Origin of the sequence: Lacihabitans soyangensis (assembly GCF_024343775.1) — a bacterium.
GTDB classification, from domain to species: Bacteria; Bacteroidota; Bacteroidia; order Cytophagales; family Spirosomataceae; genus Leadbetterella; species Leadbetterella soyangensis.
Map to the genome: position 1 here is coordinate 1 of NZ_RJUF01000183.1, position 57,671 is coordinate 57,671.

General features: G+C 37.8%; 56 protein-coding genes (1 of these 56 running past the window's edge). 30 read left to right on the forward strand and 26 right to left on the reverse strand.

Annotation, left to right across the window (positions count from 1 at the left end; genetic code table 11):
- Positions 1-221, forward strand: a 221-nt coding sequence (locus EGI31_RS20725) for a hypothetical protein (protein WP_255039076.1), incomplete at its 5' end; no start/stop codon positions are given.
- 151 nt (positions 222-372) lie between these two features.
- Here EGI31_RS20725 and EGI31_RS20730 read toward each other — a convergent pair.
- From EGI31_RS20730 to EGI31_RS20750, 5 genes are all read right to left on the reverse strand, one after another.
- Positions 373-1,206, reverse strand: a complete 834-nt coding sequence (locus EGI31_RS20730; protein WP_255039077.1) for a mechanosensitive ion channel family protein — start codon at positions 1,204-1,206, stop codon at positions 373-375.
- Positions 1,207-1,452: 246 nt separating this feature from the next.
- Positions 1,453-3,930, reverse strand: coding sequence for a ribonucleoside-diphosphate reductase subunit alpha (locus EGI31_RS20735; protein WP_255039078.1), 2,478 nt, complete (start codon positions 3,928-3,930; stop codon positions 1,453-1,455).
- Positions 3,931-4,284: 354 nt separating this feature from the next.
- Positions 4,285-4,959 carry a thiamine diphosphokinase gene (locus EGI31_RS20740; RefSeq protein WP_255039079.1) on the reverse strand — a complete coding sequence of 225 codons (675 nt, stop codon included), beginning with the start codon at positions 4,957-4,959 and terminating at the stop codon, positions 4,285-4,287.
- Positions 4,960-4,999: 40 nt separating this feature from the next.
- Positions 5,000-5,470 carry a DUF5606 family protein gene (locus EGI31_RS20745; RefSeq protein WP_255039080.1) on the reverse strand — a complete coding sequence of 157 codons (471 nt, stop codon included), beginning with the start codon at positions 5,468-5,470 and terminating at the stop codon, positions 5,000-5,002.
- Between the two features lie 82 nt (positions 5,471-5,552).
- The gene (locus EGI31_RS20750) at positions 5,553-6,257 is read right to left on the reverse strand and encodes an SDR family oxidoreductase (RefSeq protein ID WP_255039081.1); all 705 of its coding nucleotides are present in this window, start codon (positions 6,255-6,257) and stop codon (positions 5,553-5,555) included.
- 118 nt (positions 6,258-6,375) lie between these two features.
- On the opposite strand from EGI31_RS20750, the gene EGI31_RS20755 reads away from it, so the two are divergent.
- From EGI31_RS20755 to EGI31_RS20765, 3 genes are read left to right on the forward strand one after another with little or no spacing between them, the layout of a single operon-like run.
- Positions 6,376-7,107: an MlaE family ABC transporter permease gene (locus EGI31_RS20755; RefSeq protein ID WP_255039082.1), complete on the forward strand. Its 732-nt coding sequence runs from the start codon at positions 6,376-6,378 to the stop codon at positions 7,105-7,107.
- On the forward strand, positions 7,104-7,862 hold the full coding sequence (locus EGI31_RS20760; RefSeq protein ID WP_255039083.1) for an ABC transporter ATP-binding protein: 759 nt from the start codon (positions 7,104-7,106) through the stop codon (positions 7,860-7,862). The genes EGI31_RS20755 and EGI31_RS20760 overlap by 4 nt, the downstream gene beginning before the upstream one ends.
- A 17-nt stretch (positions 7,863-7,879) precedes the next feature.
- Positions 7,880-9,292 carry a hypothetical protein gene (locus EGI31_RS20765; protein WP_255039084.1) on the forward strand — a complete coding sequence of 471 codons (1,413 nt, stop codon included), beginning with the start codon at positions 7,880-7,882 and terminating at the stop codon, positions 9,290-9,292.
- A gap of 3 nt (positions 9,293-9,295) precedes the next feature.
- Here the strand turns inward: EGI31_RS20765 and EGI31_RS20770 are convergent, their stop codons facing one another.
- The 3 genes from EGI31_RS20770 to EGI31_RS20780 are packed head-to-tail and all read right to left on the reverse strand — an operon-like array spanning position 9,296 to position 13,705.
- Positions 9,296-10,681: a TolC family protein gene (locus EGI31_RS20770; RefSeq protein WP_255039085.1), complete on the reverse strand. Its 1,386-nt coding sequence runs from the start codon at positions 10,679-10,681 to the stop codon at positions 9,296-9,298.
- A gap of 7 nt (positions 10,682-10,688) precedes the next feature.
- Positions 10,689-12,038: an HlyD family secretion protein gene (locus EGI31_RS20775; protein ID WP_255039086.1), complete on the reverse strand. Its 1,350-nt coding sequence runs from the start codon at positions 12,036-12,038 to the stop codon at positions 10,689-10,691.
- On the reverse strand, positions 12,035-13,705 hold the full coding sequence (locus EGI31_RS20780; protein WP_255039087.1) for a peptidase domain-containing ABC transporter: 1,671 nt from the start codon (positions 13,703-13,705) through the stop codon (positions 12,035-12,037). The genes EGI31_RS20775 and EGI31_RS20780 overlap by 4 nt, the downstream gene beginning before the upstream one ends.
- Before the next feature lie 124 nt (positions 13,706-13,829).
- Here EGI31_RS20780 and EGI31_RS20785 point away from each other — a divergent pair, with 124 nt between their 5' ends.
- The 3 genes from EGI31_RS20785 (at position 13,830) to EGI31_RS20795 (ending at position 16,034) form a co-directional block, all read left to right on the forward strand.
- Complete coding sequence (locus EGI31_RS20785; protein WP_255039088.1) at positions 13,830-14,507, forward strand: TetR/AcrR family transcriptional regulator; 678 nt, start codon at positions 13,830-13,832, stop codon at positions 14,505-14,507.
- 117 nt (positions 14,508-14,624) lie between these two features.
- Entirely contained in the window at positions 14,625-15,266 is a 642-nt protein-coding gene (locus EGI31_RS20790) for a DUF4395 domain-containing protein (protein WP_255039089.1), read from the forward strand.
- Between the two features lie 297 nt (positions 15,267-15,563).
- A complete protein-coding gene (locus tag EGI31_RS20795) occupies positions 15,564-16,034 on the forward strand; it encodes a hypothetical protein (protein WP_255039090.1) in 471 nt (156 codons plus the stop codon).
- Between the two features lie 5 nt (positions 16,035-16,039).
- Here EGI31_RS20795 and EGI31_RS20800 read toward each other — a convergent pair whose 3' ends face one another.
- Positions 16,040-16,486, reverse strand: a complete 447-nt coding sequence (locus EGI31_RS20800; RefSeq protein WP_255039091.1) for a thermonuclease family protein — start codon at positions 16,484-16,486, stop codon at positions 16,040-16,042.
- Positions 16,487-16,638: 152 nt separating this feature from the next.
- Here EGI31_RS20800 and EGI31_RS20805 point away from each other — a divergent pair, with 152 nt between their 5' ends.
- The 8 genes from EGI31_RS20805 (at position 16,639) to EGI31_RS20840 (ending at position 24,600) form a co-directional block, all read left to right on the forward strand.
- A complete protein-coding gene (locus EGI31_RS20805; protein ID WP_255039092.1) occupies positions 16,639-17,253 on the forward strand; it encodes a TetR/AcrR family transcriptional regulator in 615 nt (204 codons plus the stop codon).
- Between the two features lie 4 nt (positions 17,254-17,257).
- The gene (locus EGI31_RS20810; RefSeq protein WP_255039093.1) at positions 17,258-17,686 is read left to right on the forward strand and encodes a DUF3995 domain-containing protein; all 429 of its coding nucleotides are present in this window, start codon (positions 17,258-17,260) and stop codon (positions 17,684-17,686) included.
- On the forward strand, positions 17,686-18,264 hold the full coding sequence (locus tag EGI31_RS20815) for an NAD(P)H-dependent oxidoreductase (protein ID WP_255039094.1): 579 nt from the start codon (positions 17,686-17,688) through the stop codon (positions 18,262-18,264). Before EGI31_RS20810 ends, EGI31_RS20815 begins: the two co-directional genes overlap by 1 nt.
- Positions 18,265-18,268: 4 nt before the next feature.
- Entirely contained in the window at positions 18,269-18,622 is a 354-nt protein-coding gene (locus EGI31_RS20820) for a DUF4260 domain-containing protein (RefSeq protein ID WP_255039095.1), read from the forward strand.
- Between the two features lie 12 nt (positions 18,623-18,634).
- Positions 18,635-19,045: a PaaI family thioesterase gene (locus EGI31_RS20825; protein WP_255039096.1), complete on the forward strand. Its 411-nt coding sequence runs from the start codon at positions 18,635-18,637 to the stop codon at positions 19,043-19,045.
- A gap of 5 nt (positions 19,046-19,050) precedes the next feature.
- Positions 19,051-20,397, forward strand: coding sequence for a TolC family protein (locus EGI31_RS20830; protein ID WP_255039097.1), 1,347 nt, complete (start codon positions 19,051-19,053; stop codon positions 20,395-20,397).
- Between the two features lie 96 nt (positions 20,398-20,493).
- Positions 20,494-21,540 carry an efflux RND transporter periplasmic adaptor subunit gene (locus EGI31_RS20835; RefSeq protein WP_255039098.1) on the forward strand — a complete coding sequence of 349 codons (1,047 nt, stop codon included), beginning with the start codon at positions 20,494-20,496 and terminating at the stop codon, positions 21,538-21,540.
- 15 nt (positions 21,541-21,555) lie between these two features.
- Positions 21,556-24,600 (forward strand): efflux RND transporter permease subunit, encoded by a 3,045-nt coding sequence (locus EGI31_RS20840; RefSeq protein WP_255039099.1) that lies wholly within the window; start codon positions 21,556-21,558, stop codon positions 24,598-24,600.
- Position 24,601: 1 nt separating this feature from the next.
- On the opposite strand, the gene EGI31_RS20845 is transcribed toward EGI31_RS20840, so the two are convergent.
- The 13 genes from EGI31_RS20845 to EGI31_RS20905 form a co-directional block, all read right to left on the reverse strand.
- Positions 24,602-25,183: a Crp/Fnr family transcriptional regulator gene (locus EGI31_RS20845; RefSeq protein ID WP_255039100.1), complete on the reverse strand. Its 582-nt coding sequence runs from the start codon at positions 25,181-25,183 to the stop codon at positions 24,602-24,604.
- Positions 25,180-26,091 (reverse strand): aspartyl protease family protein, encoded by a 912-nt coding sequence (locus EGI31_RS20850; protein WP_310586237.1) that lies wholly within the window; start codon positions 26,089-26,091, stop codon positions 25,180-25,182. Before EGI31_RS20850 ends, EGI31_RS20845 begins: the two co-directional genes overlap by 4 nt.
- A 125-nt stretch (positions 26,092-26,216) precedes the next feature.
- Positions 26,217-27,404 carry a serine hydrolase domain-containing protein gene (locus EGI31_RS20855; protein ID WP_255039102.1) on the reverse strand — a complete coding sequence of 396 codons (1,188 nt, stop codon included), beginning with the start codon at positions 27,402-27,404 and terminating at the stop codon, positions 26,217-26,219.
- A complete protein-coding gene (locus tag EGI31_RS20860; protein ID WP_255039103.1) occupies positions 27,404-28,237 on the reverse strand; it encodes a DUF5694 domain-containing protein in 834 nt (277 codons plus the stop codon). The genes EGI31_RS20855 and EGI31_RS20860 overlap by 1 nt, the downstream gene beginning before the upstream one ends.
- A gap of 264 nt (positions 28,238-28,501) precedes the next feature.
- Positions 28,502-29,053, reverse strand: coding sequence for a DUF5655 domain-containing protein (locus tag EGI31_RS20865; RefSeq protein WP_255039104.1), 552 nt, complete (start codon positions 29,051-29,053; stop codon positions 28,502-28,504).
- Between the two features lie 12 nt (positions 29,054-29,065).
- A complete protein-coding gene (locus EGI31_RS20870) occupies positions 29,066-29,602 on the reverse strand; it encodes an SRPBCC family protein (RefSeq protein WP_255039105.1) in 537 nt (178 codons plus the stop codon).
- A 26-nt stretch (positions 29,603-29,628) separates the two neighbouring features.
- On the reverse strand, positions 29,629-30,087 hold the full coding sequence (locus EGI31_RS20875; protein WP_255039106.1) for a DUF1569 domain-containing protein: 459 nt from the start codon (positions 30,085-30,087) through the stop codon (positions 29,629-29,631).
- A 35-nt stretch (positions 30,088-30,122) separates the two neighbouring features.
- Positions 30,123-30,470, reverse strand: a complete 348-nt coding sequence (locus tag EGI31_RS20880) for a YciI family protein (RefSeq protein ID WP_255039107.1) — start codon at positions 30,468-30,470, stop codon at positions 30,123-30,125.
- Positions 30,471-30,561: 91 nt separating this feature from the next.
- A complete protein-coding gene (locus EGI31_RS20885; protein ID WP_255039108.1) occupies positions 30,562-31,269 on the reverse strand; it encodes a DUF8737 domain-containing protein in 708 nt (235 codons plus the stop codon).
- Between the two features lie 8 nt (positions 31,270-31,277).
- Positions 31,278-31,862, reverse strand: a complete 585-nt coding sequence (locus EGI31_RS20890; protein ID WP_255039109.1) for a Crp/Fnr family transcriptional regulator — start codon at positions 31,860-31,862, stop codon at positions 31,278-31,280.
- Positions 31,852-32,547, reverse strand: a complete 696-nt coding sequence (locus tag EGI31_RS20895; protein ID WP_255039110.1) for a hypothetical protein — start codon at positions 32,545-32,547, stop codon at positions 31,852-31,854. Before EGI31_RS20895 ends, EGI31_RS20890 begins: the two co-directional genes overlap by 11 nt.
- Before the next feature lie 16 nt (positions 32,548-32,563).
- The gene (locus tag EGI31_RS20900) at positions 32,564-33,433 is read right to left on the reverse strand and encodes a DUF5694 domain-containing protein (protein WP_255039111.1); all 870 of its coding nucleotides are present in this window, start codon (positions 33,431-33,433) and stop codon (positions 32,564-32,566) included.
- Positions 33,434-33,528: 95 nt separating this feature from the next.
- Positions 33,529-34,428 carry an alpha/beta hydrolase gene (locus EGI31_RS20905; protein WP_255039112.1) on the reverse strand — a complete coding sequence of 300 codons (900 nt, stop codon included), beginning with the start codon at positions 34,426-34,428 and terminating at the stop codon, positions 33,529-33,531.
- 208 nt (positions 34,429-34,636) lie between these two features.
- On the opposite strand from EGI31_RS20905, the gene EGI31_RS20910 reads away from it, so the two are divergent.
- The 4 genes from EGI31_RS20910 (at position 34,637) to EGI31_RS20925 (ending at position 40,306) form a co-directional block, all read left to right on the forward strand.
- Positions 34,637-35,677, forward strand: a complete 1,041-nt coding sequence (locus tag EGI31_RS20910) for a sensor histidine kinase (protein WP_255039113.1) — start codon at positions 34,637-34,639, stop codon at positions 35,675-35,677.
- Positions 35,667-36,386 carry a LytR/AlgR family response regulator transcription factor gene (locus EGI31_RS20915; RefSeq protein ID WP_255039114.1) on the forward strand — a complete coding sequence of 240 codons (720 nt, stop codon included), beginning with the start codon at positions 35,667-35,669 and terminating at the stop codon, positions 36,384-36,386. Before EGI31_RS20910 ends, EGI31_RS20915 begins: the two co-directional genes overlap by 11 nt.
- Positions 36,387-36,729: 343 nt before the next feature.
- Positions 36,730-38,187: an APC family permease gene (locus EGI31_RS20920; protein WP_255039115.1), complete on the forward strand. Its 1,458-nt coding sequence runs from the start codon at positions 36,730-36,732 to the stop codon at positions 38,185-38,187.
- A 178-nt stretch (positions 38,188-38,365) separates the two neighbouring features.
- The gene (locus EGI31_RS20925) at positions 38,366-40,306 is read left to right on the forward strand and encodes a KUP/HAK/KT family potassium transporter (protein WP_255039116.1); all 1,941 of its coding nucleotides are present in this window, start codon (positions 38,366-38,368) and stop codon (positions 40,304-40,306) included.
- A 53-nt stretch (positions 40,307-40,359) separates the two neighbouring features.
- Here the strand turns inward: EGI31_RS20925 and EGI31_RS20930 are convergent, their stop codons facing one another.
- Complete coding sequence (locus EGI31_RS20930; protein ID WP_255039117.1) at positions 40,360-41,799, reverse strand: alpha-L-fucosidase; 1,440 nt, start codon at positions 41,797-41,799, stop codon at positions 40,360-40,362.
- Positions 41,800-41,896: 97 nt separating this feature from the next.
- Here EGI31_RS20930 and EGI31_RS20935 point away from each other — a divergent pair, with 97 nt between their 5' ends.
- Together EGI31_RS20935 and EGI31_RS20940 are read left to right on the forward strand one after the other, a co-directional pair.
- Positions 41,897-43,651, forward strand: coding sequence for a DUF4153 domain-containing protein (locus tag EGI31_RS20935; protein WP_255039118.1), 1,755 nt, complete (start codon positions 41,897-41,899; stop codon positions 43,649-43,651).
- A gap of 55 nt (positions 43,652-43,706) precedes the next feature.
- The gene (locus tag EGI31_RS20940; RefSeq protein ID WP_255039119.1) at positions 43,707-44,096 is read left to right on the forward strand and encodes a DUF3052 domain-containing protein; all 390 of its coding nucleotides are present in this window, start codon (positions 43,707-43,709) and stop codon (positions 44,094-44,096) included.
- On the opposite strand, the gene EGI31_RS20945 is transcribed toward EGI31_RS20940, so the two are convergent.
- Positions 44,097-44,849 carry a glycoside hydrolase family 25 protein gene (locus EGI31_RS20945; RefSeq protein WP_255039120.1) on the reverse strand — a complete coding sequence of 251 codons (753 nt, stop codon included), beginning with the start codon at positions 44,847-44,849 and terminating at the stop codon, positions 44,097-44,099.
- Between the two features lie 204 nt (positions 44,850-45,053).
- On the reverse strand, positions 45,054-46,949 hold the full coding sequence (locus EGI31_RS20950) for a beta-N-acetylhexosaminidase (RefSeq protein WP_255039121.1): 1,896 nt from the start codon (positions 46,947-46,949) through the stop codon (positions 45,054-45,056).
- A gap of 325 nt (positions 46,950-47,274) precedes the next feature.
- Between EGI31_RS20950 and EGI31_RS20955 the strand changes: the two genes are divergently transcribed.
- Positions 47,275-47,754 carry a hypothetical protein gene (locus tag EGI31_RS20955; RefSeq protein ID WP_255039122.1) on the forward strand — a complete coding sequence of 160 codons (480 nt, stop codon included), beginning with the start codon at positions 47,275-47,277 and terminating at the stop codon, positions 47,752-47,754.
- Positions 47,755-47,822: 68 nt separating this feature from the next.
- On the opposite strand, the gene EGI31_RS20960 is transcribed toward EGI31_RS20955, so the two are convergent.
- Positions 47,823-48,653, reverse strand: a complete 831-nt coding sequence (locus EGI31_RS20960) for an endonuclease/exonuclease/phosphatase family protein (protein WP_255039123.1) — start codon at positions 48,651-48,653, stop codon at positions 47,823-47,825.
- Between the two features lie 377 nt (positions 48,654-49,030).
- Between EGI31_RS20960 and EGI31_RS20965 the strand changes: the two genes are divergently transcribed.
- From EGI31_RS20965 to EGI31_RS21000, 8 genes are all read left to right on the forward strand, one after another.
- Complete coding sequence (locus EGI31_RS20965; RefSeq protein ID WP_255039124.1) at positions 49,031-51,601, forward strand: TonB-dependent receptor; 2,571 nt, start codon at positions 49,031-49,033, stop codon at positions 51,599-51,601.
- Between the two features lie 129 nt (positions 51,602-51,730).
- On the forward strand, positions 51,731-52,120 hold the full coding sequence (locus EGI31_RS20970) for an Rrf2 family transcriptional regulator (protein ID WP_255039125.1): 390 nt from the start codon (positions 51,731-51,733) through the stop codon (positions 52,118-52,120).
- Between the two features lie 201 nt (positions 52,121-52,321).
- Positions 52,322-53,065 carry a DUF2490 domain-containing protein gene (locus EGI31_RS20975; RefSeq protein WP_255039126.1) on the forward strand — a complete coding sequence of 248 codons (744 nt, stop codon included), beginning with the start codon at positions 52,322-52,324 and terminating at the stop codon, positions 53,063-53,065.
- A 160-nt stretch (positions 53,066-53,225) separates the two neighbouring features.
- The gene (locus EGI31_RS20980) at positions 53,226-53,813 is read left to right on the forward strand and encodes a DUF2490 domain-containing protein (RefSeq protein ID WP_255039127.1); all 588 of its coding nucleotides are present in this window, start codon (positions 53,226-53,228) and stop codon (positions 53,811-53,813) included.
- A 4-nt stretch (positions 53,814-53,817) separates the two neighbouring features.
- Positions 53,818-54,537 (forward strand): bacillithiol biosynthesis deacetylase BshB1, encoded by a 720-nt coding sequence (gene bshB1, locus EGI31_RS20985; protein WP_255039128.1) that lies wholly within the window; start codon positions 53,818-53,820, stop codon positions 54,535-54,537.
- Positions 54,538-54,962: 425 nt separating this feature from the next.
- Positions 54,963-55,790 (forward strand): SUMF1/EgtB/PvdO family nonheme iron enzyme, encoded by an 828-nt coding sequence (locus tag EGI31_RS20990; RefSeq protein WP_255039129.1) that lies wholly within the window; start codon positions 54,963-54,965, stop codon positions 55,788-55,790.
- Between the two features lie 6 nt (positions 55,791-55,796).
- Positions 55,797-56,234, forward strand: coding sequence for a DUF4395 domain-containing protein (locus EGI31_RS20995; RefSeq protein WP_255039130.1), 438 nt, complete (start codon positions 55,797-55,799; stop codon positions 56,232-56,234).
- 140 nt (positions 56,235-56,374) lie between these two features.
- Positions 56,375-57,671, forward strand: the start of a protein-coding gene (locus tag EGI31_RS21000; protein WP_255039131.1) for a SusC/RagA family TonB-linked outer membrane protein. 1,748 nt of this gene lie beyond the right edge of the window; the window shows 1,297 of its 3,045 coding nt (coding positions 1-1,297); its start codon is at positions 56,375-56,377; the stop codon falls past the right edge of the window.

The following is a 57,671-nucleotide window of genomic DNA, read 5'->3' on the forward strand; positions in this document are numbered from 1 at the left end:
AGCTGTGCTTAGTCTTCAGACTAAGCACGAGTGAAAAGCGGTCTTCAGACCGAAAACTTGAAACAATACACCACAATTCAATATTAATGCCATATCCAAATTTCTTTACTGCATTAACAAATGGTTTTGATGGCAATTTTACAGAAATTAGAGCCCAAATATTTTTTCTTTGCTCATCCCTATGTTCAGCTATGCCAAGTCTTCAGACTAAGCACGAGTGAAAAGCGGTCTTCAGACCGAAAACTTGAAACAATACACCACAATTCAATATTAATGCCATATCCAAATTTCTTTACTGCATTAACAAATGGTTTTGATGGCAATTTTACAGAAATTAGAGCCCAAATATTTTTTCTTTGCTCATTCCTATGTTCATTTTACTGCCAATGATGTCAAATGATCAAAAGGTCCCGCAGGGCCTACAATACCATTTTTGTCAAAGGCTATTTTAATGGCTTCGTAGAGGAAATCCTTAACCGAATTGGTGTCTGCGGCGTCGCAAGTGGCTTTTATGTCTATTTTGGTTGCTCCTAAATCTGAGGTGTCAAGCGTTACCGTTACCTCTGGCGTTTTGTGAACGAGCTCACAGGTATAGGCTACATTTTTAACAACATTTCTAACTTTTTCGGTGTCAGAATTCCCGGCAATGGTAAAATTAAGTCCAACTTTTACGGCTCCAAGTCCTGAGAGGTTAATGATGGTTCCGCTCATAATTGCTCCGTTTGGTATAATGACTTTGTAGTTGTCTGATGTCTTCAGTATGGTTTGCAAAATCAAAATTTCTAAAACTTTTCCAGTTTGACCACCTGCTGTTATGGTATCGCCGACCTTGTAGGGTTTGAATATCAATATCAATATGCCGCTTGCGAAATGTGACAAGCTACCTTGAAGGGCGAGGCCAACTGCTAGACCAGCACCTCCAATCATGGCCACAAATGAGGTGGTTTCTATGCCAAACTTGGTGGCGACACTTACTATTACCAGAACTTTGATCAAAATGGAAATAAAAGACCCTATGAATGGTACTATGGTAGGGTCAAGATTCTTGCTCATCAAGGACTTGTGGAATAGTTTGCTCACTCTGTTGGCTACCCAGAATCCAATAATGAGGGTAAAAATGGCCATTAGGACTCTCGGAGAGTAGTCCACAAGCATTTCTGTAAATCTGTCAATTAAGTGTACGAAATTTAAGTTTTTGACTTCCATAAAATATAGTTTGTTGAAAATTAATAACGAATGATTTGGAGGTGAATTACTAGTAAACCTCCCCTAAGAATCATTTTAAAGACAAAATGAATGTTTATTAGGTGATTATTAATTCTTTGAAATAATAATTTGTTTTAAATTTTGCGAATAATTTAAGGATCATTATATCGGTATTTAGGATATAAATAAAAAACCGCCTTGCGGCGGTATTTATTTTTAGAATAGCAAATCTGTAAGTCGGAATCCTTAAGAACCGCACATTTCGCAACCTTCTGGGTTGTCTAGTGAGCACTGCATTGCTGCATATTTTAGTTCTTCTTCGCTTAATTGAAAGCTAGCGGCTGCTTCTTTGGCTTTGGCCTCATTTTCTTTGGCGTAAGCTTCATAGTTGAGCGGTTTTTCTTCAAACTTCTCAGTTACTGGCGTAGTTTCTGCTATGGCTTGTCTATCTACTGTAAACTTAACGGCATCAACAGCTGCTTTAGTACGTAGGTAGTACATTCCGGTCTTGAGTCCGGCTTTCCACGAGTAGAAATGCATAGACGTTAGTTTTGCAAAGTTTGGATCCAACATGAAGATATTCAGTGACTGACTTTGGCATATAAATGCACCTCTGTCAGCTGACATGTCTATCAAAGTCTTTTGTTTTATTTCCCAAGCGGTCTTGTAAAGCTCTTTTAGATGAGTTGGTATCTCGGCAATGTTCTGTACAGATCCATTGGCGGCTATCAACTTGTTCTTCATAGAGTCGTTCCACATGTTTATTTTCACGAGGTCTCTCAAAAGGTGCTTGTTTACTACCACAAATTCACCTGACAATACTCTTCTGGTGTAAATATTTGAAGTGTAAGGCTCGAAACATTCGTTGTTTCCGAGAATTTGACTTGTTGAGGCTGTTGGCATTGGAGCCAATAGCAATGAGTTTCTAACGCCGTTTTTGATAACTTTGGCTCTTAGGTCTTCCCAATCCCAAAGACCTGAGTCTGGCGTAACTCCCCACATATCAAACTGGAACTCACCTTTCGATATTGGTGATCCAGCCCAAGTCTCATAAGGACCCTCTTCCATGGCCAACTCCATAGATGCTTCCATTGAAGCAAAATAGATGGTTTCGAAGATGTCTTTGTTGAGTTTTTGAGCAGGTTCGCTGTCAAAAGGCATTTTCATCAAAATAAATGCATCAGCAAGTCCTTGAATACCAATACCTATTGGCCTGTGACGCTTGTTACTCTTTTCTGCTTCAGGAACAGGGTAGTAGTTTACGTCAATGATTTTGTTTAGGTTACGGGTGATAACCTTGGTAATGTCGTAAAGCTTTTTGAAATCAAAACTTACCGTTTCGTTATTGTCAACATTGTTGACAAATTTCGGTAGAGCTATCGATGCCAAATTACAAACCGCCACCTCGTCTGGAGCGGTGTATTCTATAATTTCGGTACACAAGTTTGAAGACTTGATGGTACCTAGATTTTTCTGGTTTGATTTTTTGTTAGCCGAATCCTTGAACAAAATGTATGGCGTACCAGTCTCAACTTGAGATTCAAGGATTTGGAACCAAAGTTCTTGGGCCGAGATTGTTTTTCTAGCTTTACCTTCTGATTCGTATTTTTCGTATAATCTCTCAAAATCGTCGCCATAGCAGTCTGATAGACCTGGACACTCATGAGGACAGAATAGACTCCAATCGGCGTTGGCTTCTACTTTTTTCATGAACAAATCAGGAATCCAAAGTGCAAAGAATAAGTCTCTTGCACGATTTTCTTCCTTTCCGTGATTTCTCTTCAAATCCAAGAATTCAAAGATATCTGCATGCCAAGGCTCTAGATAGATGGCAAATGAGCCCTTTCTTTTGCCACCGCCTTGGTCAACGTATCTGGCAGTGTCGTTGAATACACGAAGCATCGGAATTATACCGTTAGAAGTACCGTTGGTTCCTTTAATGTAACTTCCTGTTGCTCTGATATTGTGAATAGAAAGACCAATTCCACCAGCCGATTGTGAGATTTTGGCTGTTTGTTTTAGTGTATCATATATACCGTCAATGCTGTCGTCTTTCATTGTCAAAAGAAAACACGACGACAATTGAGGTTTTGGTGTACCTGCATTAAAAAGCGTAGGAGTAGCATGTGTAAACCATCTTTCCGACAATAGATTATAAGTTTCTATTGCTTTTTCGATGTTTTCGCCATGAATACCCACAGAAACCCTCATGAGCATGTGCTGCGGACGCTCAACAATTTTGCCGTTGAGTTTCATCAAATATGATTTCTCCAGTGTTTTGTATCCGAAGTAGTCATACCCGAAATCACGGTCGTAAATGATAGATGAGTCCAACAAGGCAGCGTTGGCTTGGATTATTTTCCACACGTCTTTTGCAATGAGTGAGGCGTTTTCACCTGTTTTTGGATCAACGTATTGGTACATTGCCTTCATAGTACCTGAGAAAGACTTCAAGGTATTTTTGTGAAGGTTAGAGATGGCTATCCTAGCGGCCAATGTGGCGTAGTCTGGATGCTTGGTGGTCATTGAAGCCGATGTCTCGGCAGCTAGGTTATCTAATTCAGAGGTTGTAACTCCATCGTAGATACCCGAAACCACTTTCATGGCTACTTCTACTGGCTGAATGAAATTAGGATCTAAACCATAACAGAGCCTTTCAATACGAGCTGTGACTTTGTCGAATTTCACTGATTCGCGGCGTCCATCTCTCTTAATTACGTACATGTTTTTTTAGGAGTAAAAGGTGTAATATAAATTCTTTTATTTTTTAGGTTCACTTCAGTAAGGAATCTCAAAAGTATATAAAAAATAAAATAAAAAAAAGACAAATTTTTTTTGGAAAAATAAATTATTAAAATTTTCCAGAGAGTGTATTTTTACTTGTGTCTAATTATCAATTAATTGTAAAAATGGCATCTACAAAAAATACCAAAATAAAAGTTTTCCACAGTGAAAATGGGTTGAATAATAGGACTAACCGAATAATAAATATGTGGATTATATGGAACCCTAAATCTAAAACTTTGTATTACAAATTGTTTTTATACCCATACTTATCCACAATTAACATGTTCATTATTAATCTTTACATTCCATTATCAACATATCCCCACTTTGATAGCTAATTTGCACTTGTCCGTCCTCATGTGCTTCGTTGCTATTGCCATTTCTGTAGCCAAGTTTGAGCGTTTCGCCATTCAGCGGATATTTGAGATTGTGGGTGGTTATACCTGTGGCTTCACCTACTGGCATGAGCGATATTATGCTGCCTTTTTTGTACCATTTGGTGAAGGTATTCGGCAGGGGCAATATTGGAAAAATACAAGAATGGTCATCCACGATTTTGAGCTTGATCAGGCTGGAATATTTGGGTAAAATGGCAATGTTGGCCATGGTATGATCGGCTCTTTTGCCGGTTGCCCATGCAATGTTTGCCGCAGGGAAATCTCGCTCAATTAGAAATTCTATCGCTTTTTCGAGGTCTGTTTTTTCCTGATCTGGAGCATGGATTATTTCTATCGGAAACTGGCTTGTTTTGAGCTCCTCAAAGTTTTTATTACCGTGATCAAAATCGCCGAAAAGTACATCTATTTTAATTCCAAGAGAAAGTACTCTGTCTATGGCACCATCGAGTACCAAAACGAATGGACTCCATTCGAGTAGCTGCCCGAGGAGTTCATCATTGCAGGCTTCTCCGTTGGCGATTATGAGAGCGGGTTCCTGTTTTTCTCTTACTATGTGATGCGATGACATATTAAAAAAAAGACCCAAATTTTAGTTTGGGTCGTTTATGTTATTTCTTCTTTGCTTTTTTAACTGGCTCTTTGGTTTCGACCTTTTCTTCCTCTTTTTCTTCTTCCTTTACATCAAATAGTTCTGGTAGATTTTCGGAGAGGATATTGTACCAGTTGATTATTTTCTTAACATCGGTAGGATAAACCCTGTCTCTGTCAAAATCTGGCATTACTTTTCCAAAGAAATCAAAAATCTCTTTATTGGAAGCGTTTTTAGTGTCTAGTTCTACTTTGTTTCCAAAATCCTTACGGATAGAAAGGAAAATTTCGCCAAGGGGCGTGGCTTTGTTTATGTCTTCTGTATAAACTGAGATTTCTTTCAATACCGACACTTTGGCGTTTGCATTAATCATCTCTCTTTTGTGAAGTTGATCTAATGACTCTACAATCACTCCTGCTCTGCCTGGCTTAACTATTCTATAAAGGCCTGGCTTGCCAGAGATGTTTGCTACTTCTTGTAATAATTCCATATATATTTTTCTATGTGTTTTAAAAAACGTTGCAATTTAGTGAAAAATCAGAAGGGTTTAAATGTTTAGGCGAATATGGCTTTCAAATATCGCCTTTTAAGGGACGAAGTACGATTTCTTCAACGACGGCTGATTTGGATAAATTGTAACTGGCCCAAATAATGTCTGCCACGTCTTTGGCTTCCATAAATCGTTCTGCAGGAAGATCTACACCAGCCCAACTGTCGGTTAAGGTCGCTCCTGGCATTATGGACGTCACTTTTACTGTGGTTTCTAACAATTCCTGGCGAAGACTTTTACTGAATCCTAGTAAGGCAAATTTTGAAATAGAGTAAGAGCCGCTTTGTGGGTAGGCCATCAAACTAGCTATAGAGCAGATATTGAAAACGTGTGCTGATTCTAGGGTTTCCATTTCCGGAACAAGAATTCTGGATAGATAATAAGCACTGTAAACGTTGGTATTTATTAGTTTTTCTAGGGTATCTTCGGCTTCTTGGAGGATTTTTCCAGGTAAAAAGAGACCCGCATTGTTCACCATAACATGTATTGGGGTTTGTAAGTCCAAAATGAATTTTCCAAAATTCTGAATTTGTTCTTTTTTTGAAACATCAGCTACGAATACGTGAATTTTGGTTGAATAAGTACTTTCTAATTCATTTTTTAAGGCCTCTAGGTTGGTCATGGATCGGGAACAAACGGCAACTTCAAAACCTTCGGCTGCAAATTTTTCAACCACAGCCCTGCCAATTCCCTTACTCGCTCCACTTACAACAGCTAATTTTTTCATTGTTATTGATTTTTGTCAAAATTAATGCTTGAATGGGTTTAAATAAAATTCAATTTGATTAGACTTGAATTAATTGCTGTTTGATTACCTTTGTGTTTCACCTTTTATGATAGCAATTATGCTAAAACTGTTAGGCAAATTCTTTATTTTTCTTAACGAACTTTTTACGAGGAGAGAGTCCGCCAAAGTTTATTGGTATCGTTTTTTGGACGAATGCATTACCATTGGTATTGATTCGGTGCTGATTATAGCCATTGTGGCCTTGTTTATTGGTGCAGTAACTTGTGTTCAGATTTTCGCCAACTTAGTGAGTCCAGTAATCCCACTTTATATTGTGGGTAATATTGTGAGAGATATGACCCTGTTGGAGCTTTCCTCGACTTTTATGTGTGTGGTGTTGGCGGGTAAAGTTGGTTCAAATATCGCAGGTGAGTTGGGTACAATGAGAATAACGGAGCAAATTGATGCCTTGGAAGTGATGGGAATTAATTCAGCTTCCTATCTGGTACTACCAAAACTTTTGGCTGCGGTGGTCACATTTCCAGTTCTGGCCATTTTTTCTGGCTTTTTGGGCATTTTTGGTGGATATTTGGCTGGAACGTTGACTGGTATTCTTACACCTGAGCAATATATTTATGGTATCAGATTTTCGTTTATACCTTATAATCTTGTTATACCCATCGTGAAGTCGGCGGTTTTCGGATTTTTAATTGCCACCATATCTGCTTACAAGGGTTATCATACAAGAGGTGGAGCCTTGGAGGTTGGTAAGGCATCTACCGCTGCGGTAACCAATAGTTGTATAGCCATTTTGATTGCAGATTATCTTTTAGCAGAGTTACTCACATGATAGAGATAAAAAATATTTCTAAGACTTTTAACGGGAAAGTGGTGCTGGACGATGTTTCTGGCATATTTCGAAAGGGCGAAACCAGTCTGGTAATTGGGGCTAGTGGAACTGGCAAAAGTGTTTTGTTGAAATGCATGCTGGATCTTGTAGAACCTGAAAAAGGAGAGGTGTTTTTTGACGGAAAGGAATTTCTACATGTGAGTGAAAACGACAGGAAGGATCTAAGAAGAGAAATGGGTGTGCTTTTTCAGGGTGGAGCATTGTTTGACTCTAAAACAGTGCAAGAGAACGTGAAGTTTCCACTGGATATGCTCACCAAGATGTCTGAAGGAGAAAAAAACGATCGGGTGGAGTTCTGCCTTCACAAGGTGGGATTAGATGGTACAGGTCCCAGAATGCCCTCGGAAATATCTGGTGGCATGAAAAAAAGGGTGGGTATAGCCAGAGCTATAGTAATGAATCCGAAATATTTGTTTTGTGATGAACCAAATAGTGGCCTAGATCCCTTGACCTCCATAAAAATAGATGAGCTCATCAAAGAAATTACCGACGATTTCAATATAACCACGGTGGTGATTACCCATGACATGAACTCTGTGCTTTCTATTGGAGACAATATCATGTTTTTGTACAAAGGCAAAAAACTTTGGGAGGGCGATAGCAGTACCATTATGACTTCAAGTGTTAAAGAACTCGACGAGTTTGTGTTTTCAAACCACGCTTTGAAAAAGCTCAGAGGTGAGTTTACGAAGTAAAAAGCTGAACCTTGGGTATGAAAAGAAAGAAGATCACCGCCTGTTTACTCTCTCTTTTTCTTACGGTTTTATTTTTCAGTAAAGTATTTTCTCAAGAGGTAAATCCAGCCTTTCTTAGGTCTCAGGTAGATTCTGCCCTCAGATTTATTAAGGAAACTCAGGTAAAAGAAACCATTTTTGCAAAACAATATACTGGAGAGTGGCCTGTGGATATGCATCTTACCACGGCTTATTTTTTTATTGGTAAAAAACAAAAAGCACAGGATTCCAATTGCTTTACGATATCGGCTATACACAATGCTTTAGCGGAGATTTACCTCCTAGATACTACTAGGAAAGAGCTTTTACCAACGTTAAAGCTAGCTCACGACGATATAAAGACTTACAAAGAAGACAATCTCTATAATTTTTGGAAAAAATTACCCCCCACCAGAAAGTTGAAATGGTTTAATGAACCTGATCCACAACCTTGGGTTCATCGACCTACGAACTTTCATCTAAGAATTAAATTTATTCACAATACCGCTAATGTGCCTGAAGACGCAGATGATACGTCATTGGGAAATCTTGCGGCATATTATAATAACAGGATTTTTGATGAGGCAAATCCGTTGGTTTCGTATAAAAAGTTTGATGCGTTTCTAGACCAAAAGCGTAAAAATCGCAATTGGTTTAATGTGCTTTTTCACCACGACGGGAATTCAGGAGCATATATGACTTGGCTTTATTCAGAGTACGAGTATAATCGTTGGAATATTCTTAAAACTACGCTTAATACGATTTTGATATTTGTACCAGGTAGCACGGCCCGACCTGAGGCTTATGAATCTTGGGTGCCTTTTGGGGCCAATGACGTAGATGTGGTGGTAAACGCGAATGTACTTACTTATTTGTCTAAAACACATCAGTTGGAAAAAAGCAAAGGCTACTGGCAGTCGGTAAAAATGATTGAGAATAGACTGAGGAAGAGTTTTTGGTATAATAACTCGGTTTATTATCCCAACCAATATCATATTCATTTTACGGTGGCTAAGGCATTTGCGAGTGGGGTAGAAGGTCTACGAAATTCAGCACAAATTATATTGGATAATCTGCTTGAAAGTCAAAACAAGGATGGTAGTTTTCAGAGCCAAAGCTATATCAATCATCATGATAAAGTGCAGAGTACGACAAATGCTCTTTCGGCCATGATTGATTGTAAATCCAAGGGCTTGATGGTGCCAGACTCGGCTATGCACAAGGCGATTGGCTATATTTTGAGCCAGAAAAAAGTCAAGAATGGCCAAGTTCATTGGGAGGCTGGCGTGTATTTTTCAGGAGGAACTTTGCTCCGAAACATCCTTTTTTGGAAATCCGAAGCATACACCACCGTGGCCGTTGCCAATTGTTTTCAGCGATATTTAACCTTAAAGAGCAAAGAAGATAGCTAAGTTTTACTTAACCAATACACCCGCGGCCCAAAGTTGTTTATATGCTGATTTTAAATACTTTAGCTTTAATGACTGGTTTTTGAGCAAACTTTCAATCCATTTGTTTTCTCGAGAGTTTATCAAGAAAAGCGTGCTTTCTCCCTGCTGAAGTTTAAATTCCTCGTTTCTAAGTAGATTTCTATAGTTTGTAATCATACTTTGAGAAGTAATTAGTTGATTTTTAAGTCCGTTCAGTTCTACTCCATATGACCTGATTTTGTTTTCTATTTCCCAAGTTTTGTTACTGATAATAGAATTAGTTTCTGAAATCTTGAACATGGTCTTTTGATAATCTCCTCTGGCCTCTCTAAGAAACAATGGCATTTTGAAGTCAAAGCCAAACTTATAATTGTTTGCCAAGAATGGCGAATAGGCCGATTCGAAATTGTAGTAGTTTTTGCTCAAGACATTCATTTTTAGATTGGCTGTTGGTAGCATGGATTGGCGTTTTAGCCTCCTTTCAACTGCCAAAGCGTCCATTTTATAACGATATATGCCTAATTCTGGATGTTGATTTTTGGCCAACGATATTAATTCTTCGGTACGGTCTTCAATAGAAACACTTCCAAAAGCCACCAAATCAGGTATTACGTCTACTTCCAAAAAATAAGGACTATTGTCGGCATTCCATAAGTATTTGGCCAGGCCTATTTGAGCGGTTTGGGCTTCCATTTGAGCTTCTTGGTAGAGAAGCTCGATGTTTTGTACTTGGGTGTAGGCTTCCAAAGTATCGTTCAGCGACCTGTCGCCATTCTGGAATGCAATGCGTTGTAAGTCCAGCCTTGATTTTGCGTTTACAAGATTTTGATTTAGCAAATTGAAGTTTTGATAAGCAGCTGCCCATTGCCAATATTCCTCTATGGCGTCTAGGTAGAGATCATTAAGAATTGCCCTTCTTTCTTCTTCAGTTTGACTTTGATAAATGCTGGCCTGTTTGAGTGCTGCTCTTTGGTAGTCAATAAGCAATCCTTTCAACAAAGGCATTTCTAAGCCTATATAGCCAAGGTTACCTATGGTTCGCTCATCAATTACAAACGAACCCGTGCTACGTTCGACACCGGTTTTTGCGGTTAGTCCGATGGGCGTGTAAACTTTAAGTTCGGTATCTTGATAGTTGTAATAGCTCTTACCATCCAATGTTTTTTGTGCCGATTCGTTGGTTAGAACCGGGTCAAATACACCCTTTGCTGCAAAAAACTCAGCTCCAGACATATCAACTCTGAGCTGGGCTTGTTTTGCAACAGGATGATTGTTTTTTACCAACTCTAAGAAATCATCTAACTTTAATATTCTTTGAGCAGACAGGTTTTTTGACAATACCATTATCAAAATTACTATTGCTATTCTCATATCATGGTCATTTTTTTGTGGTGGTGGCTTTGGTCTCTGGTACATAAAACTCTGGTGGGAAGCCGTTTATGTTTCGCCATAGCTCATAAATAATTGGCACATCTTTTAATAGAGCAATTCCTTTGGAGCCTCCTCCCATTCTGAGGTTTTTAGGCCATGGACGATCGTCTTTGTCTTCAGCTACCAACACTCTAAACTTGCCATTGGGGCTTACAGAGGTTTCAACTGCCGTTATAATTCCCGAGAATGTACCATAGCTGGTTTGTGGCCAGCCACTGAAAACTATTGCCGGGAAACCATCAAAAATGAAGGTCACCTTCTGTCCTTTATTTATCAATGGTAAATCAAGTGGACTCACAAACATTTCTACAGCTAGCTTTGTGTTTTGAGGTACTATTTCCACTATCATGTCACCCTCTTTTACCATTTCACCAATACCCGCCTTCATGGCCTTGGTTATTTGGCCACTTTGTGGGGCAGTGATAAAAAATAATTGTTGCCGTGCATCATAATTGGCAAGGGTATTTTCCAGTTTTAGTACCTCGGCTTCTGTACTTGCTGCCGCCGAAATACTCCCAAATCGATCTCCTTCGGCCTTTGCTATTTTGTCTAAATATTCTTGTACTACGCCGTTTCGTTCAATTCGGAGATTCAGTAGTTCTTGTTTTGATTGGTTCAGTTTATTTCCACTACTCGTTGTTTTGGCAATAGCATCTTGATAGGTAACTCTTCTTTTTTCGAATTCAATGAGAGATATTACGCCACTGTCTAGCATCACTTTTGCGGCTGCAATTTGACGAGTGTAGGCATTTAAGGCATTGTTTGCAGCAGCCAAATCGGCACTATCGCTGGTGATTTTCAGTTTTTGCTGGCCTATTTTATTGTCTACAGAATTCAGTTTGAGTTCCATTGCATTTCGCAAGACTTCAGTTTGCGTTACCGAAGTCGATGCCTTTCCTTCGTAGGCCAAAATACTTTGGTTTTTTGCATCGATTTGCCTTTGGGTACGTTGTAATAAAATCGGGTCAAAATACTCCACTTTCACCTCGCCCAACTGTAGTATCGTGTCTCCTTTTTTGACAAAATCTCCTTCTTTCACAAACCATTTGACTACTCTTCCCGGAATAATGGTGTTGATTTCTTGAGGCCTGTCTTCTTGTCGAAGCGTAGTTATATTCCCATTTGATCTTATGTTTTGGGTCCACGGAAGAAGCAATATGACAAGTGAAATCACAAGTATTCCATAAAACCACTTTTTTATAGAAGATCTCTTATTGATTTGATAAATATCTGAAAACGACTTCATTTTGGCCGCTTCATCTATTTTATCGAAGCTAGTATTTAGATATGTTTTCATTTTGCAATATTGATTTTTCCGTTATCGAGACTCAATGTTAAATCACAATATTTTTGACAAACGGTTGACTCTGATGCGATAATTATAGTGGCCTTGGTATCCTTTAAATACCCAATTAGATTATTTAATTGTTCGTCGTTTAAGTATTTAAAAGGTTCCTCGAACAAATACAGTCTGGACTTGCCAAGTAGTGCTCTTGTTAGCAAAATAGCATGCCTTATCTCTGACGGAAGTCGTTTGCCAACAGGATCAATCGTGGTTTCTAATCCTTTTTCCGAACTTTTTAAGAAAGTATTCAAACCCGTCAATTCTGAAACTTCCAGTATATTCTGTAATGTAATGCCGGGAACACCAAGCGTTAGGTTTTCTTGCAATGACCCTAAGAAAATGTCTTGCTGGCCAAGTAAAATTCCTGTCTGTGCTCTTATGGAATCAGAGTCGTAATTTCTGATTGGAAGTCCGTCAAGGCTAATTTGTCCTGAGAAATTTTTAAATGCTCCTGTCAGGAGTCTCAAAATGGAGGATTTGCCAGCTCCAGATTTACCGTTAATAAGAACCCATTGACCGGGTAGGATTTCGAAGTTAAGATGTTTAAGAATTTCGTTGTTAATTTCATAAGAAAAATCTACATTCTGAAAGTCAATTTGCACCCCTTCTGTTCTATTAGAGAGTATTTCGTTACCAGAGGTTTCTATCTCAGCTTCTGCTACTTTGTTGAGTTTCGCCACTGCCGTCAGTGCTTCATATACTTGCTCCATCACACCTATAAGCTTTTCTATAGATCCCATAATGGATATAATCACGATGTCAGCAGCTATAAATTGCCCTATGTTTATCTGTTGATTGATCAAAAGCCAAACACCTATTATAAGCATGGAGGCGGTGATCAAAAGCTTGAAGCCTATTAAGCTCCAGTACTGAATTTGTAAAATTTTAAAATGTCTTGTACGTGCATCTAGATATTTCGTGACTAATTCGTCTGTGTTGTCGAGGTGTAAATGAGATTTTTTGGAGTATTTAAATGATTTTATACTGCGGGCCATTTCTTCCAGCCAGCCACCTATTTCGTATTTTTTATCGCTTGTTTCTATAGAGGTAGCAAATCCTTTTGCAGACGTAAATTGTAAAATAGTGGCCACCGTTATTAACAATATGAGGCCGAAGGCAATAAACAGAGGATGATAAAATGCCAAAAGCACTATACCAAGCAGTACTTGTATAATGGCTGCTGGTACATCTACTAAAAGCTTATGCAAACTTTTCTGTAGGGTGCTAATGTCGAAAAAACGATTGACCAGCTCGGGTAGATAGTATGAGTCAAGCTTTTCGATATTCAGTTTTGGTAATCTATCTCCATATTCGAGTGAGTATCTAACGAATAGTTTTTGCTCAATTTTTTCAATCATTTGCAGGGTTCTTACCTGTAAAAATCCTGTAAAGAATGTGCCCAACAGTACCATGGCAATAAGAACCACAATAGAGGTAGACAAACTACCAGCCATAACGAAGCCTATAATTGCCTGAATACCCAATGGCAACGAAAGCGACAGTATTCCTGCAAAAATGGAGAATATGTAGATGGAGCTGATGTCTTCTTTATCTAGTTTCAGCAAATCCAAAATTCTGCTAGTGGCCGAACGTATGGTAGTTGAATGTTTTTGTCCCATAAAGAAATAATTTTTGCAAATATAATAACACTTTTTAAAATAATAGTAAAACTATTATAAAACATTGTTAAACTTTTGTTATTGTAACATTTACTATTTAATTTTGTTTTGTTAAAGTTCCAATATGCAAATAGAATTCAAAATAAAGCTGAATAGTTCGTTGTTTCATCGCGACCCAGACGGAACGGAAATTGGCAAAAAAATAATTACTCATTCTATAAAGTTAATTTCGGAGATTGGTTACGAGCAATTTACGTTCAAAAAGTTGGCTGCCATAATTCCAACAACTGAGGCCACTGTTTACCGTTATTTTGAAAACAAACATAAGCTATTAATTTATCTTATAGATTACTATTGGGCGTTTATAAGATATCAGGTTTTGTTCAATATCAATAATTTACAAAGCCCAAAAGACAAAATCAGAACCATTATTGACCTTTTGGTTTGGGAAGATAACGCCAATTCCTTTTCAACAGATATTGACCAGAAGGCACTTTATTATATTGCCATAGCCGAAGGTAGTAAAACTTTTCTATCGAAGGAGGTTGATCATTTGAACAAAAACCAGGTTTTTGTGCCTTACAAAGAATTGTGTGAGCTTATTGCCTCGGTTTTTAAGGAGTACAATCCAGAGTACCAGTTTGCCAACTCTCTTGCGAGTACACTGGTAGAAACTTCGCATTTTCAGTATTTTTTTATGCACCATTTGCCTCGCTTGTGCGATTTTACTGATAAGAAAGACCCAAAGGTTATCGAAGAATTCTTAGAAACCATGGTTTTTGGTGCATTGGACAATAGATAAATGTTTATTTATCATAATTCATTGACCCTCAAATAAGAAATCCACCTTTGGTAAATATTCCTTCAGGAATTGTTTGATTTTTGGCTTTTTTTGAACTTCAAATCTAAAGCTATTACTATGAAACAATTTGGAGAAACCGTACAAGGGTACACTATTCCCGTCTTAAACGAAAGAGAAATCAGAGGAGCAGCTGGCATTTTGTTTTTATTCATGATAATTTCTTTCATGATGATTATGTTCAAGGCTGATTTTCTACTCATAAAATACTTTATTACGGTATTTATGCTGGACATGGCTATCAGAGTTTTTATGAATCCCAAGTATTCGCCATCGCTTATCATTGCCCGATTTATGGTGAGAAACCAAACTCCGCAATATGTAGGTGCAGCACAAAAACGATTCGCTTGGATGATTGGGCTTACTTTGTCCACCGCTATGTTCATTCACATGATAGTCTTTAATGCCTATGGCCCAGTCAATGGAATTTCGTGTTTGATCTGTATGATTTTGATGTTTTTTGAAGTGGCTTTTGGTATCTGTATTGGCTGCAAAGTTTACGCTTGGTTCAACAAAGGTAAGGTATTGCACTGTCCTGGAGAAGTTTGCGAGATGAAGGATAGGCAAGAAATTCAGAGGATATCTGGAAGGCAAGTGATGGTTTTACTTTGTTTTTGTGTTTTATTGGCCGTAATGGTTTATTTTTTCAACGATTATTTCCTGAAGTCCCCTCAGGATTTGATGAAGGTACTTGCCAATTGAGGCTATTTTTACAAATGCTTTTTATTACAGATCGTCGACATTTATTGCTGTAAAAAATTAATTTAAGAATAAAATATATAGGTCTAATTTCCAACTATTTGACTGAAATGGGAGTCTACTTTTATGGTGAAACCTATCCTTCAATTCCTTGAAAGTATCATTTTTTTTCGCAAGAATTTATCCACACCTCTTGGTAATCGGTATCATTATTGAAAATTATTAAAATCCGAATATCAATAATTGAAAGAATTTCGTTTTTGAAGTAAATGAATCAAAGTAAATTTAAACAACCTTAATATGTATAAAACTCTCATTGTTTTCTTGGTTTTGGGTGTCTTCAGATGTGACCGCACCGAAGTTATTGCCGAAAAAGGATTGGCTGTTGAATGGCGATATGTTGGTACTTTTAGCCATTTGGTGGATTATAAGTGTTTTATTTGTGATGGCTACGATTTTGAAAAAAGTAAATATGTCATCAACTTTCTAGACGCTAATAACTATACAGCTAACATAAATCTTTTAAGGGGTAAAGGCGAATACAGTGTAAGTTTCGAGGACACTGGTAATGAGACAATAAGCGGAACCTTTGAAAATCTCAACTTGCAAATATTGAATAAACCCTATGAGAACCAGGAAGATAGTAAGTTTCAGGCTATGTTTTCGGAGTCAACAAATTTCACTTTGGTTCAAAAATCAAACAATGAAATTTACGATCAACTTACCTTAGGTTCTAACAACAGCGAGTATTTACTCTTTGTAAGAAAATAGTACTTTTAATTGCTCCAAATCCCTATTTTTTTGATTCTGGCTTCTATTTCGAGTTTAGAATAAACCCACGAACTCGAATATTTCTTGTAGTGAATGGCCAAACCAGCCTTTACCAATTCTTGATTGAGGTTTCGTCCATCAGGCAAAATTACCTCACCAATCAGTCTGCCATATCTGTCGTATTCGTTCTTGTGGATTATTTTTACGGTTTTTCTGAAACATTTTTCTGAAGTGAACTTCTTTGCATTTTGATAAAACGGCATTCCACGCTCCGGACAATCCACATGTGCCAACCTGATCCGCAAATTCTTACCTTTTCTTGCTTTGTTTCTGGGATCGTTTGAGACCATCCTGAGTTCTATGGTGTCGCCGTCCATAACACCTACCACCTCCGAGCTTAGTGTTTGAGTAAAAATCAAGAATTTCAGGAGCAGTGAAATGGTAAATGACATTTTTTAGGCACGTTTATTTAACCGCAAAAGTAAAAAAGAACTTTCCATTCATACTCAAATTCTTCCTTTTGATAATATTTTTAGAATTTATTTGGATTACTAAACGGTGTTCATTTAGTTTGTAGTGTTAAATAAAAAACTACCGTTTAATAATGGGTGTAGCTGATAGAAAAGAAAGAGAGAAGGAAGAAATGAAAACCAAGATATTGGAGGCAGCCAAAAAGTTGTTTCTAGATCATGGTTTTGAGAAAACTTCTATTCGGAATATAGCCGAGGAGATTGAATATAGTCCTGGTACCATTTATTTGTACTTTAAGGATAAAAACGAGCTCCTGTTTGCACTTCACCAAGAGGCTTTTCAGGGTTTAATAGCCAAGTTTATGGTGGTGGCACCTATTGAGGATCCATTTGAGCAGCTCATTGCCATGGGGCACGAATACCTAAAGTTTGCGATTGAAAATCCAGAACTTTATGAGCTGATGTTCCTGATGACCGCACCTATTGAGGCCCTAGAGTGTCGCTGTGATGTGTGGGAAGACGGTCATACAGCTTTAAACATGCTCATTGCACTTATAGATGCTTGTAAAACCAAAGGATATTTTAAAGATCAGGTATCAGAAGATTTAGCCATGATGATATGGGCCAATGTGCATGGTTTTGCTAGTTTACACTTACGCAAGCGTATGTCTATGTTTCCGGAAGAAGAGCGTATTCCGAGACTACAAAGGGCTTTGGAGGTTATGATAGAATCATTAAGAAAATTGTAGGGTTATGAATATCAACCAAATACTATTTTCTATTGATGCCCTGATTCTCCTAGGAGTGGCGGTCATACATTTTTATTGGGCCTTTGGTGGTAAATGGGGGGCAAATGCGGTTTTACCACAAATCAATTCTGAAAAACGGGTATTTACACCTTCCCCGTTAATGACTTTGGCCGTAGCAGTCCCGTTTCTAATTATCAGTGTAATATTTGCTCAGGCCGCTGGTTGGATGGATTTTGAAATAATAGCTCCATATCTGCCGACTCTTTTGTTGGTTTTAGTAGCTGTTTTTGCCATAAGGGCATTGGGCGACTTTAAGTATGTAGGTTTTTTCAAGAAAGTAAAAAACACAGATTTTGCCATAAACGATACCAAATATTTTACGCCGCTCTGTGCATTTGTTGCGGTTTCACTCCTTATAGCCATTTATATATAATGAAAAAAACACTAATTATACAAGGTCATCCTGACTCCGAAAGCTATTGCAGAGCTCTTGCAAATGCCTATAAAGTGGGAGCCATTAATGCAGGAGCCGAAGTACAGGAGATTATAGTGAGTGATTTGAAATTCAATCCAAATCTCGAATTTGGCTACAGAAAACGCACTGAACTTGAGTCTGACCTATTGGCGGCTCAAGAAAAAATAAAATGGGCAGAACATCTCGTAATTATATATCCACTTTGGTGGGGAGGCATGCCCGCATTGTTGAAAGGATTTTTTGATAGGGCATTTCTACCGGGTTTTGCTTTCCAGAAAAGAGAAAACTCAGTTTGGTGGGACAAATACCTCACGGGTAAATCTGCCAGAATAATCACCACCATGGATCAGCCCGCTTGGTATCATTGGCTTATTTATGGCGAACCCGCACACAAAGCCTTAAAAAAGATGATTTTGGAATTTTGTGGTATAAAACCAGTGAAAATTACCTCCATAGGGCCAATCCGATTCTCAAAGGACGAGTTAAGAAAGAAATATTTAGAAAAAGTAAAAGCTCTTGGAATCAAACAAATTTAAAAAAATGAAAACGCTATTGAAACTTGAAGATTTGGCCGAATTTCTTTTCGGAATATTCTTTTTTGGCCTGCTTAGCTACGAATGGTGGTGGTTTCCCGCACTTTTGCTGGTGCCAGATTTATCCATGATTGGCTATCTAATCAATCCGAAAATCGGAGCTTGGCTATACAACTTGGTTCATCACAAAGGTTTGGCCATACTTTGCATCATTTTTGGTTATGCCTTAGGAAAAAACGAAATGAGTTTGGCAGGAGCCATTCTGTTATCTCATTCGGCTATGGATAGAATCTTTGGCTTTGGCTTAAAATACGAAACTGCATTTAAAGACACGCATTTAGGTACTATTGGAAAAAAATAAAAACAGAAAAAAATGTTTAAAGATTTGATTGGAAAGGAATCCAAAGATATAAGCCCTTCACCTTTTGGAAGATGGCTCAATGGCAAACTTATTGATGCTGAGACGGGCAAGCTCACCATAGAGTTTTTGGTAAGAGAAGAAATGACCAATCCTGCAGGCATAATGCACGGAGGTGCCATAGCGGGGCTGATAGATGAGGTAATCGGCATGACCACATTTTCATTGGGTAAAACAGGTTTTTATGTGGCCATAAATCTCAATATTGATTTTTTAAGACCGGGTAAATTGGGCGAAAAACTCAAAGTGATTGCGGAAGTGATCAGAGACGGACGTACCATGGCTCACGCGGAGTGCAAGGTTTTCAATGAAGAGGGCAAACTTATAGCCAAAGCGGCTTCAAATCTGGCACTTACAAAACTTTAGATGCTATGAAAAAACTACTCCAAATATTAATTTTTTGGGTTTTTTGGCAAAATTTGTCCGCTCAATCGGCCATTTTACAATCTTATATCAATCAGGGTTTGGAGAGTAACTTATCTCTGAAACAAGAAAATCTAGAGCTTCAAAAAGCACTGAAAAGCATTGACATTGCTCGCTCCAATCTTTTCCCAAAAATCAGTTTCTCGCCCAATTATTCATTGGCAGCGGGTGGTCGTAGGCTAGATTTCCCAATTGGTGACTTGCTCAATCCGGTTTATTCTACACTTAACCAATTGACCAAAACCAACAATTTTCCGCAGGTTGAAAACGTAAGTCAGCAGCTGGCACCGAATAATTTTCATGATACAAAATTCGCCATTCAGTACCCGATTTTCAATCCTGATATCAAGAACAATATTGCTTTACAAAAGGAAATTTTGCAATCGGAATATGCCAAAAAGAAATATCTAGAATACGAACTCAAGCACAATATTGAGCACGCTTATTTTCAATATTTGCAATCTTTGGAAGCCATAAAAATCTATGAAAATTCTCGAAGTGTACTATTGGATTTGAACGCCTTAAACCAAAAACTTTTGGCCAGCCATGTGATACTGAAAGACGTGGTGCTCTCGGCTGAATATGATTTAGAAAAGCTCGATCAGCAAATTATTGAGGCAAAAAAGAACAATGCATTGGCCAAAGCGTATTTCAATTTCTTGATAAACAGGTCATTGGAAGAGCCTGTGGAAGCAGACACCGCACTAATTTCCAGCCTTCCGTTGGTCAATCAATTACAGACTTACACCCAATCAGCTTTTGAAAATAGACCTGAGTTTGATCAAATAAACAGCGGTAAAAGAATCAATCAATCGCTCCTGAATTTGCAGCAAAAAAACGCCAAACTTCCGCAGGTATTTGCGGGTGCAAATACCGGTTTTCAGGGATTTGGTTATAATTTGTCTGGCCAGGCCTACTTGATAGCCCAACTGGGACTCAATTGGGATCTTTTTCACGGATATGAAAAAAAACACAAAATAGAACAGACCAAGATTTCGACCGAAATATTGAATGTAAAACTGGAGGAAACCAAAAACCAGATGCAATTGCAGGTTTTACAAAAATATAAAGAGCTTCAGGCTAGTGTTTCCAACCTAGGCTCAGCCAAAGGAGGGATAGAGAAAACTCAAAAAATTTATGATCTGGTAAACAGCCGATACCGCAACGGCAATGCCATTTTTATGGAAGTATCGAAAGCACAAAACGATTTGATGATAGCCAAACTTACCGAATCCTTGATAAAATACGATATCTGGGTAAAATACGCCGACTTGAAGAAGGTGAGTGGAATGTGATGTCGCTTCGGCTACGCTCAGTGACCGAGGCTACGCTCCGTGACCGAATTCAGAGAATACTTATTGTTCAGTTTGAATAGAAAAATTTCTAAAAATATGAAAAAATTATTATTTATTACCCTTACAGTCAGTGCTTTAGTTTTCTCTTGTAAAACTAAAGCAAAGAAAGAAAAAGTCGCAGTAGACGCACAACTTCAGACCATTGAAGTGGCCACAGTTCAAAGCCAAAATCTCACTGACCAAATCAATGCCTCAGGTATTATGGCTTCTAAGTCAGAACTGAAATTGGCCTTCAAAACTGGTGGAATGATTAAGCGAATGTATGTTTCAGAAGGTCAGTCGGTTTCAGTTGGACAGCTTTTGGCTGAACTCGATATGTCAGAAATTGACGCCCAGGTTAATCAAGCTAAAATTGGTTTTCAAAAGGCCAAAAGAGACTTTGACCGCGTAAAAAAATTGTATGATGACGAAGCTGCCACACAAACGAATCTTCAAGATGCCAACAGTGGTCTTGAAATAGCAACCCAGGCATTGACAGCCGCAGAATATAACCGCAAGTTATCTAAAATATATGCCCCGGCAGCTGGAAGAATTCTAAGGAAAATTGCAGAACAAGGGGAGCTGATAGTGCCTTTTTCGCCAGCCATAATTCTTGGAACAGGTGCCAATGCCTATATTTTGAATGTCGGATTGGCTGATAAAGAGATAGTTAAATTGAAAATAGGAGATAAGGCAAGTGTTGAACTAGACGCTTATCCCAACGAGAAATTTTCGGCTCGGGTGAGTCAAATAGCACAGACCATCAATCCCGCCACCGGTACTTACGAAGTGGAACTAGAAATGCAAGCGACCAACAAAAAGCTGATTTCAGGTTTTGTGGCCAAGGTTAGCATTTTGCCGAGTACCTCTAACAATAGTCTGGTGCTGCCAATAACTGCTGTGGTGGAGGCTGATGCACAGAATGCCTTTGTGTTTGTTTTTGATTCGGCTACTAGTAAGGTTTCCAAAAAACCAGTAAAAATTGGGAAGATTTACGAAGATACGGTCGAGCTGATTTCAGGTGTGAGCCAAGGCGATCAAATAGTGACCCGGGGTAGTGGTTTTGTGGCCGATGGCGAAAAAGTTAAACTATTTCATCCCTAAAAAGAACTCCTGAAGATGAAAATAACAGACTTTTCCGTAAAAAACCATCAGTTCACCATCATCATTTTTATAATGATTATGGCTCTGGGTATCAGTTCTTTGCTCAACATGCCCAAAGCTGAGGATCCTGTACTGAAGGCTACCTTTAATTCCATAGTGGTAGTGTATCCTGGCACAAGTCCCGAAGACATGGAAAAACTCATTTTGGAGCCCATCGAGGATAAAATGAGCAGTATTGCCGATATCAAAAAGATGATTTCTTATGCTAATGATGGCGTGGCTTCGATCATCATTGAGTTTAATCACAATGTAAAAGAAGACGAGAAAAACAACGAGGTTTTGCGTGAGCTAAACAGTCTCAAAAGCAAGCTTCCACAAGATATTTTTGCCATGGATGTGTTCAAATACACGCCTGAAACGGTAAATATCATTCAGGCAGCTTTTTTGTCTGAAACGGCCTCTTATAATGAACTAAAAACCTATGCTGAGGACCTCAAAACCGAGATTAAAAAAATAAAAAACATTAAAGATGTAGAGATTCATGCCGCTCCAGACAGAATTGTACGGATAGCGATTAACACCGACAGATTGGCTCAGTTTAAGATACCTTTAAGCAGGGTGATGCAATTGGTACAGTCCGAAAACTTGAATATTCCGGCAGGGGCGATAGAAATAGGGGACAGGAAAATAAATGTGAAAACTTCTGGTTCATATGAGTCTTTGGATGAAATAAAAAACACGGTTATAAGTACCTCTGGCACTCAGATTACGTACCTGAAAGACGTTGCAGAGGTCAATTTTGGTTATGAAGACGAAACCTATTTGGCTAGGCTCAATGGCAAAAGAGGGATTTTTATAACGGCTTCGCAGAAAAAAAACACGAATATTTTTGATGTAAATAAGATACTTTCACCACTACTCGATGACTTTGAAAAGACACTCCCAAATCACATAAAATTTGAGAAAAGCTTCGACCAAGCTTACAGCGTTTCCAAAAGGCTCCTGGGATTGGGCAGAGATTTTGCTATTGCAATCGTTTTGGTGCTTATCACCCTCATTCCCTTAGGCTTTAGGGCGGCATTAATTGTTATGATTTCCATTCCGCTTTCCTTGGCCATTGGTTTGGCAGGTTTGGATGTGCTCGGCTATGGTATCAATCAGCTCTCGGTAGTGGGCTTAGTTATTTCTTTAGGCTTGTTGGTGGACGACTCAATTGTGGTGGTTGAAAATATTGCCCGATATTTGCGAATGGGTTATACCCGAAAAGAAGCGGCAACTGAAGCTACAAAACAGATTAGTTTGGCTGTATTGGGTTGCACAGCTACCCTGATTTTCGCATTTTTGCCTCTAACTTTTTTACCAGAATCTGCCGGTGATTTTATCCGAAGTTTGCCTATGGCAGTGATTACTACGGTATTGGCTTCTCTTTTTGTTTCGCTCACTATTGTGCCGTTTTTGGCCAGTTTGTTGATGCCAAAAGAAGAAAAAGAACATGGAAATGTGTTTTTACAATTTATGAATAGGGCAATCGACGGCTCTTACAAAAAAGTGCTCAATTGGTCTCTGGCCAACCCATACAAGACCCTATTTGTCGCTCTTTTACTTTTTGGTGGCAGTTTGGCTATGATAAAAGTAGTGGGTGTGAGTGTTTTTCCAAAGTCGGAAAAACCACAATTCTTGATTAACATAGAAACGCCCTTGGGGACTTCCCTGAAATTGACGGACAAAGCAGTTCGTTTTGTAGAAAAGATTCTGTCAGAGGATAATTTGGTGAAAAGCTATGCCTCGAATATCGGGAAAGATAACCCAAGAATCTACTATAATATCTTGCCCAAAGGAGGTACTTCTAGCAATACGGCTCAAATTTTTGTACAACTGCAAGAGGAAACAGAAGTGCCGGAAAGAACGGCTTATATCAACGAACTTCGGAAGAAATTTCAGACCTACCCAGGAGCCAAAATTAAGGCCATAGAGTTTGAGCAAGGAGCACCAGTAGATGCACCCTTGGCTGTTAGGATTTTTGGAGAAGACTTGGATTCGCTCAGAAATATCGCATTGAAAGTAGAAGGACTATACAAATCTACAGAGGGAACTATCTATGTCAACAACCCAATTGGGGCCGTTAATACCGATCTTAGAGTCGATATCAACAAAGATAAAGCCGGTATGATGGGCATAGCTACGGCAGAAATAGACCGAAATGTGAGAATGGCGATTTCGGGATTGAGTTTGGGTACTTTTCAAGATAAAAATGGCGATGATTATGAAATAAACATCACTTTGCCGAGAGGAAAAACCGTTTCGGCAGATGTCTTTGATAAAATTTATGTGTCTTCTCCAATGGGTGCTCAGATTCCTTTGTCTCAACTTGCCACTATTCATTTCGAAACCTCTCCTAATAGAATTCAACACTATGACCAACAGCGTTTTACAAGTGTTTCGGCTTTTATAGCCGATGGCTATTTGACACCTGATGTTCAGGCGGTGTTCAAGGAAAAATTGGAGAAATTCCAACTGCCCAAAGGCTATAGAATAGCTATCGCAGGTGAAGAGGAACAAAGAGCTCAAACTTTCGGTGGATTGGGTACGATTATCATCATTACTATTTTCGGTATTTTGGCTATCTTGGTGTTGGAGTTCAAAACCTTTAAGAGCTCATTTATAGTGCTTTCGGTTATTCCTTTGGGTGTTATCGGAGCTGTCGGCATCTTGTATTTGGCTGGATACAGTCTTTCATTTACGGCTATAGTAGGAATCATTGCTTTGGCAGGTATTGAGGTTAAAAACTCCATTTTGTTGGTAGATTACACCAATTATCTGCGAAAAGAAGAGGGTTTAACAATCGATGAAGCCATCGAAACTGCTGGAAAAACAAGGTTTATTCCAATCGTTCTCACCACCATGACGGCCATCGGCGGACTTATTCCATTGGTTTTAGAGCATTCGCCACTTTATTCACCTTTGGCTTTGGTAATTATTGGAGGGTTAATCTCGTCTTTGATTTTGACGAGAATCGTAACGCCCGTAATGTATAAATTGCTGCCTCCTTCGGTGAAATAGCTTATTTCCGAGCAAAATCTTTTCGGATTCTGCTCAACGAAGTATCGGTAATTCCGAGGTAGGATGCTAAGTATTTCAAAGGTACATTTTGAATGAGTTCGGGCTTTTGGCGGATAAGTTTTTCATAACGATTTTCTGCTGTGAGTTTTAGGAGGTTGATGGTGCGGTTTTGGAGCTTTGCAAAATTGCTCAGTAGTAGCAATCGCCCCCATTCCCTAAATTCAGGAAAATCATGAAAGTGCTTTTGGACGGTTTCGTAGTCCATTACCCAAACTTTACAGGGCGTAATGGCCTGAAAAGTTTCTGGACTTGGGGTTTTTCTAAAAAAAGAGAGAAAATTGTCGGCAAATTCAGAAGGTCCGTAAAGTTCGGTAGTGACTTCGTTATCGTCGACATCTATCACAAAAGATCTTACAAACCCTTCTTCAATAAAATGCGTGAGATTATTGATTTTGCCTTCTTGGAGGATAGTTTCACCTTTTTCTATTTCTTTGAAAGTCAATATTTCAGAAAACTGAGCAGCAATTTCCTCTGGCATAGGTAGAATTTGCTGAAAATAGGATTTGAGGATGTTTCTATTCATTTTTTCACGGTATAATTCATTTTTTCTAAACGATTCGGTTTCAGGTAAACTTCCTTTTTCTGAAAATCGAAAATCACATTAAATCGTTTCAAAAGGTCGTTTCCGAAAACCTTCATGGGTATATCAGACGACCGTGCCGCAAAGCTTAGGGGAATATTTTTAAGTGTTTTGTTGCCAATTTTTACTTTTGGCAAAAGCTTGGTTTCTATTTTGAAAACATTGCCAAATGAGTCTTTAAGTTCAGAAGTGCTGATGGTTGGCAGCGATCTGGAGTTATATTTTTCTCCCAGTTTAGGATCGAGAAGAATAGCTCCACCATAACCCGTGTGAAACATAAAATTTCCTGTAAATTCCTGATTTTCAAACACCAAAGTGCCTACTATAAACATACTTCCGTCTTCGAATAGCAATTTCATTTTTTGATAACCCTTTAAGTTTTTGGGTAAAAGCTCTGATACCACCATAGTTTTTTCGTCATAGTTGAGCGATACAATTTTGTTTTTGAAAAGGTCATAGCCAAACTTTCCGTCGGTATCTGGTCCAGAGTTTTCGTTTACAAATACCGTCATGTCGTCCCATTTCAAACTACCCAACTCGAATGTATTGTGCTCACTAAATTCAGAGTCGGCCCTACCTCCCCACGTTTGTACGTTGGTGCTCTGCTTATTTTTTAGAAGTATTTTATTTTGAAGGCTTTCTTTAGTTACTGTGACCCCGGTAGAAGAAGTGTGAAACATCATAAGCAGTGTATCAGAATCATTCAATTTGGCACACAAACAGATGTTGCTCTGCTTATTGAGTTTAATAGGAAACGTCTCTGTTTGTCCAAAGACTGAATTGCCTAACGAAAGACAAATGAGGCAGATGAAAAAGGTAGTTTTCAGTATATTTAAATTTTCAAAAAGCAAGCTATGAATATTTTTTAAAAAAAAGAGGAATTCTCTTTAAAATGCCTTTAAACAGAATTCACCATCGACATTTTCATTTTTTTCTCCTCTGTGGTAATAAATCTAATCTCCATCAAATGCTCTTTTTACTTTTCCATAAATTGCTCTATCTCAGTAACGATTTTCAGAAAACTTTCAACAGGTTTTTCATTATTGGAACCCTCCAACTGAGTATTTATAAGGATTATCAGACCGTTTTTGGTGACCGGATGAAATCTGACAAAAGCCGACACGCCCAAGTCTCCGCCTGTATGAAATATATAGCCGCGGCGGTTATAGGCCCAAAAGACACCCCTATTTGGTTCTTTTTTGTCTAAATTTAATGGTGGATTTTCTTCCGAAAATTGCTTTTCAAATAGCGTTTTGTAGGATTGTTGGCTCAATAAATCTGATCTTCCACTGTAACCTTTCATCATTTCTAACAAATATTTTGTAAGGTCGGCTACAGATGTTTTAAGGCTTCCGTCGGGATAAGTTACACAAGAGTATGTTTTCACAGAATTGTCAGCATTAAGAAAAGAAATCATTTCTGGGGTTTCTGGCTTGTTTACTTCATATAATGTTGCGTAATTTTTGGATTTTTCGGAGTCATAAAACCAATGAGTCTGGTTCATTGAGAGAGGTTCAAAAATGTATTTTTGAGTAAAGACATCGAAAGGTGTTTTTGACTTAAGTTCCACAATGTATGCCGCCAATGCTGCACCAATATTGGAATAATTATACATTTTACCCGGTTCGGCTTTTACAAAATTATTATCAGAGTAATATTTACCATTTTCAACGTAATATTCCTTTAAAAAATCGTTCAGACTCTCTTTTGGCTTTTCTCCAACGGAGTAGGTTTTCAAATAAATAGTTTCATTGTCAAGCAAGCCCGAGGTATGAGTAGCCAAGTCTTTGATTTTTATTTTAGAATTTGGAAAATGTGGACTTTTGACTTTAAAAGGTAACAGTTCATTTATGTCAGTTTCCAAAGTAAAATAACCTAAATCAACAGCTTTCATAAGTGCAAAACCTATTAGTGTTTTGCTGACAGAACCTACTGGTTGTATGGCATTTAAGCTATAAGGCGTTTTAGACTTTAGATCTGCAAAACCAAATCCTTCTTCAAAAACGACTTTTTCATTTTTGATAATGGCCACCGCAAAACCTGGAAGATTTGATTTTGAATGGATTTGTGTGAGTTTTTTGGAAAGTGTTTGATTTTGACCAAAACCAACACAATGACCAAAAGAAATGATAAATGTAACAATACGAAAAAAGGTACTTTTCATTATTTTTTGTTTAAAATAGTTTTCAGTTGAATAGCTTTAAGTTGGTTATCATGCTGGATAAATTCACTAAACATACCTACATGGCTTGCACCGAGTAAAACCATTCCTTTCTTGGAATCTGCCATGAGTTTTTGTAAAAGGGCATACATATACAGGTTTCGTTTATACCATTCTGAGTTTAGATATGCCCCTACGAAGTTCTCATTTCGGCCACCTCTGTTAAACAGTGAAATATAAAATCCAAGGTCTTGTTTTCTGAATTCGTCAGTATTCATTTCCAAAATCAATTCTGTAAGTTGCAAATTTTCGCGATCTCTATTTGATTTTTGTGTATTCTCGACAAGCTGTTTATCTATTTCGGCTTTTAAGTCCATTTGTTTCGCTTTCTCTATTTCGGTCATGAGGCTGTCATACGGGAAGTCGCCGGCGTAGGGATAATCTATTGCATAAACTTTTTTATGCCCCAATTTTTTGGCTGTCCTGAAGGCCAATTGAATAATTTCGTTTTGGGTATAAAAACTCCTATTTGGGTATTTTCGAGCGACATATTCGAAGTATTCATTCTTTAAGTACAAATCATAAAGTGTATCCAATGAAGCTTGAGCGTCAAACTCCCACTCGACAAAGATTTTTTCTGGCCCAAATCCTTTTATCTTATTCGAAATGTTTTCAAGTTCTTTTTGTGAATTGGCGGTCGTCACGTCGAATGGATTGGTTTTTACAACATCAAATCCTGGGTTGTTGAAATGAAAAGTTCCTATCAGCAAGACTTCTTTTTGGGCAAAAAGTAGTGTTGAATTCAGAAGTAATAAAAAGGTAATTAGTTTTCTCATGAGTTGGTTTTGATATATTTTTCTTTAGATGATTTTATTTTAGGTTTGGTTGTCTGTTAATTATAATTTGTTCACTTTTTCCTGCTCAATTTCATTTTTTATTTAAAAAAAAATGACTCTCTTCGAAAAGTTTTCCGAAGAGAGCCTATAATATTTGACATTATCTCTCGATTTTTTAAATTCAAACCTTTTTTACTTCGCTTTTGAGGTGTTCATGAACTTTTCGATAACAATTAATACCTTTAAATTGTACCAAAATCTAAATCACCCGGCCTTTTCAAAAGCCATTTTTATCCAAGCGATTACTTCTTCATCGATTTCTTTTATATCCGAAAGGTTGATTTTGTGAGAACAGATACCGTTGGGTTTCTCTGCTTCTAATTTGCCTTGTGGTTCTATACCTTTAAGATTAAAACCTATCTCAAATCTGGTCTTTGAGGCGGGATTCAAAATAACAAACTGTTTTTTTCTCTTTAGGCTAACATAGGTTTTCTTTGGTGCTATCTCAAAATCACCATTAAATCCTTGAATTTCAGCAATTAATTTGTCGTAAAACGGCTTCAAATTCTCTTTTCCTTTGTATTGACTTTCCAAAAACTCATCTGTATTGTTTGAAGAATCGGCATCCGAACCCAACACTTTTAGGGCTATTTCAGAGGCATAACCGTGGGTAACATTATGGCTTTCTTTTAAAAACTTTACAATTTCGCCGTGTTTTACGAGTTTTTGAGCTGATATTACCTCTTTCCACTCTTCTAACGTATGACCTGTTTTTTCTTTCAGGTTTTCAATCATTTTTACTACTGTTTTGTCCATGATATAAGTTGTTTATAATTTTTCTACTGCTTTTTTTAATAAATCTAAACCTTGCTGATTGGTGTTTTCCATGTCTTTTACTGCTCCAAATGCCCACATAAAAAAGGCATCGGACAGGCTAGATTCTAGTTTAAAATCTTGAGTGACAGTAACACCAGCATTATTTTCGCTTATGGTATATTCAAAAGTTGGTTGAGCGGCAAAAGGCTTTTCTATAAAACATTTCATTCCTACCATTCCTGTTGTGTCTATTTTAACAATCTCTTGGTAACCTACATCTTCGCCTCCATTTCCAACCCAGTGGTATTGAGCTCCGATGGTGCCGTCTACACCTTCAATTCGTACTTTTTGAGAAGGATCTTGAGCGAGAAAGGGCGACCATTTCGGGAAGTTTCGGAGGTATTGTATCATTTCCAAAACTTCTCCTTTGCTTCCGTTGATGGTTACTGTTTTGGTGATTTGTAGCTTTTGTATTTTTTGGGCTTTAAACAAACCAATACAAACGAATGCCACCAAGGCAAGTGCGATTACTATAAAAATCTTTTTCATTGTTATTTCTGTTTTTTAGTGGAAAATTAAACGCCAAACTGTGTTAGGTGATGGTCGAGGTGTTTGTAGTAAAAGTTATTCCATTCATCTTTGGTCATCACTCCAAACCCAGGATGATCTTTGCCATCGAAAAATGCTTCGCCCACTTTAACCGTTTTTTGAAGGTGGGCTATCAATTTGCTTTTTTCTTCTTCGAAAATCTTAGGCGTTTTTATTAACATTTCTGGAGCCGTAGAGCTGTTTTTCTTCAAGGGCTGTGCGTTTACAATACCTTTCTTTACGAGATTTTTAAGAATAAATCTTATGAAAGGACTCGATTTTTTAAAGTTTTGATCAAAAGCCATATCGTAGGTGACATTGCAATGGGCCAGCATTTGTGCCACGTCCATTTTGCCCCAGTTGGCGGCTTGCGTATTATTCAACTTATTTACTCTTTCTACCAAAGTTTCGGAAATTTCTTTACTGAAAATATTAGGTATGTTCATGATATTTTTTGTTTTAAAATTTTTTTAAAAAAAGATTACATTGGGTTGATACTTCTTATTTCTACGTTGCCGCCCATTAGTAATATTGGGCAATCTTTGGCAATCTCAGCTGCTTCGTTTAAGTCAGCGGCTTTTACAATCATATTGCCGCCAAGTGTTTGGTTTTCAGCTACTAGTATTCCGGCTGAAACAGATTTGTCAGTGGCGATTTTGAGACCTTCAAAACCTAACTGATAGGTACTTACGAGTTTTTCGCTTATGGCTAGGCCACCAATATACCCTCCCCAAGCTTGATGCATTTGGGTTAGTTCTTCAGCTGTCGGTTGGTAGCTGAAGTTTGGTTCGAATCTGAACAACAACATGAATTCGTTTGAGTTTTTCATTTTTGTAACATTTAAATTGTTTGTAATAATTTGATGTTACAAAGGTGCAGCTGCCAGACATAGCAAATCTTGTCATAGGACAAGAAAGCATTTATGTAGAAATATTTTTTAGTTTTCTAAAAATCAAAACATGTAAAAGTATAATGGTAGGTGGAGCAATGGCTGGAATGAGGCTAAACGGAAATCTGGCGAGCGTATCTACACCCATTTGACCCGTATCCATGGATATTTTGGTCAAGACATTTGCCAGAATAGCTGTCATGAGGATATCGGCAAATCCGAAAACATTCCAAGCAAAGGCGAATTTTTTGGCGTAGGTCTTTTCTTTTTTCAATGCGTAAACTACATAAATACTCGACAAGGCCGCCATTACATCTCCCGTACCCGCTAGGTAAGCAAAGTGTTTCGGGAGAGCGTCGTAAATTCCTAAAAAGATAAATGTACTGCCCACCAATCTAAAAATGTGCAGTCTTATGAGTTCTGAAAGCTTTGTTTTTTCTATGATTTTTTGTGCTAAAGGCAATTTTATCACCACAAAAAACAAAAATAGAGCGTAGGGAAGCGTAGTAAAAAGTAATATTTTGGGTGGAAACATGACTTGCTGAAATAAGCCTTTTTGACCCGCCAAGACAACATAGAAAACATACACTCCAAAAAATGCCAGAATACTTCCGGTTACAAGCTTTTTCTTGTTGGTAGGTGCATTTTTGGTTGCGATATATACTAAAAGTAAGATAACTACTGCAATGCCAATTAAAAACGGAATGGTTAGCCAGGAGGGAGTTGGATAGTATTTCATGAGGAATTTTAGATTTTTTCGTTAGCTATTTCTTTTCTTATTCTACTCAGAGAGGTGTCAGTTATGCCCAAATAGGTGGCTATTTGTTTGAGTGGAACGTTTTGAATAAGGTTCGGTTTGTCTTTAATCAAACTCAAGTATCTATCTTTTGCTGGGTCTATGATCATAGAGGTTGTATGGTTTTTTAGTTCAAAAAAGCTGTTTACTAACCTCGTACGTCCGATTTCTCGAAAAGCCTCTATGTGAAAAAGCTTCATGAAATCTTCAAAAGTGATCTTCCAGGCGATGCAAGGGGTGATGGCTTGTATGTTTTCACGGGTTGGTTTTTTTAAGAAATATGAGTGCCAATCTATCACGATATCTTTGGGACCAAAAAACTTCGTAGTGATGTCGTTGCCCTCTAAGTCGATGGCATAAGAGCGGGCAAAACCACTTTCTAGGAAATAATAGTAGTTACCCACACTTCCTTCACGAATTAGGAAGTCATTTTTGGCAAACTCCATTTTTTTGTATTGCTCCAGCACTTTCGCGACTTCCTCTGGCCGAAAACTGGGTTCTGCAAAAATGGTCTTCAGAAACTCTTTATTTTCCATTAGACTTTAGTTGGGTTATATTTGCTTTGCTCAAAAATAATAGAACAATTACCAATATCGTCCACAATGTGACCACTTTAGGAGAACCTAAAATCCAAACTTTACTCAAAAACCCTGTTGCTAATATAGTGTTCAATACCCCGAGTATCATCAAAAGTATAGCCGCAAATGGCAAAATACAAAAACCTAAAAACCAGGCCCATCTGTTTTTATTTTCGATAAATAAGTAAGCCTTTCTTAAAGGGTAAAAGACAATTACGGCGACAAGAACAAAGGCAGCAATCAATGAAATCGTTCTTTGCTCATTGAATACTTCGTTATAGAACACCGTAAATTCGTCGCCACTCTGAAAGGGAAATACATTTAGAAGTCTACCGAAAATTGAGCTTGCAAAAATTAATGAAAAGCCAAGGGTTTGTTTTTCGATTGTATTATGTTTTTTGAGCATACTGGCACCCCAGTAGGCCACAGAAAAAGAAAAAAGTGGACCCATCATTGTAGGTATAAAACTATAAGGATTATTTTCGCAGCCTTCACATAAACCCCATTGATTAAAATCACGCTTACCCCAACACCCGCAAATTAGCCTTCCTACGGCTGTGTGAGCAATTTCATGAAATTCGGACAAGACAAACGTGAGCATTAAAAAAGTAAAGACGTAGGCTGGGGTAAGTTTTAGTTTCATAATTATTTGGATTGATTTATTTCAGTACATTTTCAATTTCTACTACTTCAAAATACGGATTCATGTTAAATAAATACTTCAGAAAAGGTATGTGGTTGGAGCCATAGATTATCAAATATATATTGTCTTTTTTATAATCGACTTGTCGAAGTACATTATTATAATTTTTTAGATTTGCCCCATACCAAATGGTACTTATATAGTCTACGTTTGTCATTGTTAAGTCTGTTCCATAGCTTATGGCTGTATTCCACTCGTTGTAATCGGTTTGTTGCATTCTTCTTTCAGAGTTGTCGTCAATCAGATATTCCGCTAAGGTAGATTTCTGCAAAAGCGAATCTTTTTTTGGTAGTTTATATGGAAAGGGCATATCGAAGAATTCTGTATTTGTTCGGCTGTTGTCCTCAAATGTTTGTAATGCTTTGAACAAACCCAACATAGCTGAATCTACAGGATTGGGTGGTGTATATCCTTCAGCCAATAAGTCGAGCGGCTGATAGTTCATGCCTATTACTCTTTTGTGACCGAGTTTTTTGGCTGTTTTCATTCCTATTTGAAAAATCTCGTTGGCTTTTTGTCTAATTATTGCGGGCTCTCTTCCAGTCAAATAATCATTATAAAGACTATCGTAAAAAGGCTGACGAGCTGGAGTAAATTCGCAAAATATTTTGTCTGGCTTTTGTTTAGCAAGTTTTGCTACCAGATCATCTACTTCTTTTTGGCGTTTTGGAGTGAAGAGATTTGAATGTAAACGACTATTACTGTCTAAACTTTGGTTAAAATGAAAAGTACCCAAAAGTATTATTTTTATTCGTTTGGGCGGACTTTGAGAAAATCCTATATGAATTATAAAAAACAGGACTAATGTAAATAAAGGTTTTTTCATTGTAAGAATTTATAAATGATGTTTTCCAAGTTTTGTTTCTAAATAAAATGGAGAAGGTTTTAAAGCAAAAAGAAGATAGTTTCTTCTCTCCTAATTTACTTAAAAAAGGCCCCGATTTTTTCAGTTATCTCTTTGCCATATTTTGCTGAGCCTTCCAAGTGCTTACCTTTAATTTCTAAAAATGCCTTTGGTTCGTTTGCCAGCGAAAATATACGTTGGCCATGTTTGAAAGGCACCACTTCGTCTTCGTTGCTATGAATAACAAGGACAGGTTTTTTGTTTTTTGTTACTGACTTTTCTGCACTGTAGAGTTCTTTAACGAATATTCGTCCGCCCAGTCCGCTGTCGTGAGCGGCTATGTCTTTGTGCGACGAAAACGCCCCCTCGGTAATTACGCCGTCTATCTTGTCTTGCGAGTTTTCAGCTACAGCTATGGCGAGGTTGCCGCCAAATGACTGTCCATATATGAGTAGTTTGGTTTTTGAACGGTCAATTTTGGTATTTAGAAAATCCAGAGCTGCCTCACAGTCCGCAATGAGCTTCCGCCTGCTTGCATCTCCTTCTGAGAAACCATAACCTTCATAGTCAAAGACCAATACTTTAAAACCTTTTTCGACCAAAGGAAATATTGATTGTGACTGATTGACGATTAGACCATTGCCCGCTCCTCTAAAATGTGCCAACACATAGGGTAAAGGGGCGGTGGTTTTTGAGCTTAGTATCCAACCGTTGAGCTTGTTTCCTCTACTGTTCTTAAAAAATACGCTTTCGAAATTTATATTTTTATACAGCGTATCGTCATTTTTTACAAAAGTTGGAGTCTGTGTGGTGGCATCGAAAAATACTTTGGTAGAATCTGGCGTTCCTCGAAAAATTGTTACTTTTTTGGTGCCATTTGGAAATGGGAAAGGCTTAACGAAGTTGCTGTCCATGCTACAAGCAAGGCAACAGATGTACAGAAGACTTATGGACCAATAGCGACGGTAGATTTTCATTGAATTGTTTAAAATTTACGATTGCGTAAAAATGGCTTGAAATATTTTCAGGAATAAAAAAAAATGACCAGCCAATACTTTGTAGCGATATATTCTTTTTTGTCGATTTTAAAAGGCGAATTGATTAGTTGGTATGGCCCAAGCCTTGGTTTGCATAACAATCCAAGATTTAGCTACAAGAGTGGGATAAAGTTTTTAAATTTCCAGAATGAAAAAACACCTCACTGAAATAAAGTGGCAGTTTATAGTTTTTGGAACTTACGCTGCCCTTGCCCTTGTACAGGCATATTCGGAGCATCCGTCTGAGGGCATTTATTCCAAGGAAATTCTTGGTATTATTGGAGTAGTGTTGTCTGAATGTGTTTTGGTAAATTTATTAGGCAATTGGCTAATGGTGCGTTTTCCGTTTTCCAAAAAACCTCTGCCATACATGACCTTTCTGGGCATTTTGCTGCTTTGTTTTTTGATTTTTAGATATTTTTCAGCTTATCCCGAGCATGTAGACGTCCTCAAAACCTACAACGGCAATCAAGACGAGAACTCTATTGTATTTTTCACTTTTATATCTACCATTAACTTCGTCATTTCGTTTTTGGTTGCTTTAGGGGTTTTTTCTATCAAAAAAAGTCTTCGCATGGAGCAAAAGGCACTTTTGCTTGAAAAAGAAGTAAACATGGCGAAGTTGTCAATGCTCAAACACCAGGTCAATCCACACTTTCTTTACAATACGCTCAGCTACATATATTCTCAGGCTCGACCAGTATCTGAGAATTTGTCCAAAAGCATCCTTATATTATCAGAAATGATGCGATATTCCCTTAGCAAAACCAACGAAGATGGTCTAACACCCTTAGAAAAGGAAATTCAATATATTGAAAACTTCATAGAGATCCACCGGTTACGATTTGACTCAGATTTTTGTCTCGAATTTGAAGTAGAGGGTGTCATTGGGAATAAAAAAATTGTGCCATTGATATTGATAACCTTTGTTGAAAACGCCCTAAAACATGGCATACTTAACAATCCCAAAGATCCGATAGTGGTAAAAATATTGGTGCAAAAGAACCTTTTGGAGCTTTTTGTAAGGAATTTAAAACAGGGGGGCACGAAAGATGAAACAAGCGGAATTGGCCTTATAAATACCCAAAAACGCTTAGAAATGGCTTATCCCAACCGCCATACCTTGGAAATAATTGATAAACCTGATTACTTTGCTGTAACTCTTAAAATAGACCTGAATGGCGATTAAAAAATGCCTGGTGCTGGATGACGAACAGCATGCAGTAGATATCCTCACTGATTATATTTCGAAAACTCCAAGCTTGAGCCTGCTTAAGGCTCTTAAGAATCCTATTGAGGCCATTTCGCTCATTCAGTCTGAAACTATTGACATAGCTTTTATAGATGTGCAGATGCCCAACCTCAACGGTTTACAGTTTTTAAAACTCCTCAAAAAATCTACAAAGGTGGTTCTTTGTACTGCTTATTCAGAATACGCCATAGATGGTTTTGAGCTTAACGTCGTGGATTATTTATTAAAGCCTATTTCTTTTGAAAGATTTCTCCGAAGTGTTCAAAAAATCGAAGAAACTGGTTTGCAGTCCGGAATCTCAAGAACGACAAATATTGGAGACGAATATATTTTTGTAAAAGCCGACGTGAAAGGAAAGTACATAAAGGTTTCGCTAGAGGATATTCGTTTTATTGAAGGTTTAGGAAATTATCAAAAGATACAATTGGCAGATAGTCAGATTGTTTGCCAACTGAAGATGAAAAATCTTGAAGAACAGCTCGGAAGTTTTGGGTTTTTGCGTGTCCACAAGTCATTTCTTGTGCCGTTCCACAGAATATCGCAAATAGAGGGAAACAAAATTCATATAGACGGCTTTAGGATACCGATTGGTGATATGTTTAAAGAAGATGTTTTATCCAAACTTAACGAAAAAATTCTAAGTTAATCATGTGTTTTGGGAGTTCCTCTAGTTTTGTAGATGAGCCGTAGTCTATTAAAAATCATCCACAGATACTTACTTTCTGTTATATTTTCTTTGAGTTTCGTAAGGACTGAATTTTATTTGGGTAGGCAATACTTAGCTTTGGTATGCATTTTTTTCAACGACTTAGAGAATTGTCTTAAGTAGAATATTTATTCCTCAAAAAACTAAAATCTCAAGCCAAAGGAATGACGAATTATCGGTCTAACACTGGTGCAAATTGTGTTTTAAAACGCTCAAATTTGTAATAGAAACATTTTTTAGTTTAAATTGCATTTCAATTACAAATAACTCTAAAACTAGAAACATGGAAAAAAGTATTTGGCGGAAAAAGCCGATGCACGCTTATGAGGCTGATATGAAGAAATCAGAGCTTAAGCGAGTACTCACTAAATGGGGATTGACATCTCTCGGTATTGGAGCCATTATAGGAGGTGGAATCTTTACACTAACCGGTATTGCTGCACACAACTTCGCTGGGCCTGCCTTGGCAGTCTCATTTGTTATAGCGGCCATAGGTTGCACATTTGCTTCCCTTTGTTATAGTGAATTCGCATCAATATTACCTGTGGAGGGTTCTGCTTATGCGTATTCTTACGGAACAGTAGGTGAGTTTTTTGCATGGATTATCGGCTGGAATCTGATTTTAGAGTACATGATGGGAGCAACCACGGTTGCAGTGGCTTGGTCAGGTTATCTTGAAAAGTTCCTGCATTTGTTTGGTATAGAACTTCCGGCTTATCTTATGAATGATCCTTTCACGGCTGGTGAAAAACTTGGCCTAGATGGTCCAACCCCCGCCTTCAACATAGCAGCATTTTTTATAACATGGATAGTAACTTCTGTTTTAGTTAGAGGGATTCAAGAATCATCTAAAACAAACAATATTATAGTTGTTGTAAAGCTTAGTGTGGTAATTTTTGTGATTTTGGTTGGTGCTTTTTACGTAAAAGTAGAAAACTGGACGCCATTCATTCCTGATACCGTAACCGCAGCTGATGGTACCACAACCTTTGGATGGGATGGTGTTATTACTGCTGCCACTATCGTGTTTTTTGCTTATATAGGCTTTGATGCAGTTTCTACGCAGGCTGGTGAAGCAATTAACCCACGTAAAGATGTACCTTTTGCTATTGTAGCCTCTTTGATTATCTGTACGGTTTTATACATTCTTGTGTCGTTGGTTCTTACGGGTATGGTAAGATATGATACACTTGATTTGAAAGCTCCTGTGGCTTCTGCCTTTGCTGATGCTGGACTTCCTTGGGCTGTGTTTATCATTACGTTGGCCGCGGTTGCAGGTTTAACTTCTGTAATGTTGGTGATGTTATTGGGCCAAACTCGTATCTTTTTGGGTATGGCAAAGGACGGCCTATTGCCTAGTTTTTTCAAAGAGATTCACCCGAAATTCAAGACACCATGGAAAAGCACTTTATTGGTAGGTTTGATAGTTTCAATAGTTGCGGCAGTTACACCTATAGACAAGGTTTCCGAAATGTGTTCTGCTGGAACCTTGCTCGCTTTTGCGATGATTTCTGGTGCAGTGCTTTTATTGAGATACCAAAGGCCAGACTTAGAGAGACCGTACAAGGCTCCTTTAATATGGTTTGTAGCTCCTATGGGAGTTTTATTTAATTTGTTTTTGATGTCTCGTTTACGTATAGATACTTGGTACGCTTTCCTGATTTGGAGCAGTTTGGGAATTATTGTTTACTTCTTGTACAGCCGTAATAAAAGTAATCTTAACGAAATGGAAAAGGATTGAGGATTTGTATAAAATCTTTATCGTTAAACAGAAAAAGAAGGTTTTCGCCTTCTTTTTTTGTTTTAAAAGACTGATTGCCAATTTTTAAGAGCTATTATTTTTCAACAGAAAAATAATTTGGAAAATAATCGTAATACAAATATTCGTCTTACATTTGCACACTTTTTCAAAAAGACCTATGTCAAAAGAACACCACGAAACAAATAAACTAAGCCTCGGGGGCTTATTAGTAACTTTAGGAATAATCTTTGGGGATATCGGAACCTCTCCATTATATGTGATGCAAGCCATTATAGGTAAGGAGGTTATAGATGAAGAGCTTGTCTTTGGATCCCTTTCGCTTATTTTTTGGACATTGACTTTACAAACTACACTGAAGTATGTAATACTTATCTTAAGAGCAGATAACAGAGGAGAGGGAGGCATTTTTGCCTTGTATGCTTTGGTAAGAAGACATGCTAAATGGTTGACCGTGCCAGCCATTATTGGTGGAGCGGCACTTTTGGCAGATGGCATCATTACCCCACCTATTTCAGTTTCTTCGGCCATTGAAGGTTTACAAATTAAATACCCAGAAATAGAAACCATTCCAATCGTCATAGGTATTCTTACAGTGCTGTTTCTTATTCAATCGCTAGGAACCAATGTTGTAGGTAGAGCATTTGGGCCTATTATGTTGATATGGTTTTCTATGTTGGCCATTTTGGGTATTTCTCAAGTAATTCACAATCCATCAATATTTAGGGCTATAAATCCTTATTATGCTTACAAACTTTTGTTTTTTCATAAAGAAGGCTTTTGGCTTTTGGGCTCCGTATTTTTATGTACCACTGGAGCAGAGGCACTTTACTCTGACTTAGGACATTGCGGTCGTCAAAACATTCGTGTCAGCTGGGTATTTGTAAAAATCACCTTGTTATTAAATTATTTTGGACAAGGAGCTTGGGCAATCTCACAACATGGAACACATCTAGACGGTAGAAAGCCATTTTACGAAATAGTACCGGAATGGTTCCTATTACCTGCGATTCTTATAGCCACTGCAGCGGCTATTATAGCCAGTCAGGCCTTAATAACAGGTTCTTACACTTTGATTTCGGAGGGGATACGTCTTTCATTTTGGCCTAAAGTTAGACTTAATTATCCTTCAGACAAGAAAGGACAATTATATATTCCTTCTATCAACTGGTTTCTATTGGCGGGTTGTATTGGTATTGTTTTATATTTCAAAGAATCTTCCAACATGGAGGCGGCCTATGGCTTGGCCATTACACTTACCATGATGATGACCACCATTTTGGCAGTGGTTTACCTTTATACGCACAAGTTTAACAAAATTTGGGTTGGTTTATTTTTAGTTGTCTATTTGGCAATTGAACTCAGCTTCTTGGCGGCCAATTTGCTCAAATTTACACATGGAGGTTGGGTTTCACTACTCATAGCCACGCTTATCGGAGGGGTAATGATAGTTTGGTACAGATCAAGTAAAATCAAGAATAGGCTTACAGAATACGTTAAACTTGAAAAATACATTCCTGGCCTGAAAGAGTTAAGCGAGGATGTCAGCATTCCGAAATATGCTACGCATTTGATTTTTATGTCAAATGCTAATAGAGTTACTGATATTGAATCAAAGGTAATGTATTCGATCTTGGAAAAACGACCCAAACGAGCCGATATCTTTTGGTTTGTACATGTTGACACTACTGATGAGCCATATACTCGCAAATACAAAGTGGATGTTATAGCCAAGGACGATATTATCAAAGTTAACTTCAAACTCGGATTTAGAGTTGAACAAAGAATAAACCTTTATTTCAAGAAGGTTGTGGAGGATTTGGTAAAGTCTGGTGAGGTAGATATAACCAGTCGTTATGAGTCTTTGAGCAAACAAAATGTTATTGGAGACTTTAGGTTTGTGGTTTTGGAAAAGTACCTGTCTTATGACAACAAACTGCCGTTTTTTGAAAAATTGGTAATGGAGACGTATTTCTTTATTAAGCAGTTTACAACCCCGGAACACAAGTGGTTTGGTTTGGATGCTAGCAACGTAAAGGTGGAGAAAGTGCCGTTGGTAATCAGGCCAAATACAGAGATAAATCTGGAAAGAATAATGTAATTGAAAAGCCCTTGAAAAATGATTTTCAAGGGCTTTTTTTTGAGCTGAGAAGTTTAAAAGGCTTTTAATTCACTTAGGATAACTTCTGCTTTTGCATCTGTTATTCTTAATCGTATTTTACTTGCCTTAGTAGTAGAAATTTTAATTATTCGTTTGTAGCCAATTGTCGTCTCTCTGGCTACATTTTTCCATTTTCCGTTCTCAAATATATCTACCTCAAAACCCTTAACCCTCTGTCCAAGAGCAATGTATTCCGACACCTCAACGAAGTTGACTGTTTCGATTTTGTCTAAATCTACCTCAATTTCGCAATTGTTTTTTGAAGCCGCCCAGAAGGTTTTATTGTCTCCATCTGTAAGATTTTGTGCTTTTTGTTTCTTGTTGAATGCGTAAGTAGCCTTTACTTTTTTATGTAGGGCTAGATTGTTTGCAAACCTTTCATTCAATAATTTTCTCCATTCCAAAAGGTTTTTGACGTCTATTTCATGAATTTGCCCACGTCTGTCAGGCGGAATATTAAGCAATAGATTGGATCCTCTACCTACTGATGTCATGTAAATATCAAACAATTGCTCAGGCGTTTTTACTTTGGCATCCTCTTCGGCATGATAAAACCAGCCTGGTCGGATGCTCACGTCAACTTCCGCTGGCACCCAGTCTTTGCCATTTTCGTGACCTGTATTCAATAGTTCTTCTATTCCAGCTTTTCCAGCATACAGCGTATCTCTACTGATGGTGTTCCAATTGGTGCGGCCAGCTATTCCTCGTTCATTTCCTACCCAACGAATTTCCGGACCCGCATCTGAAAAAAACAAGATTTTTGGCTCTAAACCTCGAACCAGTTCTATGGTTTTTGGCCAATCGTAGAAAGTTTTTCCATTTATTTTTCTCATTTCCTTGCTACCACCATAGTATCCGTCTCCGCCGTTGGCTCCGTCAAACCACATTTCGAAAATGGGTCCATAGGCTGCAAAAAGCTCTTTCAGTTGATTTCTATAATACTCTACATAAGAAGGACTTCCGTAGTCGGCTCGGTTTCTATCCCATGGCGAAAGGTATACGCCAAACTTCAAACCATATTTTTTACAAGCTTCTGAAACCTCTTTTACGATGTCGCCTTTTCCGTTTTTGTATGGACTGGCGGCTATAGAGTGATTGGTATATTTACTTGGCCAAAGCACAAAGCCATCGTGGTGTTTGCAGGTGAGAATCACTGCCTTCAGGCCGGCATCTTTGATGGTTTTTACCCATTGGTCTGTATTCATGTCAGTTGGGTTGACAATCGATGGGCTTTCATCGCCATAACCCCATTCTTTACCCGTAAAAGTATTGGTTGTGAAATGGATAAATGCGTAAGTTTCGAGCTCATGCCAAGCCAATTGGTCTTTCGTTGGAACTACAGTTAATGGTTTTGGAGAGGTTATTTTGGAAGTTTTACAAGCTGTAAAACCAAAGGCTATTGCAAAAAAAGCAAAGAGTTTGATTAGTCTCATTTGATATTTAATAAAATATTTTATAAATTATAAAAATAGGGGTTATTGGGCATATAAAGAAAAAATACGTTTATTTTGATTCGTAAATCACTAAAAAATGGCAAAATTCTTTTCTTTAGAAAACTTAAGGTCTGTTCTGGGTTCATTTATTACGGCTACCGGGAGATTTCCTGTTACCCTGCTTTGCAGTTTGGCAGGAACAGTGTTTTTTGTAATGATGGCAACTGACGATGCTCATAGCAAGGAAATAGAAAAGTTGGCTACCACATTTTTATTGTTTTTGCCATTGTTTTTTAGTGGAGAGGTTTTTGAAGAAAGGAAAATTACACCGCGGTTTACGGTGGTTGGCTTGTCAGTTTTGGCGTTTCTACTATTTTATTTCTTCGGCTCTCCTGCACCCGCTGATATTTTTTACAATAAATCGTACATGATTAAATATGGTGTTTTGGTCATAGTATTTCATTTATTGGTTTCTGTTGCTCCTTATATTTTCAAAAATAACCCTTCTGGTTTTTGGCAATACAACAAAACGTTGTTTATCAATATATTAACGGCTTTCTTGTATAGTGGTACACTAAGTGCCGGTTTGGTTTTAGCGTTCTCAGGAATTCAGAATCTTTTCGAATTAAATTTGAGTAATGACTGGTATGTTTATATTTGGTTTGGGGTTAACGGTTTTTTCAATACACTCATTTTCACTTCTAAGCTGCCAAGTATAGACAAGATAGATGCTGAAACCGAATTTCCGATTGGATTAAAGTATTTTACACAATATGTTCTGCTACCATTGGTGGCCATATATTTGGGTATTTTGGTTGCCTATGAGGCCAAAATTGCCTTGCAATGGTCTTTGCCCAAAGGCTGGGTGAGTATCATGGTGTTGGCCAGTGCCATTTTTGGTATTTTGGCGTTTTTGCTCATTTATCCGCTTAAAGAAGCCAATAGGTGGATTCAGACTTATACCAAACTTTACTACTGGATTTTATTGCCTTTGGTGGCTTTGATGATGGTAGCTATTTATGTCAGAATTTCGCAGTATGGACTAACTGAACCGAGGTATTTTGTTGCACTTTTGGCAGTTTGGTTGCTTGGGGTAGGTTTATATTTTTCGATTTCAAAGGTAGATAACATTAAAATCATTCCGCTTTCGCTATTGTTGGTTGGTCTGTTTGGTATTTATGCCCCTTTTAATGCTTTTCAAAGTTCAAGAATAAACCAAGAAGGCAGGTTGGAGAAGGTTTTGAATAAATATAAAGTTTTGAAAGGGGGTAAAATAGTTGTGCCGGCTAATTTGAAATTAGATAGCGTGAATCAGGACAGAGTTTTTGCGGCTTTAGAATATCTTTCTGAAAATCAGCCGGAAAGATTGGAAAAGTATTTAAGTAAAAAACAATTTGATGAGTTGATTGCTGAAAAAAATGAATATAATCGTAGTCAGCTAGTAATCAAGCTGACGGGATTTCCTCAGAAAAAGACTTTTGACTTACATAAATTCTTTAGTGTTAAAAATAGTGAGTTTTTGGTTTTGGATAAAGCAGATTTTCTTATTAGCCCGAATGAGTTTCGGGAAGAAGTAGATGTGGTCAAAATTGGAAATGATACTTTCGATTGGGATTTGAAACAAAATCAACTTAATGTAAATATTAATTCAAAAGAAAAAATTGGCTTTGATTTAAATGAATTGACGAAATTAAACGCAAGTGATTTGCCTATTTCTGATCTAACGTTTCTGAAAGATAGTGAGAAATATAAAATGAAGCTTTACGTGGAAAGTGGAAACTCAAGAAATGGAGCCTTGGAGAATGTGAAGTGGAAACTATTACTGACTAAGAAATTATCAATTAGTGACTAATTTTTTTATTTTCGATTTGAAAAATCGAAATACTTAAATTTTGATTTTTGACATTATGTCTAACCCACTCTACAAAAAACTCGGACTGAAAGACGGTCAAAAAGTGATTTTGACTAATATTCCTGAAAACTATTTTGATTTATTGATAGAAGTGCCAGAGGTTGAGGAGGCCGAAGGAAACGAACAGGCAGATTTTGTGCATATTTTTGAAAGTAGTTTGTCTGCATTGGAAAAATCTTTTGCTGAAGTATTTCAAAGGCTCGCCCAAAAAGGTATGATTTGGGTCTCTTGGCCTAAGAAAACTGCTAAGGTTCCAACCGATTTAGACTATCACTCAGCTAAATCTGTTGCTGTTAAACATGGCATGGTTGACGTCAAAATAAGTGCTATTGACGATACTTGGACGGCATGTAAATATTTGGTGCCACTCAAAAATCGCAAGTAATTATTTTCTGGAAACAGATTCAACTTCGATATCTAGTTCGAAATCCTCGTTTCCAAGTTTCATGCTTTCAAATTCTTCTTCGGGTCCCACAAATGCATTGATATCTACATGTCCTGATATACCTGAAACTCTTCCTTTTTCAGTATACTGCCAAAATTTGAGATTTGGGCTTTTTACCAATGAATGGATATTGCCAGAATTATAATCAGCCAGCCAAAGTGAGTAGTTCTTGAAATGACCTTTGATGTATTTGTTATAGATTGAAGTATTGGTGTAAATAATCGGACGAATACCGTAGTGTTTCTCCACAATTTGCAGCCATTTCATAAGGCCTTTTCTTACGGTTATAACGTTGGCATTGGGGCTGTCTTTTTCAAAGTCTAGCACGGGAGCCAGGTCTCCATCACGTAGTTTTACATTATTGATAAAGTTTTTGGCTTGGTCAGCAGCTCCTCTCGTAGGATGGTAGAAATGGTATGCCCCACGAACGATGCCTGCGTCTGAGCATTCTCTCCAATAAGAATGGAATCTGGTGTCTTCATGCGTGGCCCCTTCGGTTGCTTTTAAGAAACAAAAACTTACTTTGAACTCATTATGTTCAGCTATTTTGTCCCAATCCACATATCTTTGGTGATGCGACACGTCAATACCATGTATGCTGTATCGTTTGGTAATGTGCTTGTGGCTCGGAGCAAAATTGAGTGAAAGAATATTCAAAAATAATGTGAATACAACCGTAAAGTTTAAGAACATGTGTCTGAAAAAGTTTGATTATTAACCAACACTTTAGAGCAATTATTGTGCCGTTTACTCAGTTTTATGCGTGTTAATTCCCCGAACTTTCTTCTTTTATTTTTTTTCTTTAAAAATTACAATTTCGCTATAAAACAAAAATGAGCCAATGCATATTGACTCATTTTTGTTTTTTTATGAACAAATAAAAACTTCAGAAATTCCTTATTTTGCTCTTTTGGCTAACTCCGCATAGGGTATAATAAGTTCTCTGCCAAGTGCTTGTCCGTTTCTGTAAGTTTGAGTTCTTAGGCTCAAGAAACCTTTTGGTACTTCGAAAGCCCCTTTGTATTTATTCGCAAAATTTACAGGATAGGTATTGTCTATGCTGTAATAGATTTCGGTATTTGGAACATTGTTGGTAAGTTCCACCATTATTTTTTCACCATCTTTTTTTACCTTAACAATGGGCTCATATACGGCTTTTGAAATATTGGTTTTGGCAGCATCAAATCTGTAGAAATGTGATTCGACTCTATTCACAAAACTGCTCCAGTTTTTGGCTTCCTTAGGACTCCAGAGCGTTTCTATGGTAGAAAATGCTCGTGGATATGTCATGTAGTAAGCGAACTGAAGGTTTGGAATCATTTCAGTCCATAGATTGGCCTGTCCTCCAAGAATATATTTTGGATCTACTCCTTCTGGTACAGGTTCAAATTCGAAGGTTTTTTCAAGTAAGAGTTCGGCATAAATAGGGTTTTCTACACTTTTGTCGCCTTGCATATAGTCTATGTATGCGTATGTAGTAGGAGTCATTACTACCGGAACGCCCATTTTAGCAGCTTCTATTCCTCCTTTCATCCCTCTCCAGCTCATCACAGCGGCACCCGGAGCTAGACCACCTTCAAGTATTTCGTCCCACCCGATAAGTTTTTTTCCTTTGCTGCTTACTATTTTCTCAACTCGCTTAACAAAATAGCTTTGTAGTTCATGCGTGTCTTTTATGTTATTTTTTTTCATGAAAGCCTGTACATTGGCATCTCTTTCCCAATATCCATGATAGCTTTCGTCTCCTCCCATGTGTATGTACTGGCCTGGGAAAAGTGCGGCCACTTCGGTCATTACTTTGTTTACAAATTCGTAAACTTTTTCGTCGGCAGGGTTGAGGGTGTTCTCAATGAGCATCTCGAAAGTGCCGTTGGCGTACCATTCGGCAAACTTAGCACCAGGATTTACAAAGGTTGGTTTTTTCAAAGTTGATAGCTCAGGATAAGCTGCCAAAGCCGCCATGCTATGTCCTGGAATATCAATTTCGGGTACAATAGTTATATTTCTTTCAGCGGCATATTTTACGACATCCTTTATTTGTTCTTGGGTATAAAATCCACCATAGGTAGCTTTTTCACCTTCTTTTGGTTGCGGTCGGTCTTCGCCGAATTTTCCGTAACGTTCTACTCTCCAAGCTCCAATTTCTGTAAATTTTGGTAATGATTTTATTTCTATTCTCCAGCCTTCGTCGTCTGTTAAGTGCCAGTGGAAAACGTTGAATTTGTACTGAGCCATTTTGTCGATGTAATCTTTGACAGCATCAACGCCAAAGAAATGGCGGCTATCGTCAAACATCAAACCTCTCCAGCCAAATCGTGGATAATCCTTTATTTTGCAACCCATCAACATACCTAAACCCATTGGTCGGTCTTTTGATTCAAATTCACGGGGTAGCATTTGTCTCAATGTTTGTAAGCCATTGAATATTCCAGCGTTGGCATTTGCAAAAATTTCTACGGTATTGTCTTTTACTTCAAGCGTGTAACCTTCGGTTCCCAGCACGGCATCTTTGGTTTTAAGCAAATCCAAGATGATTACCTTATTGGCACGGTCAGGATTTGGTACCGCTTTGATGTTGAGGTTTAGCCCTGCATTTTTGAGAAAAGCTTGAAAGTTTTCCGTCATTTTCTTGAGTTCAGGGTTGTTGGCTTTTAGATCAATACTGGTTTGATTATCAAGCATAAACATTCCCTCTTTGCTTTCGAAGCTCACCGGAGCGGGTATAATGGTGTGTTGAGCTTTGGCATACATAGCTCCAAAACACATAAAGATTATCAGCAGATGTTTTTTCATCAAGGTTTGATTTTTGGTTTGGGGTGTAATTTATTAAAATTTTTTAAGAACTCAGAATTGTTTAGGGTGTATTCTTTCTTGTGTGGCTTTTGTGTTAAGTTTTTCAATAAAAAATGAATGGTTTGTAAAAGATTTTCATTTTGAATATATACATGAATTTATAAAAATATCGGATAATTTATAAAGTGCACTTATAAAAATATCGGTTTTTTTAAAGTGTATATTTAGTTTGTTCTTCCAATTTATTCAATTCAGCCAGACTGTTTTGGGAATTAAAGTCAAGTACTATCTTTGCAGCATTATCCAAAATTTTTAATTTATATTAATGAAAAAAACGTTCACATTATTGGCACTAGTTTTATGTTTTTCAATGACTATTTCTGCACAAGTAGTTAGAGTTGGGATTTTAGGAGCTGGACTTGGCGGTGGTCAGAATTCCGGTCGTTTGGCGGTCCATATTTTTGAAGCAGCCTATGCTCCAAGTCCAAGAATCGATTTTGGTGGTTATTTGGGAGCAGCCGTTGGTGGTAACAGCGAGTCGGCTTCAGCAGGAATTAGATATGGTGCTCAAAGCAAATTTTATCTGATGACAGAAAAATTTAAACCATTTGTTGGCTTACAGTTAGGCTTAAACACTAGAGCAAAGGTTGATGTAAATTCGGAGGAAATAGCTGATGCTGGTACAAAATTTCAAGTGACTCCACAAGCGGGATTCAGAGTTGGTCCTTTGAATATTTGGGCCTCTTATCAAAACGGATTTATGGTCAACGGAGGTCTTGTTTTCGGATTTGGAAAGTTTGAATAAAAGTTATCTAATTGATTATAAACACAAAAGCCAGCCCCTAGAGCTGGTTTTTGTGTTTTAGGGTATTCTTATTTCAGCGAAATCTCCGCCAAAACTGGATGATGGTCAGATGCAAAAAGCCCGGCCCAGGTATTGCTCAGAGTGGCGTGCTTAAGCACTTTTAGTTTTGGGTTATTCACAAAAATATGGTCTATTTCACTTTTTTCTCGTTCTTTCGGCTCAAATCCAGTAAAAGTATCGTTCGGCCCAAAATGGGGCGTTTGGCTGATTGCTTTGGTATTTGTTAGCCCAGACAAAATAATCTTTATCGGCTCAGAATCAGGAGTAGCATTGAAGTCTCCAGTAAGAATGGCCGTTTCAGTTCCTGCAATTTCTTTTATTTTCTTTAGAACTAGTTTGGAGCTTTCTGCCCGTGCCACTTGGCCAATGTGGTCGTAATGCGTGTTAAAAACATAAAATTTCTTTTTGGTTTTGAGGTCTTTAAAATATCCCCAAGTCACGATTCTGGGCAGATTGGCATCCCAGCCTTTACTGGGTTTTTCGGGTGTTTCACTGAGCCAGAAAGTCTCTTCTTTCAGTAGTTTAAATCTCGTTTTGTTGTAAAAAATAGGTGAGAATTCTCCCTTCTCTTTGCCGTCTTCTCGGCCAAGTCCAAAGTGCCCGTATTCGGGCAACCTTTCCTGGAGGTCATTTATTTGGCCTAAGAGAGCTTCTTGCATTCCACAAAAGTCTGCTTTATAAAATTTCACCATTTCGGCCGCATGGTCTTTTCTGTTATCCCATTTGTTTATGCCGTCACGCTCGGTATTGTATCTGATGTTGAAGGTCATCACTTGGATGGTTTGTGCATAAACTTGGCTCTGGACCAAAAGAAGAAAAGCAATAAGAAGTAATTTCATGAGGGGGTTTGTTGTATCCGCAATGCGAAAGGTTGAATAAAATATTACTGAAAGTTTTAAGAGCTTTGAGGTTGATTTTAAGGTAACATCTCTCAAAAATTTAATTTTTTCAAAAAAGGATATAATTATACAAAGAAAATAATATTATTTTTATAATTTTAATACTCTACTATTTTGATAGACTAAATAGATTACGCTACATTTGTTAAATAATATAACCAGAATAAATCAACGATGTTGTCTCTAAAATAATTTTTGAAAAAACCAGCCTGGCTGCAACCAGACTGGCGGATGCTTAACAAAAATAATATCATCGCTAAATGAGCTGCCTTGTGAAAGGCCAGTTTTCTTATTTTCAATTAAACAATTTCAAATTAATGAAAAAACTTTTAAATTCTAGTCTTCTAGTAGGAGCATTTTTATTTCCCCTACTAATTTCTGCCCAAGACAAACCCATCATCAACGCCACGGTATCAGGTGTAGTATTAGACGCTAAAACCAACGAGAGAATCATCGGAGCCACTGTATCAATCAAAGGAACCACAAATGGAGCCTCAACAGACGCCAACGGTGAGTTTGCACTTGTAACAGGTCAGAAATTGCCTTTCACGCTCATTGTTTCGTTTATCGGCTATATCAAAAAGGAACTCGTTATCAATGATAGCAAAGTAGAAATCAGAATAGAACAAGATACCAAGAACCTGGCAGATGTGGTAGTAACCTCAAGACGTAGGCAGGAGGCGGTTCAAGATATTCCGATTCCTATTTCGGTAATTCGTGGCGTAACAGTAGAAGACCAAGGAGCTTTTAACGTAAACCGTCTGAAAGAATTGGTACCTACAGTTCAATTTTATGCTTCAAATGCTAGAAATACTACTTTGAATATCAGGGGACTAGGTTCAACTTATGGACTTACCAATGACGGTATTGATCCGGGTGTTGGATATTATGTTGATGGTGTCTATTATGCTCGTCCAGCGGCTACAGCTCTTGACTTTATAGATATCGACCAAGTAGAGGTACTTCGTGGACCACAGGGAACTTTGTTTGGTAAAAATACTACCGCCGGTGCTTTTAACGTAACTTCTCGTACCCCAACGTTTGACCCATCGGCTAGTTTTGAGTTGAGCTATGGTAACAAAGGATATATACAAGCAAAAGCGTCGGTTTCAGGCCCTTTGAGTAAGAAACTAGCCGCAAGGGTATCATTTACTGGAACTCAAAGAGACGGTTTGTTATACAATACACGTACACAAACCAATATTAACGACATCAATAACATAGGTGTGAGAGGGCAGTTATTATTTAAGCCTACTGATAAAATCAATTTTACTTTCATAGCGGACGTTACAGATCAAAATCCAGTGGGTTATGGTTGGCCAGTTGCGAAGGTAGTGACCACCAAACGTGCAGCCTATCGTCAGTTCAATGCTATAATTGCCGATTTGGGCTATACCATTCCTTACAAAAGTGCATTTGAGAGAATCATAGACCAGGATACTCCATCAAGAGCAGGTAATCAATTGGGTGGTTTGTCGCTGAATGCGGATTTCAAAATTGGTGGAGGTACATTGACCTCAACTACGGCCTGGAGATACTGGAAATGGGATCCATTGAATGACCGTGACTATACGGGCTTAAACTCATTTTCTATTTCAGCAGGAACTTCGTCGCATGACCAGTATTCACAAGAATTTAGATATTCGGGTAAAATAAATAATAAAATAAGTGGTGTTGTAGGTGCATTTGGTTTGTGGCAGGATCTAAGAACAGATCCCGTTCATACAGAAGAGGCAGGTACTGCACAATGGCGTTTTGCCCAAAGTTCTACCAGTGCTTTATGGAAAACCCCAGGTCTGTTGGATAATTTCGGTATTAAAACCACTTATGACATTATATCTTCAAGTGCGGCATTGTTTGCCCAAGCCGACTGGGCCATTACTGAAAAACTACATGTTTTACCGGGTATCAGGTATAATAAAGATACCAAAAAGGTTAATTATAGCCGTGTAACCTATGGTGGTTTACAAACCACGGATCCAGCATTGTTGGCTTTGAAGAATGGTGTTTATAGTAACCAAACCTTCGACATAGATGCCAATGAGGATAACTTTTCAGGCCAGTTAACTTTACAATACAAGGTTAACAAGAATGTAAATTCTTTTGCAACCTACTCATTGAGTTACAAGCCTATTGGAGTGAATGTAGGAGGGTTGCCAACCGCCAATGGTAGAGTGTTAACAGAGTTAGCTACCGTTAAGCCAGAAGCGGTTTCGCATTGGGAATTCGGTGTAAAAACCAAGCCAACTGCGAGTTCAGTGTTAAACATAGTTTTCCATAATACCAACATCAAAGACTATCAAACACAAGTACAAACACCGGAACCTGGTGTGAATAGGGGTTATTTGGCCAATGCAGAAGAGGTGAATGTGCTTGGAATTGAAGTTGATGGAAGTATCAGAGTCAACAACCACTTTACGTTCAATGGAGCATTTGCTTACACAGACGGAAAATATGTAAAATTCACCAATGCACCTGTGCCTATTGAAGAAGTTGGAGGGCCAACAGCCTTCAAAGATATTTCCGGTAGTGTTTTGCCAGGAATTTCTAAATATGCAGGATCATTGGGTACCGAAATCACCGGAAAAGGTAGCTTGTTTGGCCTAAAAGGTAACTACTTTGGTGGCTTAGATGTATATTATCGTTCTACGTTTTCTTCAAGTCCATCCCCTTCACAATTCTTAGATATTGAAGGCTATGCCTTGCTAAACGGCAGAGTTGGTTTCAGAGCTTCAAATGGTATTTCACTATTTGTTTGGAGCAGAAACTTAGGTAATAAGGACTACTACGAGCAACTTTTGGTAGCTCTAGGAAGTGCAGGCCAAATCGGTGGTATTTTGGGTGATCCACGTACCTACAGTGTAACTCTGAGATTTACACTTAACTAATCTTTAGTTTTTTGGGAGTAGGAGTTTATCTACTCCCATTTTTAAACTTTCGTGGCAATCATAGGGGTTGGCAAGGTTTCATAAACCTAGTTTGGTGGTTCGAACCCACCCACGAAAACAAAATCATTTATGGGATTTACAAAAAAGACAATTTACACCATTAAGGCATTGGTTTTTCTGAATAAAAAAGAGAGGCTGATTAATGTTTCGGAGATTGTAAAAGGTACTGAAATTCCGAAAAAGTTTTTAGAGAGTATCATGCTCGAACTTAAAAAGAATGGGTTTGTGGAGAGCTTTCAAGGTAAATTAGGAGGATATAGGTTACTTAGAAAACTTGAAGATATTCCTGTTTTGGAAATATTAAACTTTACCGAGTGTAAGGTTAGGCTTACAACGGAATGTGGCGAAAATTGCGAATGCATAAGCAAGGTAGACTGTAGGTTTAAGGCATTGAATCATGAGATATTATCTTATTATCTAAAAACTCTTCAGAACCTCAAAGTTCTTGATTTTGCCTGATGAAAAAGCTGGTTTTTTTTAAAAATTAATGACTTTGAATTTAATAAAATTAAGCTATTTGGTTTGTAAAAAATAACACTCAAACATGCTCTATTAATTGTAAATGTAAGATTGGGTAAACAGGAAATGATAATAAATTTTGAAGTGTTTAGAATATTCAACTTTAGACCTCAATACTAGTAATTTAAAGATTAATCAAATATGAAAATTTTGATATTAATTGTTCTTTGTTCTTTTTCATTTTCGGGGTCATTTGCTCAAAGAATTACTCAAACTGACCAGCAATTGTGGTTGGGGTATTTTAATCAAATTCGTTTTAGCAATAAATGGGGTTTGTGGTTTGATACGCATTTTCGTACAACAGACCAATTTGTAAAAGAGCCTTCAAAGTTTTTGGCAAGAGTTGGTGCTATGTATTATATCAATGACAATTTGAAATTTACAAATGGGTATACTTTTGCTAATCATTTTCCCGAGGAAGCTCACCCAGAAATATCACAGCCTGAACACCGATTATGGCATCAGTTTCAACAGCACAATACATACGGAAAAGTTAGAACAATGCATTGGCTTCGCCTAGAAGAACGTTTTCGTAGAAATTATAAAGATAACCAATTGGTGGATGGGTACAGATTCGATGAAAGAATAAGAGCTAATTATTTGATAAACGTGCCTTTGAGCAAAAAAGGAATAGTCCCAAAGACATTTTCGGCGATTGTAAATGACGAAGTAATGCTGAACCTTTCAAAAAAAAATATTTACAACACCTTTGACCAGAACAGGTTATTTGTTGGTTTAGCCTATAATGTTTCGTCACACTCCAATTTGCAATTTGGGTATATGAATGTGTATCAACAGCTTGCTGCTGGAAATAGATATTTGAATTTGAACACTATTCGAATATTTTATTTTCAAAATTTAGACTTCCGTAAAAAAGATAAATGAGAGTTCTTCACTCTCAGCAATCTAATTTGCTAATAATTTTTTTTGTGGCAATTATCTGTTGTTCTGTTAGTTACGGCCAAAAGTCAGATTCCGTAGTGGTGGGAAATCAATTGTGGCTGGGTAACTACACAAAAATCAGGTTTTCAGACCATTGGGGATTATGGCTGGAGCCGCATTTGAGAAGGACAGACAATTTCACCAACAAACCGTTTCAGACAGTGGCAAGAGTGGGGGCAATTTATTTTTGGATGATGCAAGTCAGCTGTTGGCTGGTTACACTTTTTCAAATTTTGGTTCTGAATACCAGCGGTTTAACGGTGTTGAAAACGAACAAAGAATATGGCAACAGTTCCAGTCTGCTTCATACCTAAGTAGAAGATTTAAACTTTCTCATTGGGTTAGACTTGAGGAGTGTTTTATGAATCAAGTCGTAGAAAGCAAATTTGAAATGCGTGCGAACGGAAATTTGAATTTTTCAGTGGATTTGGCATATTGGAAAAAGCAGAAAGGTATGTTGTCGATAGTGGTTTACGATAATTTTTTCCTTTATCTGAGAAATGTCACTGCTGGACAAGACATTTTTGATCAGAACAGATTCTTTTTAGGATTGGCTTATCCGAGCAACAAGAGAAATTACTTGCAAATCGGATATCTCCTTGTGAATCAGTTGAATAGAAATGAAGTCTATACAAGAAATCATAACATAGGCATTTATTGGTTTCAAAACATCAACAATATTAAAAGATAAGATAATGAAACTAGATATTTTATTTTTTGCAGCTCATCCAGACGACGTGGAGGTCGTAGCAGGAGGAATAATTTTGAAACACTTGGCATTGGGTAAAAAAGTAGGTATAATTGATTTCACGTGTGGTGAGTTAGGCACTAGGGGCAATGCTGAAATAAGAATTATAGAAGCGACAATGGCCTCAAGTATTCTTGGACTGAGTTATAGAGCTAACCTAAATTTTGCAGACTGTTTTTTCGAGGTCTCTAAGCCCAACATAATGAAGGTAGTGGAATGTATTCGTAAACATCAGCCCGAAATAGTCATCACAAACCCAGAAATTGATCGACACCCAGACCACGTGAGGGCATCAAAAATAGTGAAGGAGGCGGTTTTTATTTCTGGTCTTGAAAAAGTGACTACGCTAAATGAGTATGGCGAAAAGCAAATTCCGTGGAAGCCCAATTCTTTGCTTTACTACATTCAAGATACTTATATTGAACCCAATTTATATTTTGACATTACGCCATTTTATGAAACCAAGGTTAAGGCCTTCAAGGCTTATAAAAGTCAATTCTTTGATCCAGAGAGCAATGAACCCGAAACTATAATCTCAACCCCAGAATTTTTCAGAAGGGTAGAAGCCCGCAACATAGAATTTGGTAGAAGAATAGGAGTAAAATATGCTGAGGGATTGGTTAGAGAAAAGGCAATTGGTATCCACAGTTTGTTCGATGTGATTTAGCGACATTTTTGTACTATTTCTATATATTTTTTTCGGTGATAGACTGTTTTGTAAAATAAACAAATGATGCAAATAATTATAAGTCAACAATTTGTGTATTTTCACGAAACACAAAAATAAAGTTCAAGTTTTTGTTGCGATTTATTATTTATATAAATATCTTTGTCTATCGATTAAGTAGATTATTAAACTTGTTGCTGTTAACCACCAACAGCAAGTAAAAGAATCAAACAATGAAAGATTTCTGTAATTATCCTCTTTTTGTGGTTAATCATTCCATTTCCATATTTGGCTTGACAAGCCGAATGTGCTGTTGTTGCTAATTTTCATTTCATCAATTCCGACATTTCCTAGAAACCACTGCTGAAGTAGTTTGGTGGTTAAATTGCTTTGGCAGCTGGTTCTGGGATATTAATATTCTCATTATGAAATCACTTATATGTTTTTTGGGTTTGTTGTTGCTAACTAGCTCCATCACTGACAATCAAAGGTCTGTGGTGTTTGAAGGAGGTATTTTCAAAACAACCGACCCTGAAACCAACAGACCCAAGACTGTAAAAATAGGCAGCATTGAGGTTGATAGATATTTGGTTACTGTGGGCGAATACCAAGAATTTGTAAACACCACAGGTTACAAAACGCAGGCTGAACAATATGGGAATTCCATCATTTTTGATTCAAAAACCCAAAAATGGGAGTTAGTCGAAGGTGCAAACTTCAGGTTTCCGTTTGGGCCAAATGCTTCACCAGCTATTTTGAATCATCCAGTGACGCAGATTTCATGGTACGATGCAGTGGCCTATGCCAAATGGAAAGGAAAAAGACTCCCAACTGACGCAGAGTGGGAGTATGTGGCCAAATCGAGAGGCAAATCAAAGGAAATTTATCCCTGGGGAAGTCAAGATTTTGTGGATGGGAAATATTTAGCGAATAGCTGGCAGGGGGCTTTTCCTTATTACAACTCTGGTGCTGACGGTTTTCTAACTACCTCACCAGTTGGTTTTTTTGGAGAGGATAGGTCGGGCCTCACCGACATGGGAGGCAATGTATGGCAATGGTGTCAAGATGCCGTTCAATCCACTGGCTGCAACGCTGAGGATGATTTGAGTGTAAGAAGAATCTGCCGTGGAGGGTCTTTTATGTGTGACAAAAATGTTTGTCATGGATACAAAATCGGCAACCGCACCAACTCTACACCAGAGTCGGGCATGGTACATATAGGATTTAGATGCGTTAAAGATATTAAAATTTAAAAGACCATGAGTTTTGAATTAGAATGTCCAGTGGACTTTAAAACAATCGATGAAAACAAAGCCAGATTTACGGCTCTTTGGGTTTTCCTATTAACCATTACATTTTTGGTGGTTGAAAATTGGCTTCCTATAGGTCTTTTACTTTTTGACTTTAGTCTAAGGGCCTTTGAGTCTGGCAAATTTAGTCCATTAAATAAGCTGTCTGATTTCGTAATCAACCTCGTTAAAATTGATCCCAAACCAATAGATCAAGCACCTAAAATTTTCTCTGCTAAAATAGGCTGGTTTTTCTCCATTTCAATTATTGTGGCACTTTGGTTTGAAGGGTCCGATATTGCCATCATTTTGGCAGCTGTTTTAGCTCTTTTTTCATTATTGGAATCCTCCATTGGGTTTTGTGCGGGATGTTATGTATATACTATTTTAAAAAAAATATTAAAATGAAACGATGTTGTAAAAAATAAAAAACCAGCCCGGCGGCAACCGAACTGGCAGAAGCTTAACCAAAAACAAGTTCATCGCGAAATGAATATCGGAAACCAGGTTTCCAAATCTTATTTTTTAATTAAACCAATACAAAGTAAATGAAAAAAATTCTTTACCAGATATGCCTTGGCATTTTACTCATTCCATTGGCCGTTTCGGCTCAGGAAACCAAGCCTTTAATCAATTCAAAACTCGTCGGTAATATCATCGACCAAAAATCAAAAGAACCTTTAGTCGGGGCAACTGTTCAAATTAAGGGTACGACTCATGCTGTCACGACAGATGTCAATGGTAAGTTCTATTTTCAAACAGGTCAAAAGTTTCCTTATACACTGGTTATAAGTTTTATAGGTTTCAAAACCAAAGAAGAAATAGTAAATGAGGAGGCCGTAACTATTCAACTTGAAGAAGACCAAAAACTACTTAATGAAGTGGTGGTAATTGGATACGGTCAACTCTTGAAAAAAGATGTGACGGGCTCAATTGAATCGGTAAATTCACAAAGTATTAAAGCCGTTCAAACCAGTTTAGACCGGGCTCTGCAAGGAACAGTAGCTGGCGTAAATGTTACCCAAACTTCTGGTCAGCCCGGCGGTGGAATAAGCGTTCGGGTAAGGGGAGGAAGCTCAATTCAAGGTGGAAACGAGCCATTGTATGTTGTAGATGGATTTCCAATCTATAACTCTGACCAAAATGCTGGGGTGGCTAGTGGTTCAAATTCCAATCCTTTAGCTTCTATTAATCCATCTGATATTGAGTCTATTACGGTTTTGAAGGATGCTTCTTCCACGGCTATTTATGGATCAAGAGGAGCCAATGGGGTCGTCATCATAACCACCAAAAAAGGAAAAACCAATGAGAACAGAGTAAGCTACGATGTAAGTTATGGTGTACAAAAGCTCAATAAGAAACTGGATTTGTTGGATGCCAAAGGCTTTGCTCGACTGCGAAACGATGCTTTATTTGATTCTGCCCCAGCAAAAGGTAAAAACCAATATTTATCAGAGGAGCAAATAAACGCCTTGGGTGCTGGTACAGATTGGCAGGATGAAACATTCAGAAGTGCCAAAACTCAAAATCATCAATTGTCTATTTCTGGTGGAAGCCAAAGGACCAGATATGCGATTTCTGGAAACTATTTCAACCAGGATGGCATAATAAAAAACACCGATTTTAATAGATACAGTGCCAGAATAAACCTAGACACGGATATCAACAGTAAGGTGAGATTCGGATTGAACCTGACAGGTACAAAAACTACCGCAGACCTTGCTCCAACTGGCTTAGTATCCGCGATAATTAGTATGCCTGCCACTGCAACTGTATTTGATGCCAATGGAAACTATACACTCAGAAACCCATTTGAAAACATTTTCTCGAATCCCATAGCAGCAT

Coding starts and splice junctions, on each gene's coding strand:
- EGI31_RS20975 (WP_255039126.1), top strand. CDS start 52,322: ATGAAAATTTTGATATTAATTGTTCTTTGTTCTTTTTCATTTTCGGGG.
- bshB1 (WP_255039128.1), top strand. CDS start 53,818: ATGAAACTAGATATTTTATTTTTTGCAGCTCATCCAGACGACGTGGAG.
- EGI31_RS20730 (WP_255039077.1), bottom strand. CDS start 1,206: ATGGAAGTCAAAAACTTAAATTTCGTACACTTAATTGACAGATTTACA.
- EGI31_RS20940 (WP_255039119.1), top strand. CDS start 43,707: ATGTCTAACCCACTCTACAAAAAACTCGGACTGAAAGACGGTCAAAAA.
- EGI31_RS20895 (WP_255039110.1), bottom strand. CDS start 32,547: ATGAAACTAAAACTTACCCCAGCCTACGTCTTTACTTTTTTAATGCTC.
- EGI31_RS20855 (WP_255039102.1), bottom strand. CDS start 27,404: ATGAAAAGTACCTTTTTTCGTATTGTTACATTTATCATTTCTTTTGGT.
- EGI31_RS20815 (WP_255039094.1), top strand. CDS start 17,686: ATGAAAAAAACACTAATTATACAAGGTCATCCTGACTCCGAAAGCTAT.
- EGI31_RS20950 (WP_255039121.1), bottom strand. CDS start 46,949: ATGAAAAAACATCTGCTGATAATCTTTATGTGTTTTGGAGCTATGTAT.
- EGI31_RS20905 (WP_255039112.1), bottom strand. CDS start 34,428: ATGAAAATCTACCGTCGCTATTGGTCCATAAGTCTTCTGTACATCTGT.
- EGI31_RS20785 (WP_255039088.1), top strand. CDS start 13,830: ATGCAAATAGAATTCAAAATAAAGCTGAATAGTTCGTTGTTTCATCGC.
- EGI31_RS20755 (WP_255039082.1), top strand. CDS start 6,376: ATGCTAAAACTGTTAGGCAAATTCTTTATTTTTCTTAACGAACTTTTT.
- EGI31_RS20845 (WP_255039100.1), bottom strand. CDS start 25,183: ATGAATAGAAACATCCTCAAATCCTATTTTCAGCAAATTCTACCTATG.
- EGI31_RS20865 (WP_255039104.1), bottom strand. CDS start 29,053: ATGGACAAAACAGTAGTAAAAATGATTGAAAACCTGAAAGAAAAAACA.
- EGI31_RS20945 (WP_255039120.1), bottom strand. CDS start 44,849: ATGTTCTTAAACTTTACGGTTGTATTCACATTATTTTTGAATATTCTT.
- EGI31_RS20810 (WP_255039093.1), top strand. CDS start 17,258: ATGAATATCAACCAAATACTATTTTCTATTGATGCCCTGATTCTCCTA.
- EGI31_RS20930 (WP_255039117.1), bottom strand. CDS start 41,799: ATGAGACTAATCAAACTCTTTGCTTTTTTTGCAATAGCCTTTGGTTTT.
- EGI31_RS20765 (WP_255039084.1), top strand. CDS start 7,880: ATGAAAAGAAAGAAGATCACCGCCTGTTTACTCTCTCTTTTTCTTACG.
- EGI31_RS20955 (WP_255039122.1), top strand. CDS start 47,275: ATGAAAAAAACGTTCACATTATTGGCACTAGTTTTATGTTTTTCAATG.
- EGI31_RS20820 (WP_255039095.1), top strand. CDS start 18,269: ATGAAAACGCTATTGAAACTTGAAGATTTGGCCGAATTTCTTTTCGGA.
- EGI31_RS20775 (WP_255039086.1), bottom strand. CDS start 12,038: ATGAAAACATATCTAAATACTAGCTTCGATAAAATAGATGAAGCGGCC.
- EGI31_RS20770 (WP_255039085.1), bottom strand. CDS start 10,681: ATGAGAATAGCAATAGTAATTTTGATAATGGTATTGTCAAAAAACCTG.
- EGI31_RS20935 (WP_255039118.1), top strand. CDS start 41,897: ATGGCAAAATTCTTTTCTTTAGAAAACTTAAGGTCTGTTCTGGGTTCA.
- EGI31_RS20890 (WP_255039109.1), bottom strand. CDS start 31,862: ATGGAAAATAAAGAGTTTCTGAAGACCATTTTTGCAGAACCCAGTTTT.
- EGI31_RS20860 (WP_255039103.1), bottom strand. CDS start 28,237: ATGAGAAAACTAATTACCTTTTTATTACTTCTGAATTCAACACTACTT.
- EGI31_RS20805 (WP_255039092.1), top strand. CDS start 16,639: ATGGGTGTAGCTGATAGAAAAGAAAGAGAGAAGGAAGAAATGAAAACC.
- EGI31_RS20920 (WP_255039115.1), top strand. CDS start 36,730: ATGGAAAAAAGTATTTGGCGGAAAAAGCCGATGCACGCTTATGAGGCT.
- EGI31_RS20875 (WP_255039106.1), bottom strand. CDS start 30,087: ATGAACATACCTAATATTTTCAGTAAAGAAATTTCCGAAACTTTGGTA.
- EGI31_RS20745 (WP_255039080.1), bottom strand. CDS start 5,470: ATGGAATTATTACAAGAAGTAGCAAACATCTCTGGCAAGCCAGGCCTT.
- EGI31_RS20970 (WP_255039125.1), top strand. CDS start 51,731: ATGGGATTTACAAAAAAGACAATTTACACCATTAAGGCATTGGTTTTT.
- EGI31_RS20880 (WP_255039107.1), bottom strand. CDS start 30,470: ATGAAAAACTCAAACGAATTCATGTTGTTGTTCAGATTCGAACCAAAC.
- EGI31_RS20790 (WP_255039089.1), top strand. CDS start 14,625: ATGAAACAATTTGGAGAAACCGTACAAGGGTACACTATTCCCGTCTTA.
- EGI31_RS20825 (WP_255039096.1), top strand. CDS start 18,635: ATGTTTAAAGATTTGATTGGAAAGGAATCCAAAGATATAAGCCCTTCA.
- EGI31_RS20800 (WP_255039091.1), bottom strand. CDS start 16,486: ATGTCATTTACCATTTCACTGCTCCTGAAATTCTTGATTTTTACTCAA.
- EGI31_RS20990 (WP_255039129.1), top strand. CDS start 54,963: ATGAAATCACTTATATGTTTTTTGGGTTTGTTGTTGCTAACTAGCTCC.
- EGI31_RS20995 (WP_255039130.1), top strand. CDS start 55,797: ATGAGTTTTGAATTAGAATGTCCAGTGGACTTTAAAACAATCGATGAA.
- EGI31_RS20830 (WP_255039097.1), top strand. CDS start 19,051: ATGAAAAAACTACTCCAAATATTAATTTTTTGGGTTTTTTGGCAAAAT.
- EGI31_RS20740 (WP_255039079.1), bottom strand. CDS start 4,959: ATGTCATCGCATCACATAGTAAGAGAAAAACAGGAACCCGCTCTCATA.
- EGI31_RS20925 (WP_255039116.1), top strand. CDS start 38,366: ATGTCAAAAGAACACCACGAAACAAATAAACTAAGCCTCGGGGGCTTA.
- EGI31_RS20870 (WP_255039105.1), bottom strand. CDS start 29,602: ATGAAAAAGATTTTTATAGTAATCGCACTTGCCTTGGTGGCATTCGTT.
- EGI31_RS20980 (WP_255039127.1), top strand. CDS start 53,226: ATGGCTGGAGCCGCATTTGAGAAGGACAGACAATTTCACCAACAAACC.
- EGI31_RS20885 (WP_255039108.1), bottom strand. CDS start 31,269: ATGAAATACTATCCAACTCCCTCCTGGCTAACCATTCCGTTTTTAATT.
- EGI31_RS20960 (WP_255039123.1), bottom strand. CDS start 48,653: ATGAAATTACTTCTTATTGCTTTTCTTCTTTTGGTCCAGAGCCAAGTT.
- EGI31_RS20910 (WP_255039113.1), top strand. CDS start 34,637: ATGAAAAAACACCTCACTGAAATAAAGTGGCAGTTTATAGTTTTTGGA.
- EGI31_RS20795 (WP_255039090.1), top strand. CDS start 15,564: ATGTATAAAACTCTCATTGTTTTCTTGGTTTTGGGTGTCTTCAGATGT.
- EGI31_RS20965 (WP_255039124.1), top strand. CDS start 49,031: ATGAAAAAACTTTTAAATTCTAGTCTTCTAGTAGGAGCATTTTTATTT.
- EGI31_RS20735 (WP_255039078.1), bottom strand. CDS start 3,930: ATGTACGTAATTAAGAGAGATGGACGCCGCGAATCAGTGAAATTCGAC.
- EGI31_RS20760 (WP_255039083.1), top strand. CDS start 7,104: ATGATAGAGATAAAAAATATTTCTAAGACTTTTAACGGGAAAGTGGTG.
- EGI31_RS20750 (WP_255039081.1), bottom strand. CDS start 6,257: ATGAAAAAATTAGCTGTTGTAAGTGGAGCGAGTAAGGGAATTGGCAGG.
- EGI31_RS20915 (WP_255039114.1), top strand. CDS start 35,667: ATGGCGATTAAAAAATGCCTGGTGCTGGATGACGAACAGCATGCAGTA.
- EGI31_RS20780 (WP_255039087.1), bottom strand. CDS start 13,705: ATGGGACAAAAACATTCAACTACCATACGTTCGGCCACTAGCAGAATT.
- EGI31_RS20835 (WP_255039098.1), top strand. CDS start 20,494: ATGAAAAAATTATTATTTATTACCCTTACAGTCAGTGCTTTAGTTTTC.
- EGI31_RS20840 (WP_255039099.1), top strand. CDS start 21,556: ATGAAAATAACAGACTTTTCCGTAAAAAACCATCAGTTCACCATCATC.
- EGI31_RS20900 (WP_255039111.1), bottom strand. CDS start 33,433: ATGAAAAAACCTTTATTTACATTAGTCCTGTTTTTTATAATTCATATA.